Genomic DNA, 55,217 nt, shown 5'->3' on the forward strand with positions numbered 1-55,217 from the left:
GCCTTCTGTTGACGCAGGCGATGATTACCCAGAAGGATTGGGAAGAGGTCAGCTACTACATCGTGCTGATCGTGCTGATGGTGATGGCGATGGATACGATCTCGGGCTGGCTGCGCCGCCGCTTGATCAAGGGCGCATGATGCGGCTCCTGGTGACGGGGGCGAACCGCGGCATCGGCGCGGCGCTGGTGGATGCGGCGCGCGCCGCGGGCCACGAGGCACTGGCGGCAACGCGGCCGGGGCAGGGCGGCGACGTGATCTTCGATGTCACTGATCACGCCGCGCTCGCCCGTGCGGCGGCCGACCTCGGCCCGCTCGACGTGCTGATCAACAACGCCGGCATCATCGGCCCGGCGCGGCAATCGACGCTCGACATGGATTTCGGCGGGTTCCGCGAGACGCTCGAAGTCAACACCCTTGCGCCGCTCGCGGTGGCGCAGGCCTTCCTGCCCAACCTGCGCCGGGGCCAGCGCCCGCGCATCCTGTCGGTCTCGTCGCAGATGGCCTGGATGGGCTACGCCAAGTCCGACCGGATCGCCTACCGCGCCTCGAAAGTTGCGCTCAACAAGGTGATGCAGGGGCTCGCCACCGATCTTGCCGCCGAGGGCATCGCCGTCGGCGTCGTCGATCCGGGCTGGGTGCGCACCGACATGGGCGGGGCCGAGGCCGAGGAAGACCCCTCGGCGGTGGCCCGTGGCATCCTCGCGCTCGCCGAGACGCTCACGCCCGCGCGCAGCGGCCGGTTCTGGACATGGCGCGGGCAGGAGCGGGAGTATTGACGGCTTCCATGATCGGGCTTGACGCGCTTTCGCTTCTCCTTGCCAAGCATGGGCTGGCGGTGCTGGCCCCGGCTGCGCTGATCGAGGGGCCGATCGTGACGGTGATCGCGGCCTGGCTCGCGAGCCGTGGGCTGTTCGACGTCTGGAGCGTCGCGGCGGTGGTGATCGCGGCCGACCTGCTGGGTGATTTCGCCTTCTATGCCCTCGGGCGCGGTGGTCTGGCGCGGCTGCCGCTGCGCTGGCGCACCCGGCTCGGCCTCAACGCCGACCGCCTCGCGCGGCTCGCGGGGCATTTCGAGGTGAAGGGCGGGCGGACGCTGCTCCTGGGCAAGCTGACCCACAGTTTCGGTTTCGCGGTGCTGGTCGCTGCCGGGGCGGCGCGGATGCCGCTGCTTACCTTCTTCTGGTTCAACCTGCTTGGCACGGTGCCGAAAAGCCTCGCCTTCGTGGGCATCGGCTATGGCTTCGGCGCGGCCTATGCGCGGATCGACGACTGGATCGCGCGCGCCTCGCTGGCGGTGCTCGCCGTGGCGCTGCTTGCCGGGGTGACCTGGCTGATCACGCGGGGGGCGCGGCGATGACGTATTCACCCCGGCTGTCGTGCATCATCCCCGCCTACAACGAGGCGCCCCGGATCGGCGCGGTGCTGCAAACCGCGCTCGCCACCGCGCTGATCGACGAGGTGATCGTGGTCGATGACGGCTCCACCGATACCACCGCCCTGATCGCCGACGGCTTCGCCGTGCGCCATCCCGGCCTTCGGGTGCTGCGCCAGCCGGTGAACGGCGGCAAGACCCGGGCGGTTGCGGCGGGCGTGGCGGCGGCGCGGGGCGAGTTCCTGCTGCTGCTCGACGCCGATCTCGCCGGGCTGGCGCCGGATCACCTCGCCAGCCTTGCCGATCCGGTGATCGGCGGGCGGGCCGGGGCGGCGATCAGCCTGCGGCGCAACGCGCCCTGGCCCTGGCGCGTGATCGGGCTGGACTACATCTCCGGCGAGCGGGTCTTGCCGCGCGCGCTGCTCGCGGCGCATCTCGACCGGCTCGACGCCCTGCCGCGCTTCGGGCTGGAGGTGTTCATGAACCGGCTCTGGATCGCCAACGGCCTGCAGATCGCCGTGGTGCCCTGGCCCGGGGTCTCCAGCCCGCTGAAGGGGGCAAAACAGGGGCTGCGCGCCGGATTGCGCGCCGATGTGAACATGATGGGCGATATCTTCCGCACGATCCGGCCATGGGAGGCGCTCACCCAGATCGCCACCCTGCGGTCGCGGCGGATCTGACAGCGAAAGGACCCCTATGCCCAGGCTCGGAGACGACCCCTTCCTGCACGAAGGCTGCGAGATCACCGCGACCGATTTCGGCCGTTTCGTCGAGATCGGCGCCGGCTCGCGGCTGCAATTCTCGACCATCGGCGATTATTCCTACTGTGACCGTTACGCCGATATCGCCAATGCCGAGGTCGGCAAGTTCGCCAATATCGCCAGTTTCGCCCGGATCGGCCCGACCGATCACCCGATGGCGCAAGCGTCGCTGCACCACTTCCTCTACCGCTCGCCCGATTACTGGGACGATGCCGATATCGACGCCGGGTTCTTCGCCCAGCGCAAGGCGCGCCGCTCGCGGATCGGGCATGACACCTGGATCGGCCACGGGGCGGTGATCCGCCCGGAGGTGACGGTGGGCGACGGCGCGGTGGTGGCCTCGCTGGCGGTCGTCACCCGCGACGTGGCACCCTATACCATCGTCGCCGGCATCCCGGCCAAGCCGCTGCGCGCGCGTTTTCCGCAAGCCGTGGCGGAGCGGCTCATGGAGATGGCGTGGTGGGATTGGAGCCACGAAACGCTGCGCGAGCGGCTCGACGAGTTCCGCCGCCTGCCGATCGAGGCCTTCCTCGAAAAATTCGGCTGATTATTCCGCCGCCATCCCCAGCGTGGTGCGCGCGCCGAGCAGGCGCACCGCGGCCTCGCCGGAAAGATGGGCGATCCGTCCGGCCGAGATCGTCGCCTCGATGCTGCGGCTCTCGGCGTTGACCAGAACGAAGTCGGCGCGTTTGCCGGCGGCGATCTCGCCGCGGTCGTGCAGGCGCATGATCCGCGCCGGCACCGTCGAGATCATCGCCCAGGCGCGCGGCAGGCTGCGCACCCCGAGGTCGGCCAGCGTCCAGGCCGCCTCGGCGAGGCTGCGGTAATGGTAGTCCGACACCAGCACGTCGCACTGGCCCTTGGTGATCAGCGAGATCGCCGGGATGCGCCCGGCCTGCGAGCCGCCGCGCACCACGTTGGGCGCGCCCATGATCACCACGTCGCCCATCGCCCGGGCCACGGCGGCGGCACCGAAGGCGGCGGGAAACTCGGCGACATGCGCCCCGAGGATGTGGAAGCGTTCGCGGGTTTCGCCGTCGGGGTCGTCGTGGCTGCCGTAAACGATGCCGTTGCGGTCGAAGGCCTCGACCAGTCGAAGCAGGTTGCGCGGCACCTGCGCCTCGGCGGCGCGCGCCCGCTCCAGCCCCTGGCGCAGGGCTTCGAGCGGCCGGCCCTCGCGCTCGGCCCAGGCGGCCAGCTTGTGCGGCGCGCGCGCGGCCATGGTCAGGGTTTCGGGCAGGTGATTGTTGAACACCACGTAGTCGATGCCGTGGCGCAGCACCGCCGCGATCAGCCGGTCGCGGGTTTCGGGCATGTGGGTTTCGGCCCGAACCTGCAGCCGCAGGTCGATCAGCGCGCCGGGGCTGAAGCTCTCGAGTTCGAACATCAGCGCCTCGGCGAAGTCGGGGCTGCGCATGCCGCCCTCCCAGCTCCAGCCCTGCGCCAGCCAGGCGGTGGTCACGCCATGGGCGGCGGCGTCGCGCTGGGTGGCGCGCAAGCCGCTTTCGATCGGGAACGGGGCGCTGGGGCGCGGCGCGATGTGGCGCTCGAAGGCGTCGCCATGCAGGTCGATGATCCCGGGCAGGAGCAGGTAGCCGGAAAAATCGCATTCGGGCGCGCGATCATCCGAGAAGACGCCATCGGCCACCGTTACCGCCTCGCGGTGCAGCGCGCCGTCGCGAAGAAGGGTCGCGCCGGTGAGGCGCAGCGGTGGAAGCATGGACATGACGAAGCCTGCGGTTGTCTTATCACGCCTTTATAGCTGTGGATTGTATCGGGATCGTGACGTGAAATCAGTCGTTTGCGAGGCTGAGGGTGACCCTGTCGCCGGCGAACCACGTAAGCCCCCGCTCGATCCGCACGCCCTCGGGCGTGACGTTGATCGCCTCGGTGCGCAACAGCGGGTCACCCTCGCGCAGGCCGAGGTGCAGCGCCTGGGTCGGGCTGGCGCGCTCGGCGCTCACCCTGGTCTCGGCGCGCAGGTAATCAGCGATGCCGTTGCGCCGCAGGGCTTCGGTGACCGAGGATACCTCGGCCAGAGTGTCGGCGAGGCCGGGCAGGAGGCCGGCCGGGAAGGTGCTGACGAAATGCGCGAGCGCGGTGCCGTTGGCGAGCGAAAGCCCCTCGTAGACGACCACCGGCGCGCCGGGGGCGAGGCCGAGGGCGCGCGCCTCGAGCGGATCGCAGGGGCGGGTTTCGACCCGCAGCACGCGCTTCTCCGGCAACCGCCCGGAGGCGCGGATATTCTGGTGAAACCGCACCCGGCGCCCGATCGGGTAATCGGTCGGCGCGGCAGCGACGAACACGCCCGCCCCCCGGCGCGACCGCACCAGCCCGCGCTCGGCCATGTCGGCGAGCGCGCGGCGCACGGTGTGGCGGTTCACCCCGAAGCGGGCGGCGAGGGCGGCCTCGGTGGGCAGCTTGTCGCCCGCCCGGTAATGGCCCGCGCCGATCTCGGCGGCGAGCGTCGTGGCGATGGCGGTCCAGACCGGGGTGCGGGGCATATGTCACCAAAAATTCACACGCATGGGCTTGCCGGGGTGTCCCAGCATCCGGTAACATTTGTATAGTTGTATAGAAACGATGGCAAGGTGTCTGATGTCTCCGACGATACAAGACCACGCCGCGCGCAAGCGGTGGATGGGCCTGCTGGCCAAGGCCCCGCCGGCGCGGCTTTCGGCGCTGGTCGAGGCGCTGGGGCCGACGCCCGGCTTCACTTGGCTGCGTGCCCCCGAGGTCGGCGGCGTGATGATGCAGGGCCGCATGGGCGGCACCGGCGGGCGGTTCAACCTCGGCGAGACGACGGTGACGCGCTGCGCGCTCCGGCTCGACAGCGGCGAGGTGGGCCATGCCTATGTGCGCGGGCGCGACAAGGACCACGCCACCCGCGCCGCGCTGGTCGACGCGTTGATGCAGACGCCGCGGGCGGGCGCCGTCGAGGCCGCCGTGCTGACGCCGCTCGAAGCCGAGGCCGAGGCCGCGAAAGCTGCGCGCGCGGGCAAGGCGGCGGCAACGCGGGTGGATTTCTTCACCATGGTGCGGGGGGAAGACTGATGCGTGACGAGGCACTTACCGGCGGATTCGCCGATGCCCCGGTCGAGGCGGCGCGGGCCTTCCGCGCAGCGCTGTCGGCGCTGGCGCGCCCCGGCCGGATCGAAACCATCGGCGGGGCGGCGGCGCCCGCGCCGGTCTCGGAGGCCGCCGCCACCCTTTTGCTGACCCTCTGCGATGGCGAAACCCCGCTGTATCTCGCCCCGAGCCACGACAGCCCGGCTTTGCGCGAGTGGATCGCCTTCCACATCGGCGCGCCACTCACCGACCGCGCCGGGGCGGCCTTCGCGCTCGGCACCTGGGAGGCGCTCGCGCCGCTCGATACCTTCGCCCGCGGCACGTCCGATTACCCCGACCGCTCGACCACGCTGATCGTCGAGGTGCCGCGGCTCGCGCCCGAGGGCAAACGCCTGACCGGCCCCGGGATCGAGACCGAGGCGCGGCTGAACCTCCCCGAAGTGGCGGCGTTCCGCGCCAACCGCGCGGGCTTCCCGCTCGGGTGGGATTTCTTTTTCACCGCCGGCACGGCGCTCGCCGCCCTGCCGCGCAGCACCGTGGTGGAGGACGCCTGATGTATGTTGCCGTCAAGGGGGGCGAACGCGCCATCGACAATGCCCATGCCTGGCTCGCCGAGGAACGCCGCGGCGATCGGGGCGTCGCCGAGCTTTCGGTGCCGCAGATCCGCGAGCAACTGGCGCTGGCGGTGAACCGGGTGATGGCGGAGGGCTCGCTCTACGATCCCGACCTGGCCGCGCTGGCGATCAAGCAGGCGCGCGGCGACATGATCGAGGCGATCTTCCTGATCCGCGCCTATCGCACCACGCTGCCGCGCTTCGGCACCTCGCGCCCGGTGAACACCGGCGCGATGGTCTGCGACCGGCGGATCAGCGCCACCTTCAAGGACGTGCCCGGCGGGCAGGTGCTGGGGCCGACCTTCGACTACACCCACCGGCTGATCGACTTCGCGCTCGCCGCCGAGGGCGAGCCGCCGCGCGCCGCCGAGGCGCAGGCGCAGGCCGGCGAGATGCCGCGCGTCACCGATTACCTGAACCTCGACGGGCTGATCCAGCCCGAGCCGGAAGATGACGAAACCCCGCCCGACATGACCCGCGCGCCGATGGAATACCCCGCCGGCCGCGCCCTGCGGCTGCAGGCGCTCACCCGCGGCGACGAGGGCTTCGTGCTGGGCATGGCCTATTCCACCCAGCGCGGTTACGCCAAGAACCATCCCTTCGTCGGCGAGCTGCGCATCGGCACGGTGGCGGTGGAGGTGGATATCCCCGAGCTTGGCTTCGCGGTGGAGATCGGCGAGGTGGTGCTCACCGAGTGCGAAACCGTCAACCAGTTCACCGGCTCGAAGACCGAACCGGCGCAATTCACCCGTGGCTATGGCCTCGTCTTCGGCCAGTCGGAGCGCAAGGCGATCTCGATGGCGCTGGTCGACCGGGCGCTGAGGTGGCAGGAGCTGGGCGAGGACAACCTCGGCGCCCCGGCGCAGGACGAGGAATTCGTGCTCTCCCACGCCGACAACATCCAGGCGACCGGGTTTCTGGAGCATATCAAGCTGCCGCATTACGTCGATTTCCAGTCGGAGCTGGAACTGGTGCGCCGGCTGCGGGCCGAGGCCCGGGCGTCGCAGGAACGGGAGGCGGCGGAATGAAACCTTCGGTGGTGGTGTTCGACATCGGCGGCGTACTCGTCGACTGGGACCCGGCGCGGGCGTTCGAGCCGCTTCTGGGCGGCCGCGCCGAGGCCGAGGCGCTGCTCGCGCGGATCGGCTTTCATGACCTCAACGCCAAGGCCGACGCGGGCGCGCGTTTCACCGATCTCACCGCCGGGCTAGACGATGAAGGCGACCGGCGCGCCCTCGCGGCCTACGTCGGGCATTTCGCCCGCAGCGTCGAGACGGCGATCGAGGGCACCTGGGCACTGCTCGAAGACCTGCGCGGGCGCGGCGTGCCGCTGCACGCGGTCACCAACTGGTCGGCCGAGACCTGGCCGGAAGGTCTGAAAATGCACCCGCGCCTGGGCACGGCCTTCGGGGTGACGGTGGTTTCGGGCCAGGAGGGCATCGCGAAGCCCGATCCGGGCATCTTCGCGCTGCTCTGCAGCCGTGCCGGGGTGCAGCCCGGCACCTGCCTGTTCATCGACGATTCGCCCCGCAACGTCGCCGCCGCGCGCGCCTTCGGCATGGACGCGGTGCAGTTCACCGATCCGCCCGCGCTGGCGGCGGACCTGACCGAAAGGGGCCTGCTGTGAGCGCCTACAACTTCGCCTACCTCGACGAGCAGACCAAGCGGATGATCCGCCGCGCGCTGCTCAAGGGCATCGCCATTCCCGGCTACCAGGTGCCTTTCGCCAGCCGCGAAATGCCGATGCCCTATGGCTGGGGCACCGGCGGCGTGCAGGTCACCGCCGCCTGCCTGACGCCGGAGGACCGCCTCAAGGTGATCGACCAGGGCGCCGACGACACCACCAACGCGGTGTCGATCCGCAAGTTCTTCGAGACCACGGCGGGGGTGGAAACCACCGAGCGCACCCGCGCCGCGACGGTGATCCAGACCCGCCACCGGATCCCCGAAGAGCCGCTGGGGGAGGACCAGATCCTCGTCTACCAGGTGCCGATCCCGGAGCCCTTGCGCTTTCTGGAGCCGCGCGAGACCGAGACGCGGCGGATGCACGCGCTGGAGGAATACGGGCTGATGCACGTCAAGCTCTACGAAGACATCGCCCGCCACGGCGCGATCGCCACCTCCTATGCCTACCCGGTGAAGGTGGAAGGGCGTTACGTGATGGACCCTTCGCCGATCCCGAAATTCGACAACCCCAAGCTCGAAAGCGCCGCGATCCAATTGTTCGGCGCGGGCCGCGAGCAGCGGATCTACGCGATCCCGCCGCATACCAGGGTGGTCAGCCTCGATTTCGAGGATCACCCCTTCGTGGCCTCTAAGGCCGATCACGCCTGCGACCTGTGCGGCGCGGACCACAGCTATCTCGACGAGGTGATCGTCGATGATGCGGGCGGGCGGATGTTCGTCTGTTCCGACACCGATTTCTGCGCCACGCGGCAGGCCGAGGGCCACCGCGGGCGCCTCAGCCCGGAGGCCGCGGAATGACCCAGCCAGATTTCTTCGAAGAAATTTGCCAAGGATTTTCGAAAATCCCTGGCCGCCCGGAGGCCTCGGCATGACCCCGCTGCTTTCGGTGCGCGATATCGCGAAATTCTACGGCCCCCGGGTGGGCTGCGAGGGCGTGGGCTTCGATCTCTACCCCGGCGAGGTGATGGGCATCGTCGGCGAATCCGGCTCTGGCAAGTCGACGCTGCTGAACGTGCTCGCCGGGCACCTGCCGGCCGATCGCGGCGAGGTTCTGTTCGACACCCGCGCCGAGGGGTTGAAGGACACCCTGGCGATGTCGGAGTCCGAGCGGCGGATGCTCGCGCGCACCGACTGGGCCTTCGTGCACCAGAACCCGCGCGACGGGCTGCGCATGGGGGTGAGCGCCGGTGGCAACGTCGGTGAACGGCTGATGGCGGTGGGTGCGCGGCATTACGGCGAGATCCGCGGCACCGCGCTCGACTGGCTCGACCGGGTCGAGATCGAGGCCGGGCGGATCGACGACCGCCCGCGCGCCTTTTCCGGCGGGATGCAGCAGCGGCTGCAGATCGCGCGCAACCTGGTGACCGGACCGCGGCTGGTGTTCATGGACGAGCCCACCGGCGGGCTCGACGTGAGCGTGCAGGCGCGCCTTCTCGACATGCTGCGCGGGCTGGTGCGCGAAATGGGGCTTTCGGTGCTCATCGTCACCCACGATCTCGCCGTGGTGCGCCTGCTCGCCGACCGCCTTATGGTGATGAAATCGGGCCGCGTGGTCGAGGCCGGGCTGACCGACCAGGTGCTCGACGACCCCCAGCATCCCTATACCCAGCTTCTCGTTTCCTCCGTCCTGCAGGTGTGACCATGATCCGCGTCGAAAACGTCTCCAAGTCCTTCACCCTGCACAACCAGGGCAGCGCGACGATCGAGGTCATGCGCGGCGCCAGCCTCGCGGTGGCGCCGGGTGAATGCGTCGCGCTCACCGGCAATTCCGGCGCCGGCAAGTCAACGCTGATGCGGATGATCTACGGCAATTACCTCGCCGCATCGGGGAGGATCCTCGTCGGCGCGGTCGACGTGGCGCGCGCCGAGCCGCGCGAGATTCTCGCGCTGCGCCGCGCCACCCTGGGCTATGTCAGCCAGTTCCTGCGGGTGGTGCCACGGGTGCCGACGATCGAGGTGGTCGCCGAGCCGCTGCTCGCGGTGGGCACGCCGCGCGAGGCCGCGCTGGCGCGCGCCGGCGGGCTTCTGGCCCGGCTCAACATTCCCGAAACGCTGTGGGGCCTGTCGCCCACCACCTTTTCCGGCGGCGAGCAACAGCGGGTGAACATCGCCCGCGGCTTCGCCCACGACTACCCGGCGATGCTGCTCGACGAGCCCACCGCCTCGCTCGACGCGGGCAACCGCGAGACCGTGCTGGCGCTGATCGAGGAGGCCAAGGCGCGCGGCGCGGCGATCGTCGGGATCTTCCACGACGAGGCGGCGCGCGCCCGGGTGGCCGACCGCGAGATCGACGTCTCCGCCTTCACCCCGAAGGCGGCGGCATGAGCCGTATCTTCGCCATCGTCGGCCCCTCGGGCGTGGGCAAGGACAGCCTGATGCGCGCCGCGGCGGAGCGCTTGCCGGAGCTGCACCTGGTGCGCCGGGTGATCACCCGCGATCCCGACGCCGGCGGCGAGGATTTCCACGCGGTCAGCCGCAACGCCTTCCAACGCCTGCGCGCGGACGGGGCCTTCGCGCTCGACTGGGAAGCGCACGGGCTGCACTACGGCATCCCCGCCGAAGTGGAACTGCGGCTGACGCGCGGCGAGACGGTGCTGTTCAACGGCTCGCGCGCCATGCTGGGGCAGGCGGCGGCGGTGTTTCCGGCGCTGCGGGTGGTCCACGTCACCGCCCGGCCGGAGGTTCTGGCGGCACGGCTCGCCGGCCGGGGGCGCGAAACCCCGGGCGAGATCGCGGCCCGGCTCGAGCGGGCGCGGCTGGCCTTGCCCGCCGGGCTCGACGTGGCGGAGATCGACAATTCCGGCGCGCTGGAGACGGCGGCGGAGGCGCTTGTGGCGCTGCTTCAGCCGGCCAGCGCGTAGCGGTTCAGAAGATGGAACATCCCGCCCTCATCCTCGCCGAACAGGCACAGATCGGCCACCCGGAACGGCCGTGGCAGGATTGGCGCGAGCACCGGCGCGAGCGCGCGCGCGGTCTGGTCGAGGTCGGCCGCGGCGAGTCGTCCGCTGAGGGTGAGATGAAAGCGGAAATCCTCCATCACGTAAGGATAGCCCCATGCGGCGAGGTTGGCCTCCTGCCGCGGGGTGAGCTGTGCGGCCGCGCGGCGTCGGTCAAGCTCGGCGGCGGTGGGCGGCAGGCGGTGCCGGTCGAGGCCCTTGACGACCTCGGCGGCGAGGGCGGCCAGCGGCGTGGTGTCGCCCTCGGGCACCAGCGCGAGAAAGCCGCCGAGCGGGCGCAGGGCGAGCCCGTCGAGCGTGACCGGGGCGAGATGCGCGCAGAGCACGGCGAGATCGCCTTCCAGCGCGCTGCGGTCGGTGGCAAGCCGGAACGGCGGCTTGATGGTTCCGTGAAAGCCGTATTTGCGCGGCGTCGCGGTGATCTCGGCGGCGGCCATCGGCAGGCCGGGCAGGGTGACCGGCCCGGCGTGACGGCCGCGCGCGGCATCCCACCCCAGCCATTCGGCCGCGAAATCGGCCAGCGGCCCGGCCTCGGGTGCGTAGTAGACAGCGAAACGAGAATATTTTTCCATGCGCCCCCGCCTAACCGCGTTTCGTCACAATTCGGTGACACCGCAGTGGCAGTCAAGCGCGGCGAACAGCGGAGAGAGAGATGAGCGAGATGATCCTGAGCAACGCGCGGATCGTGCTGGACGACGAGGTGATCGCGGGCAGCCTGGTGCTGCGCGACGGGCGCATCGCGGCGATCGAACCGGGCGGCACGCGCGCCCCCGGCGCGATCGACCTCGACGGCGACATGCTGATCCCCGGCCTCGTCGAGCTGCACACCGACAACCTCGAACGCCACATCCAGCCGCGCCCCAAGGTCGACTGGCCGCATGCGGCCGCGATCCTCGCCCATGACGGCGAGCTGGCCAGCGTCGGCATCACCACGGTGTTCGACGCGATGCGCGTGGGCTCGATCCCGCAGGGCAAGGCCGGTTTCGTGAAATACGCGCGCAACCTCGCCAGCGAGCTTTGGGCGCTGCGCGAGGCCGGCGCGCTGCGGATCAACCATTATCTGCACCTGCGCGCCGAGGTCTGTTCCGAGACGCTGCTGGACGAGCTGGACGAATTCGGCGTCGAGGACCGGGTGGGGATCGTCAGCCTGATGGACCACACCCCCGGCCAGCGCCAGTTTCGCGATGTCTCCAAGCTCAGGCATTACGTGCAGGGCAAGCTTGGCCTGAGCGATCCCGAGTTCGACGCGCACGTGGAAGAACTCAAGGCGCTGCGCGAAACCCATGGCGACCGGCACGAGGCCGAGGCGGTGGCGGCCGCGCGGCGCTACGGCGCGGTGCTGGCAAGCCATGACGACACCACCCGCGAGCAGGTGGCTGTGAGCGCCGCCCACGGCATCCGGCTGGCCGAGTTTCCCACCACCGACGAGGCGGCGGCGGCCTGCCAGGACCACGGCATCGCGGTGATGATGGGCGCGCCGAACCTGATCCGGGGCGGGTCGCATTCCGGCAACGTCGCCGCGAAGGATCTGGCCGAGGCGGGGCTGCTCGACATCCTCTCGTCGGATTACGTGCCCTCGGCGCTGATGACCGCCGCCTTCGGTCTCGCCGATCTGTGGGAGGATACCCCGCGCGCCATCGCTACCGTCACCGCCAACCCCGCCCGGGCCGCGGGGCTCGACGATCGCGGCCGCATCGCGCCGGGGCTGCACGGCGATCTCGTGCGCGTGGCCCGCGTGCAGGACACCCCGGTTGTGCGCGGCGTCTGGTGTCACGGCCGGCAGGTCGGCTAGGGCAAGGGGCAGGGGTTCCGCCCCGATTGCCGCGCGCTTTCGGGCGCGAAAGGCGCGTGCCTGCGCCCCGGTGGCTGGACAGGAGGGGCGCGATCGTGCCCTATAAGCCCGATCGAACGCCAAACCCGCGACGAAGCCGGGGCCGGCGCAGCCAACAGGAGGACAAGGGATGAAGATGAAATCGCTGATCGCGGCCGCCGCGCTCGCGGCGCTGGCCGGCACGGCGCAAGCCGAGGTCAAGGTGGGGATGATCACCACGCTTTCGGGCGGTGGCGCCGGGCTCGGGCTTGACGTGCGCGACGGTTTCCTGCTCGCGCTCAAGCAATCGGGCCGCGACGATATCGAGATGATCATCGAGGACGACCAGCAAAAGCCCGACGTGGCGGTGCAGATCGCCGACCGGATGATCCAGGCCGAGGATGTCGACGTGCTCACCGGCATCATCTGGTCGAACCTCGCGATGGCGGTGGTGCCGGGCGCGGTGGCGCAGGGCAAGTTCTACCTCTCGCCCAACGCCGGCCCCTCGGCGCTGGCGGGCAAGGGCTGCCACCCGAATTATTTCAACGTCGCCTGGCAGAACGACAACCTGCACGAAGCGGCGGGGGCTTACGCGAATTCAGCCGGTTACACGAATTCCTTCATCCTCGCGCCGAACTACCCGGCGGGGCAGGACGCGCTCACCGGCTACAAGCGGTTCTACGAGGGCGAACTTTCGGGCGAGCTCTACACCAAGCTCGGCCAGACCGACTACGCCGCCGAGATCGCCCAGATCCGCGCCTCGGGCGCCGACAGCGTGTTCTTCTTCCTGCCCGGCGGGATGGGGATTTCGTTCCTGAAGCAATATGCCGACTCGGGCGTCGATATCCCGCTGATCGGACCGGCCTTCAGCTTCGACCAGGGCATCCTGCAGGCGGTCGGCGATGCCGCCCTCGGCGTGGTCAACACCAGCCAGTGGGCGAAGGATCTCGACAACCCGACCAACGCCGCTTTCGTCGAGAGCTTCGCGGCCGAATACGGCCGTCTGCCCTCGCTCTATGCCTCCCAGGGCTTCGACACCGCCAACCTGATGATCAGCGCGCTGGAAAAGGCCGACGTGTCGGACGTGGAAGGCTTCCGCGCCGCGCTCAAGGCGGCCGATTTCGCCTCCACGCGGGGTGATTTCGCCTTCGGGCCGAACAACCACCCGATCCAGAACATCTACGTGCGCGAGGTGATCAAGGAGGGTGACATCTACACCAACCGGACGATCGGCGTCGCCATCGAAAACCACGCCGACGCCTACGCGGCCGAGTGCGGGATGTGAACCCATCGGGCGGGCGCCCCTCCGGGTGGCCCGCCCGACCTGAGGCAGGGGCGGCATGACCTTCGTTCTCCTCGTCGAACAGGTGCTGAACGGGCTCCAGTTCGGCGTGATGCTCTTTCTGATGGCCGCGGGCCTCACGCTGATCTTCGGCGTGATGGGGCTGATCAACCTCGCCCACGGCTCGCTCTACATGGTCGGCGCCTTCGCCGCGGCGACGGTCGCGGGGGCGACGGGTTCTTTCCTGCTGGCGCTGGCGGCAAGCCTCGGGGCGGCGGCACTGGCCGGCGCGCTGGTGGAACTGACGGTGATCCGCCGCCTCTACGGGCGCGACCACCTCGACCAGGTGCTCGCCACCTTCGCGCTGATCCTGATCTTCTCCGAGGGCACGCGCTGGCTATTCGGCTCCTTCCCGCTGTATCTCGACATTCCGCCGGCGCTGTCGGGGCCGGTGGCGCTGCCCTTCGGCATCGACTACCCGCGCTACCGGCTGGCACTGATCGGCATCGGCCTCGCGGTGGCGGCGGCGCTGTTCCTGCTGATCTCGCGCACCCGGCTCGGCATCCAGATCCGCGCCGGCGAGGAAGACCGCGAGATGATCGCGGCGCTCGGGGTGGATATCTCGAAGCTCTACACGCTGGTGTTCGCCCTCGGGGCGGCGCTCGCGGGCCTTGCCGGCGCGCTGATCGGCGCGATCCAGTCGGTGCAGGTGGGCATGGGCGAGCCAGTGTTGATCCTCGCCTTCGTGGTGATCGTGATCGGCGGTATCGGCTCGATCCGCGGCGCGCTGGTCGGGGCGATCCTCGTCGGGCTGACCGACACGCTGGGGCGGGCGCTGCTGCCGGTGCTGTTCGGGCTGGTGATGGAGCCCGCCGCGGCGATGTCGGCGGGGGCGTCTCTCGCCTCGATGGCGATCTACATCCTGATGGCCGCCGTGCTGATCCTGCGCCCGCGCGGGCTGTTCGGGAGGGCCTGAGATGCGCCGTGAACACCGCCTGAACGCGCTGATCCTCGGCCTCGTGCTCGCCGTGCCGCTCTGGGCCTGGGCCACGAGCGAGCCCTTCACCATCACGCTGGCCACCCGCGCGGTGATCTTCGCCATCGCCGGCGTCGGGCTGAACCTCGCGCTCGGCACCGGCGGGCTGGTCAGCCTCGGCCATGCCGCCTTCTTCGGCATCGGCGGCTACGCGATGGGGATTCTCGCAAGCCATGCGCAGACTTACACGCCGCTCTTCGAGTGGCCCTTCGTGCTGGAGGGAACCAAGTCGATGCCGGTGATCTGGCTCCTGGCCGTCGCCGCCTCGGCCCTTGCCGCGCTGATGATCGGGGCCCTGAGTCTGCGCACCTCGGGCGTTTATTTCATCATGATTACATTGGCTTTCGGCCAGATGTTCTACTACTTCATGATCTCCTGGCCGGCCTATGGCGGCGAAGACGGTCTGTCGATCTACGTCCGCAACGGCTTTCCCGGCCTGAACACGCTCGATCCGATCCAGTTCTTCGCCCTCAGCTTCGCGATCCTCTGCGCGGTGCTCTACCTCGTCACCCGGCTGCGTGCCTCCGCCTTCGGCCTCGCCCTCGGCGCGGCGCGGCAGAACGAGGCGCGGACGCGGGCGGTGGGGATCGACCCCTACCGCGTGCGGCTCCTGGCCTTCACCCTCTCCGGCGCGATCACCGGGCTCGCCGGCGCGCTCTTCGCCGATCTCAACCGTTTCGTAAGCCCGGTGATGTTCAGCTGGCACACCAGCGGCGAGTTGATCGTCTTCATCATCCTCGGCGGCGTCGGCCGGTTGATGGGGCCGGTGCTGGGGGCGGCACTCTACGTGGCGCTGGAGCACCATCTCGGCGGGCTTTCGGACTATTGGCAGATCTATTTCGGGGCGATCCTGCTCGGCGTGGTGCTGTTCGCGCGCGGCGGGCTGATCGGGCTGATCGTTGGCCGGGAGACGGCGCATGACTGATACCCCGGTGCTCGAACTTCGCAACATCTGCAAGCGCTTCGGCGCGGTTGTGGCGAGCAACGATGTGTCGCTCGACCTCAGGCCCGGCGAGATCCACGCGCTGATCGGCCCGAACGGCGCGGGCAAGTCCACCCTGATCGCCCAGATCGCCGGCACGCTGCCCTCCGACGCGGGCCAGGTGATGTTCGAGGGCCGCGACGTGACCGGGCTCGACGCGGTGGCGCGGGCGCGCGCGGGGCTGGGGCGCACCTTCCAGATCTCTTCGCTGGCGATGGAGTTCACCGTTTTGCAAAACGCCGTGCTCGGCGCGGTGGGGCAGGCGCGCACCGCCTTCTCGCTGCTGCGTCCGGTGATGAAGGACCGGGTGCTCGTGGCGGCCGCCGAGGCCGCGCTCGAGGCGGTGGGGCTGGCCGAGTTCCGCGCCCTGCGCACCGACGAGCTTTCACACGGCCAGCGCCGCCAGCTCGAGGTGGCCGTGGCGCTCACCCTCCGCCCGCGGGCCTTCCTGATGGACGAGCCGATGGCCGGGCTCGGCATGGAGGGCACCGCGGCGATGACCGGCTTTCTCGATACCCTGCGCCAGCGCGCCCCGATCCTGCTGGTCGAGCACGACATGGACGCGGTATTCCGCCTCGCCGACCGGATCAGCGTTCTGGTCTACGGTGAGATCGTCGCCACCGGCCGCCCCGACGAGATCCGCGCCGACGCCGCGGTGCGCAGCGCCTACCTCGGGGAGGCGACCCCGTGAGCCTGTTGCGCCTCGATCACGTCTCGGCCTTCTACGGCGCCAGCCAGGCGCTGTTCGACGTGAGCCTCGCGGTGGCGCCGGGCGAGGTGGTGGCGCTGATGGGGCGCAACGGCATGGGCAAGTCGACCACCGTGAAGGTGATCTGCCGGCTGTTGCGCAATCGCGGCGGCACGGTGCTGTTCGACGGCGCCGACATGGCCGGCGTGCCCGCACACCGGGCGGCGCGCGCGGGGATCGGGCTCGTGCCCGAGGGGCGGCGCTGTTTCGGCAATCTCACGGTGCGCGAGAACCTGATCGCCGCCGCCCGCAAGGGGCCGTGGGATGAAGCCGCCGTCGCTGCGCTCTTCCCCCGCCTCGGCGAACGCTGGGGGCAACGGGCAAGCTCGCTCTCGGGCGGCGAGCAGCAGATGCTGGCGATCGGCCGCGCGCTGATGACCAACCCGCGCCTGCTGATCCTCGACGAGGCAACCGAAGGCCTCGCCCCGGTGATCCGGCAGGAAATCTGGGCCGCCATCGCCCGGCTCAGGGGTGAGACCGGGCTTGCCATCCTCGTGATCGACAAATCTCTGGCCGAACTGCGCCGGGTTGCCGATCGCGCGGTGGTGCTGGAGAAGGGCCGCTCGGTCTGGACCGGCCCGCTCGATGCGCTCAGCCCGGCGCTGGCCGAAACCTACCTCGGCGTCTGACCGTCGCAGCGCGGCGTCAGGGAGATCCATCGGCATTAACGCTCCTGCAAGGAGTGGTGGCGTAGCTTGCCCCGGCGTGCGCCTTCGCGGCCCGGTTCGCCCCGGCGTGCGAAATCGAATTTTCACGGGGTTGTTTCATGCAGCAAAACGTCACCAAGCCCCACCGCAAGATCAGGTGGAACTCGGTCTTTCTCAAGCTCTCAGGGATCATCTGGGTCAGCGCCATGCTGCTGACCGCGGTGCTGGCCTGGCATTACACGCGCGCCAACCTCGCCAGCGTGCAAAGCCAGCTCTCGGCCGAGGCGCGCAGCGTCACCGATCTGCTCGCCGAAGACTTCGGCGAGCAGATCATGCTCAACACCACCGGGCTGATGGAACGGCGGTTCCTGGAGATGACGGGGCGCGACGAGGCGGCGATGCTGCACGCGCTGGCGATCAGCGCGGACGGCGCGCCGATGCTCGCCATCGGGCTTGAGCCGGCGCACGAGGCGGCGCTTCGCGGGCTTGCCGCGCGCGCGATCGAAACCGGCGGGCTGGTGGTGTCCGACGACGGGCTGATGGTCGCCGCGCCGGCGCACGCGCCGTCGAGCGGGGTCACGGTCGGGGCGATCGCCACCAGCTGGACGGCGCAATACGCCCGCGCGGCGGTGCTGAAAACCCAGGTTCTGGTGGTGTCGATGGCCTTCGGCGCGATTTTCCTCGGCGTCGCGGTGATGTTCCTGTTCATCAGGCACTGGATCACCCGGCCGATGCTCGATCTGGCCCGGGCGGTGGATGCGGTGGCGGAAGACGAGCTTGACCGGCCCGTTGCCATGGCCGGGCGCAAGGACGAGATCGGGGATATCGCGACCTCGGTCGAATATTGCCGAAAGCGGCTCTGCGAAGGGCGCGAACACGAGCGCCTCAACCGGTTCCGCGGTGCGGCGTTTCGCGCCTCCTCCGCCGCGATCATGATGGTCGACCGTGACTTGAGGATCACCGCCGTGAATCAGAAGCTGAAGGCCATCCTGCAGGAGCGGTTGGCCGATTTCAGGACCCTGGTTGCCGACTTCGAGCCGGAGTCCGTCATCGGGCGGGAGATGGATGATTTTCACACGCCCGAGCTGCGCGAGCGGGTGCGCGCGATCCTCTTCGATCCCGCGCGAATGCCCTACAAGGCGCATATCCGCGTCGGCGAGGCGCGTTTCGAACTGATGATCACCCAGGTGGCCGGCGCCGACGGCGCGCTGGAGGGGTTCGTCGTGGAATGGGTTGACGTGACAGTTCAGTACATGAACGATGCGATCCTGAGCGCGATCGACGCCCACCAGGTGCGGGCCGAGTTCAGCCTCGACGGCACGCTGCTGTCGTCCAACGCGGAATTCGCCAAGGCGCTCGGGGCCGATCCCCAAACCCTGGTCGGGGCCTCCAGCGATGCGCTCTTCGCCTTCGACACGGCCCTCGACGACGCGCGGGGCACGGTTTTCGACCGGCTCAGAAAGGCCACCTCGGTCTATGGCAGTTTCGACCTGAAACGGGCCGATGGCGGGCGCGCGGTGATCGAGGGCAGCTTCACGCCCGTGCTCGACAAGGCCAACCGCCTGATCCGGACCGTGCTGATCGGCAACGACGTGAGCGAGGCGCGACACCAGCTCGAACAGGCGGAGACCGAGCGCCAGCGCCAGGCCGAGGCCCAGGCGCGGGTGGTCGACGCCCTGCGCAACGGCCTCGGGCGCCTCGCCGAAGGCGACCTGACCCAGAGCATCGACGAGCCGTTTCCGGAGGATTACGAACAATTGCGCCGGGATTTCAACGGCGCGGTCGATCGGCTGCACGATGCCATGCGGGGGGTCGTCGAGAACGCCGACCTGATCCGCGGCGAGGCGGCCGAGATTTCCAACGCCGCGGATGATCTTTCGGTCCGCACCGAACGGCAGGCGGCGACGCTCGAGCAGACCGCCGCGGCGCTCGACCAGCTCACCTCGTCGGTCAAGTCGGCGGCCGGGGGGGCCGAGCACGCCAATGGCCTCGTCGATACCGCGCGCAAGAACGCCGAATCCTCGGGCGAGGTGGTGCGCGGCGCCGTCGAGGCGATGAGCGAGATCGAAACCTCGTCGCAGGAGATCTCGAAGATCACCGGCGTCATCGACGATATCGCGTTCCAGACTAACCTGCTGGCGCTCAATGCCGGGGTCGAGGCCGCGCGCGCCGGTGACGCCGGGCGCGGCTTCGCGGTGGTGGCCTCGGAAGTCCGCGCCCTGGCCCAGCGGTCATCGGACGCGGCGCGCGAGATCAACGGGCTGATCTCGGCCTCGGGCCAGCAGGTGCAACGCGGCGTCGAGCTGGTGGACCGCGCGGGCGAGGCGCTGCGGGGTATCCTCGAGAGCGTGACGGAGATCAGCCGCAACGTCTCGGAAATCGCCGTGAGTTCGCGCGAACAGAGTGCCGGGCTCGCCGAGATCAACGAAGCCGTCAACCAGCTCGACCAGGTGACCCAGCAGAACGCCGCGATGTTCGAACAGACCACGGCGGCCAGTCACGCGCTGACACGCGAGGCCGAAACCCTGACCGCGTCGATGGCGCGGTTCGAGCTTTCGCGCGCGCACACCGGCGGCGGCCAGGTTGTCGAGGCGACCTTCGCCTCCCGGCGGAGCGAAACCAAGCCGCCGAAGGCCGCCGCCGCATCAGGGGCCGAGGCGATGCGCCGGCAAGGCGGCGCGGCGCTCGCGGTCGACGACGAGGACGAAGGGTGGGACGAGTTTTGACCCACCCCGCAACGCCGACGGGCGGGCGCACCGCCGGCCCGCCGGTGCGCGTGCTGATCGTGGATGATTCCGCGTCGATGCGCCGGCTGATCCGCCTCGGGCTCGACTCCGATGACCGGATCGAGATCGTGGCGGAGGCCGCCAGCGCGCAAGAGGCCCGCATGGCGATCAAGCAGCATGCCCCGGACGTGATCACGCTGGACATCGAAATGCCCGGTATGGACGGGCTTGAGTTCCTCGAGCGGATCATGCGCGCCCGGCCGATGCCGGTGATCATGATCTCGTCGATGACCTCCGCGGGCAGCCAGGCCGCGCTGCGCGCGCTGGCTCTGGGCGCCGTGGATTGCGTCGAGAAACCGCGGTTCGGCATGGCCCGGCAGACGTTCGGGGACTTGCGAGAGAAGATCGTGATCGCCGCCTCCGCACGGGTGCGCGGCGAGCAGCAGGCCCGGGCCCGCCCTGCCGCCCCGGAACCGCTGGCGGGCGATTGGAACGGCAAGAGGATCCTGATCGGCGCCTCGACCGGCGGCGTGGAGGCGATCGAGACCGTGCTGGCGAGCTTCCCCGCCGATTGCCCGCCAACGCTGATCACGCAACACATGCCGGCGCCCTTCCTTGCCGGGTTCGCCGCGCGGCTTGGCGGCCTCGTCGCCCCGCAGGTGCGGCTGGCCCGGACCGGGGATCGCCTGCGCCGCGGGCATGTCTTCATCGCGCCCGGCGGCGCGACCCACCTGGCGATCGATCCAGGCGGCGAAACGCTGCGCCTTCTCGCCGGGCCGAAGCAGTCGGGGCATCGGCCTTCGGTGGACGTGCTGTTCGAATCGGCCATCGGTGATGCCGGGCGGACCATCGCGGTGCTGTTGACCGGGATGGGGCGGGACGGCGCCGAGCAGATGAAGGCGCTCCGCCAGGCCGGGGCGCGGTGCATCGCTCAGGATCGCGCCAGCTCGGTCGTCTACGGCATGCCGCGCGTGGCCTGCGAACTGGGCGCGGCCGAAGCGGCGCTGCCACTCGAGAAGATCGCGCGCCACGTTCTGAACCTGGCGGCGGAAGCGGCCGCATGATGGCGCAGCAGAGAAGATACATCTCGCAGGGGGAATTCGCCATCGATGGCGGTGGCAACACCGTCATCGCGACGCTGCTCGGCTCATGCGTGAGCGCCTGCGTCTGGGATCACGACCGCGGTATCGGCGGAATGAACCATGTTCTGTTCATCGACGACACGGAAAACGCCGCCTCGGTCTTCGGGCACGGTGTGAACGGAATGGAACTGCTCATCAACGGCTTGCTTCGGCTCGGCGCGGATCGCGCCCGATTGCGCGCCAAGGTCTTCGGCGGCGCGCGCATGGTTGCGGGCCTGTCCGATGCGGGGGCCAAGAACGGCGCTTTCGTGCAGGACTACCTCGCGCGCGAGGGCATCGATCACGTCGCCGGCGATATCGGGGGAACGCGGGCGCGCCGCGTGGAATTCTGGCCGGGAACCGGCCGCGCACGGGTCAAGTACCTCGCGCGGGAAATTCCGGTCGAACGGGTTGTGACGGCGCCTGCGGGAATAGACCTGGAATTGTTCTGACACCGCGCCCGACCGGTGCGGGCGCGTTTCGCGGACAAGCCCGCCGTCGGGCCGTGCCGCGGGCCGCCGGTGCGCTCGGGCCGGGCAGTCGCCGGCGGGCCTGGCGGCGCGGGTCAACGCCGCGCGCACGGGAGGCAGCAGGGGCGATGCTGCCACGGGTGGATCGCGTGATTTCGGGGAGGCCGCCGCGCACCATGCGGCCGATACGCAACCCGTGTCCCGCAGCTGGCATGCGCGTCCGGAAACAACAGGGCGCTTGGAGGATGCGGCGTGTCCAGAGTGGTTGCGACGCGTTGGACCCACCGGTGCGGAGGTGTTCGCCCGGCCTGCCCGGCGTCGGGGGGCGGACGGGCGGCTTGCCGAATGCTTCAGAACCAGTCGATTCCATCGCGGCTGGTCCACCTTTGCGGCGCGGCCTGGTCTGGATCCGCGCCCCAGCCGAGGCGGGCGCGCAGGCTTTCGAGCCGGATCGCCTGGCCGGCCGCGGCAAGGTCGAGGTCGCGGCCCCGGCCAGCGGGCGCGGCGACCGCCAGGATCCGGCTGACATCCTCGAGCGATTGTTGCAGCCGATCGACATCCTGCAGCATGTGGATTTCCTCGCCGAGATCGGGGTGGTCCAGTTTCGCCAACAGGCTGGACATGGCGTGCTGCAGCCCGGCGCAGCTCATCGCCGCGCGCTCGAGTTCGGTCGACAGCCGCGCCAGCGTCGCGCCGAGATCGGCACCCGGATCGGTGTGACCCTGCAGATCGTTCATCCGGTGCATCGTCGACCCCTACAATCTGCCCACGATCGCCTCGATCGCCGCCCGCAATTGCGGCGGCTGGAAAGGCTTGGGCACGAAATTGTTCATCCCGAGTTGCTTGCCCTGTTCGATCAGTTGCCGGTCGGCCTTGCCGGTGATCAACAGGAAGCCGACGGTGCGGGTCGCGGGGCCGCTTCTGAGGGCGTGCAGCAATTGCAGCCCGTTCATGCCGGGCATGTTCATGTCGGAGACCACCAGGTGCACCGGCCATGCCGCGATCTTCGCCAGGGCTTCGGGGCCATCGCGGGCGCTCTCGACCTGGCGGATGCCGAAACTGTCGAGCGCCTGGGTGATCAGGCCACGGCTGGTGGACATGTCGTCAACGACGATGATCCTGAGTTGGTCGCGCAAGGCCAATCGCTGTCCTTTCGGTCAAGTCGGTTTGATGGGGGCGGCGGCGGATACCGGCACGCCGGAGCGTCTGTAGGCGGTCACGCCCCGGTTCTCGAAAAACGGGCGCGCGCTGGCCGAAAGCCGCTCCGAGTGCCCCAGGAAGAGCCAGCCATCGGCGCGCAGGGCGGCGGCGAAGCGGGGCCAGAGCCGCTCCTGCGTCGGCGCATCGAAATAGATCACCACGTTGCGGCAGAAGATCGCGTCGAACGCGCCGCGCATCGGCCAGTCGTCGAGCAGGTTGAGGACGCGGAACCGGGTCAGGCGGCGCAGGGCGGGCCCGGCGGTCCAGAACGGCTCCGTCGGACTGTCGCCAAGGTCGAAATAGGCCGCGCGGAGGGATTCGGGAATGTTTTCGACCATCGCCTGCGGGTAGCGGCCGAGCCGGGCGTGGGAGACCACCGCTGCGTCGATATCGGTGGCCAGGACCCGGACATCCGCGTCCGGCGAGATGCCGGCTTCGAGCAGGGTCATGGCGATGGAATAGGGTTCCTGCCCGTTGGCGCAGCCGGCCGACCAGATCCGCACCCGGCCGCCGGTTTGCGCCGCGTCGGCGAGCGCGGCGAGGGTTTCCTCGCGCAGGATGTCGAAATGATGCTGTTCGCGGAAGAAATGCGACACGTTGGTGGTGAGCGCCGAGATCATCGCGGCGAGCTCGGCCTTGCCGTCCGCGCCGCTCACCAGGTCGCAATAGGCGTCGAAGTCCGGCAGGCCGAGCAGGCGAAGCCGGCGCGACAGCCGGGTGCGCACCATGGCGGATTTGCCCGGCGCGATGTCGAGCCCGGCCTCGCGGCGGGCCAGCGCCGAGATCCGGGCGAGGGCCGCGGCGTTGAGCTCGTGGCTGCCGGCGCCGGGCCGATGGTCTGTGCGCGCCTCGATCACGCGGCTTGCTCTCCGATCGAAGACAGCACGCTGTCGAGATCGAGCACCCGGATCATCCTGTCGTTGACGATGGTGAGCGCGGAGACGAAGCCTCGCCCGGAATCCGCCGGCATTTCCGGCGGCGGCTGCAGTTCGGCCTCGGGCAGGGCGAGAATGTCGGAGACGGCATCGACCATCAGGCCCATGGTGCGCCCCTTGGTCGAGACCACGATGATGACGCTGCGCGGCGCATCCTCGGCTGCGGCGATCTCGAGCCTCGAGGAGAGGTCCATGATCGGAAGCACCGCGCCGCGCAGGTTGATCACGCCGCGCATGTAGGGCGGCGAGTGCGGCAGGGGGGTGGCCCGCGTGCCGCCGCGGATCTCGCGCACCGACATGATGTCGACGCAGTAATCCTGGCCGGCGACGAGAAACGACAACAATTCAACGACGGTGTCGTCGGCCCGGTTTTCTTGTGGATTGATCGGATCACTCATGCTGTGAGACCTGTGTTTTCGGGAAGGGGCTTGGGGTCGGTTGCGGGTTTGGGTTGGCGGGTTCGCCCATCGGCGCGGGCGACGAGATCGACCGGGTCGAGGATCAGGGCGATCTGGCCATCGCCGAGGATGGTGGCGGCCGCGATCCGGGGCACGCGGCCGTAGCTGTCGTGCAGGCCCTTGATGACCACCTGCCTCTGGTCTTCGATCGCATCGACGACCACGGCGGCGCTGGCGCCGTCTTCCTGCCCGATCAGCAGCACGATCTGGCCGGTGTAGTCGTCGAGCGGCGCGCGGTAGCCCAGTTCGGCGCCGAGGTCGAACAGCGGCAGGAAACGCTCCCGGATGCGCACCACTTGCGTGGTCGGGCCCAGGCTGCGGATATCCTGCGGGCCGAGGGCGAGGGTTTCGAGGATGGCGTTGAGCGGCACCACGATGGTTTCGCCGGCGACACGCACGACCATCCCGTCAAGAACCGCGAGCGTGAGCGGCAGCGAGATCGAGAAGCTGGTTCCCTCGCCCCGCGCCGAGGTGATCGATATCCGCCCGCCGAGCGCCTGGATCGCGTTGCGCACCACGTCCATCCCGACGCCGCGCCCGGACAGGCTGGAGACCTCGTCGGCGGTGGAGAAGCCGGGCAGGAAGAGCAGGTTGTCGATCTCCTGGTCCGACAACTGGCTGTCGGGCTCGATCAAACCGCGGGCGATGGCCTTGGCGAGAACCTTTTCACGGTCGATCCCGCCGCCATCGTCGGCGACCTCGATCACGATCCGGCCGGAGCGATGAAAGGCGCGCAGGTGAACCGTGCCGACGCGCGATTTGCCCTGTGCCTCGCGGGCCTCGCCGCTTTCGAGCCCGTGATCGACGGCGTTGCGGATCATGTGGGTGAGCGGGTCCGCGAGCCGTTCGATCACCGTCTTGTCGACCTCGGTGTTCTCGCCCTCGGTGCGCAGCCGCACCTCCTTGCCGATCGTGGCCGAGGCCTCCCGCACGATCCGGGCCATGCGCTGGAACAGGGATTTGACCGGTTGCGCCCGGATCATCATAACGCTTTCCTGGATGTCGCGCGTGAGCTGGAGAAACTCCTCCAGCCCGGCGCGGACCGGCGAGTTCGGCGGGATACCGGCCGCCTCGACGCTTTGCGACAGCATCGCCTGGTTGATCACGATCTCGCCCACCAGGTTCACCAGCCGGTCGATCCGTTCGAGATCGACCCGAACCGTGGCGCGCGGCGTGGCGGCGGCGGGGCCGGGGTTGCCGGCCTCGGGCGTCGCGGTGGCTGGCGGCGGTGCGGGGTCGGCTTCGGGCGGAGGTTCCCGGCCCGCGGTCCCGGGCGGCGCGGCGTCGGGCGCGGCCCCGAGAGCCTCCGGATCGGGCAGGGCGATCACCGGGGCCTCCGAAAGCGGGCGGATCTCGAGCTGGCAGAGGTCTTCGACGAAGTCGAAGCATTCGCGGATCGCCGCCTCGCCTTCGGTGGTGGAAAGCTCGAACGCCCACCAGGCATGGGGCGCCTCGGGATCTTCGATCGCGTCGAGCGGCGGCACCTCGTCGTCGTGGCACAGCACGGTGAGCGCGCCGAGGTCGCGCAGGGCGCGAAACAGGAAGAGCGGTTCGTTGCCGCTTTCGAACAGCGCCCTGGTGGGGTGGAAGCGGATCGACCATGTCGCGGTGTCGGCCTGTTGTTCGGCGCCGTCGTCGAGCCCGAGGTCGAGCGCCAGGGTCAGCGGCTGGAAATCGAGCGCGTCGGTGTCCGCCTCGCCCGGCGCGTCCGCGGCCGGCACCAGCCGGTCGAGCGCGTCGCGCACCGGCGAGATGCGGGCCTCGTCGGTTTCGAGGCCGTCGCGGCTGTCGCGGACGAGATCGGCGAGGATGTCGCTGCCGGTGAAAAACAGCCGCAGCACCTCGCCGTCGGCGGTGAGGCGGCCGCTGCGCACCTCGTCGAGCGCGGTTTCGAACCGGTGGGCGAAGCCGACCAGCGCATCGAGGCCGAAGGCGCCGGCGCCGCCCTTGATCGAGTGAACCGCGCGAAACACGGTGTTGACGGTTTCGCCATCGCCGCTGCCCTCGTCGATGGCCTGCAGGCCATCCTGCATCGCTTCGAGCAGCTCATCGCATTCGATGAAGAACGACGCGCGGATTTCTGCCATCGGATCGGTCATGCCATCACCCCGCGACCATTCTGAGCGCCTTGACCAGTTTCTCCGGGTCGAAGGGCTTGACGATCCAGCCGGTCGCGCCGGCGGCGCGGGCGCGGGCCTTGAGTTCGGTGGCGCTCTCGGTGGTGAGCACGAGGATCGGCACCGCGCGCAGCGCCTCGCGGCCGCGCACCGCGTCGATAAAGCCGAAGCCGTCCATCCTCGGCATGTTGATATCGGTGATGATCGCGTCGGGCGGCGGTAGGTCGTCGAGCCGTTCGAGCCCGTGCACACCGTCTTCCGCCAGGTGCGCCTCGATCCCGGCGCCGGTGAGGGCGAGGCGCAGCATGTCGCGCATCGTGCGGCTGTCATCCACCGCGAGCACCCGCATGGTCATGGTTGCGCCTCCCAGGTGGTCAGGGTTTCCGGCGTGAACCCGAGTAGGCCCAGCTGATCGGCGAGATCTATCGAGGCGTTTTCGAAGCCGAGCGCGTGGCCGTCCTCGGCCCATGCGCGCGCGGCGGCGCGAATCGCCTGCACCGCCAGCGCGCCGATCTGTGTCACCTCGGCGGCGTCGAGCACGAGATCGCCGCCGCGGTGGGCCTTGAGCGCCTCGACGAGCGGCGCGGTGGCGCGCAGATCAAGGCGCGGTTCGAGGGAGAGAACCGGCCCGCTCATGGCCGACCCCCAAGGCTTGCGGAAAGCTCAAGCTGCACGATTTGCCCCTTCTTCATCCGTCCGGTCGCACCGGCATACGGCAGGGGGCGTTAAGATTGGCTTACCGTGAAAGCAGGTTCATCGCGGAAGCCGCGCGGCGAGGTGATGGGCGCAGCCGGTGAGGGCGGCGTAATCGTCCTCGATCACGTGAACGGCGAAGTTCTTCATGAAGCCGGCGAAGCGGCCCTTGTCGCGCATCGCCTCGGCATAGCCGAAGCGACCAAGCCAGGGCGTGACGGCGCGGGCCATGCCGCCGATCAGGAAGATGCCGCCGAAGGGCAGGTGGATCAGCGAGAGGTTTCCCGTCACCGTGCCGAGGATCTTCACGAAAAGCCGCATGGTTTCCTCCGCGACGGGGTCGTTGCCGGCCTCCAGCGCCGCGAAAACCTCGGCGCTCGACACTTCGCGCGGCTGGCCGCCTCGGCGGGCGAGCCAGCTGTAGGTGTGCACGAGGCCGCGCCCCGAAAGCACCTCTTCGACCGAGGGGAAGCCGTGCACGGTTTCCAGCTCGCGGCACAGCTCCAGCTCTTCCTCGGTGCGGATCGGCAGGTTGGCGTGGCCGGCTTCCGCCGGCGGCACGAAGCGCCCCCCCGGCGCCTCGTAGACCGGCGCGCAGTTGAACCCGGTGCCGAGCCCGATCACCAGCCGCGTGGCCTGCGGCCCGCCCTCTGGGCCCTCCACCAGCGTGGTGAGCGCGCCGGCGTCGAGATGGCCGAGTGCGTGGCCCTGGGCCTGCAGATCGTTCAGAACCGCCACCGTCTCGGCATGCGCCGCGCGCGCCACGGTGGCGGCGTCGATCGTCCAGTCGAGGTTGGTGAGATTGGCGACGCCATCGCGCACCGGCCCGGCGGCGGCGACGCAGGCGCCGACGCAATCGGGGTTGCCCTCCTCGGCGAGGAAGGCGCTCAGCACCGTCTCCAGCCCGGGGTAGTCGGCGTTGCGGTAGCGCCGGATCGTCTCGGGCAGAAGCTCGGTGCCGCGGGCCAGCGCCACGCGGGTGTTGGTGCCGCCGATATCGGCCAGCAGCGAGTAGGTGTTGGCGGGAGCCTTGGCCATGGTCAACTCCGGGCGAGCGCGGCGGACAGCGCGTGATACGAGGCCTTCGGTCGGCGTTCAAGGCTGTCGAAATCGACGTGGACGAGGCCGAAGCGTTTGTCGTAGCCCAGCGCCCATTCGAAATTGTCCATCAGGGACCACACGTAATAGCCCTTCACCGGCACGCCCTCGGCCAGCGCCCGGCGCAGGGCGGCGACATGGGCGTCGACGTAAGCGATCCGGTCATCGTCCTGCACCGCGCCGTTTTCCAGCCGGTCGGGCGCCGCCATGCCGTTTTCGGTAACAAAGAGCGGCGTATCCCCGGTAAAATCGCGCGCCACCATGGTGAGGAAGTGGTAAAGCCCGTCGGGAAAGATCTCCCACCCCATCTCGGTTTTCGGCAGCGGGCCATCGACCTCGGCGAGGCCGGGCCAGGGGCCGGGGGCCGGGGCGATGAGCTTGCGGGTGTAGTAGTTCAGCCCGCACCAGTCGACCGGCTGCGAGATCAGCGCCATGTCGTCCTGCCAGCCTTCCGGCAAATGGTCGCCGAGGCCTTCGATCACCTCCTCGGGGTATTCGCCCTTGAAGATGCCCGAAAGGAAGAAGCGGTTGTAGATCGCGTCGTAGGTGCGCGCGACGCGGCCGGCTTCGGCGCTCTGGTCGGCGGGCTGGGCGTATTCGAGGTTGCAGACCGCGCCGAGGTTGCTCATCCCCAGCTCCCGCATCACCTGGGTGGCGGTGCCGTGGGCGAGCATGACATGGTGCATGGCGCGGGCGGTGGCGCGGATGTCGCGCAGGCCCGGCGCGTGGGCGCCGAGGAAATGGCTCAGCCAGCTCACGCACCACGGCTCGTTGATGGGTGCCGCCGACCAGACCCGGTCACCGATCCGGCCCATGATCGCGGCGGTGAAATCGCCGAACCACCTGGCCACGTCGCGGTTGCGCCAGCCGCCGAGATCGGCGAGCGCCGAGGGCAGTTCCCAGTGGTAGAGCGTGGCGGCGGGCTTGAGTCCGCGCTCCAGCAGGCCGTCGACAAGACGATCATAGAAATCAAGTCCTTCCGGGTTGATGTTCATCCCGTCCGGCATCACACGCGCCCAGCTGGTGGAGAAGCGATAGACGTCGAAATTGCCGCCCGCGACGAGATCGAGATCCTCCTCCCAGCGGTGGTAATGGTCGCAGGCGCGGGCACCGTTCTCGGCCTTGGCGACGTTGCCGGGGGTGGCGGCGAAGCTGTCCCAGTGGGTTTCGCCGGCGCCGCCGAAGGCATGGCCCTCGATCTGGTAGGCGGAGGTGGCGGTGCCGAACTGGAAATCGGCGGGAAAATCGGATCGGGAGAAGCTGAAGTTCATCGCGAGACACTTTGCAACAGGGGGCCGGTGGACTGGCCGAGGATAAGGTCGGCCTCGAGCAATTGCTCGCGCGGGCCGCTGCCGGGGGATTCGACGAGATCGAGCAGCATCTCGGCGGCGCGCTGCCCGGCGGCGCGCACCGAGGAGCGGGTGGCGGTGAACACCGGCACGTCGCCGCGGTTCTTGAGATAGCTCAGATCGTCGTCATGGGTGATGACCGAAACATCGCGCCCCATGCGAAGCCCGACCTCCTCGATCGCCCGGCGCACGCCGATGGCGGGAAGGATCGAGGAAACCAGGAAGGCGGTGGGCGGGGCCGCGGTGGCGAGCAGGGTGCGGGCGGTGTCGTGGCCGTAGACCTCGGTCATCTCCTCCGAGGTCATCAGCGCGGGATCGGGCGTCAGCCCGCGCGCGGCGAAAGCCTCCTCGAACCCGGCGCGGCGGCGGATCGCGAAATCCATGTTCTCGAGCCCGTTGACCAGCGCGATCCGCCGGTGGCCGAGATCGAGCAGCAGATCGGTGGCACGGCGGAAGGCGTGGGTGTTGTTCATGTCGACCCAGGAATAGGGTTCGACGGCATCCGAGGCGCGGCCATGCACCACGAAGGGCATGCCGATCTCGGTCAGCAGGTGCACCCGCGGATCGCCGAGCTTCGGGGCGTGCACGATCAGCCCGTCGACCGACCCCTTGGTGCGCAACTCGCGGTAGGCCTGTTCCTGGTCCTCGTCGGGCACGATCGAGATCAGCATGTCATAACCGCGCCGGGAATAGACCTCGCCGGCCCCGGCGAGAAAGTCGGCGAAGATCGGGTTGACCATCTCGTGCCGGGCGGTGACCGGGATCACGTGGCCGATCGCCATCGCCCGTCCGGTGGCGAGGCTGCGCGCGCGCATGTTGGGCCGGTAGCCATGCGCCTCGGCGGCCGCGAGCACGCGCCGGCGGGTTGCCTCGGCCACCTCCGGGTAGCCGTTCAGCGCCCGGCTGACGGTTGTCTGCGACAGGTGCAGAAGCTCGGAGAGGTCCTTCAGCTTCATGGTTCGGGCGGGGGTCCAAAGCGGTTTGACGGATTTGGCGACCTTAGAGCGAATTATTTTCCGCGTCAAAAGAATCCCGAAAACCGGGCAGATCGGCTTTGAGAAAGAGGAATTTTTCAGCAACTCATGTCTGCATCATTGACAGGGCAGGGGGCATGGGCGACCCTTCGATCATCCAAAGCGCTTTGGGGTGAGTCGGCAGACGGCCCCGGATGCGCTCGGATTGTTTCAGGCGCCTGTCTTGGCGCACATCTGGGAGGATACCGATATCATGAAACAACTTCTTATGACTGGCGCGGCCGCGATGGCGCTTTCCGCCGGTGCGGCTTCCGCCGAGCAGATTACCGTGTTTGGCCCGTGGCTTGGCCCGGACCAGGAAATGGTCGAGCAGGTGCTCGCGATCTTCGCCGAACAGTCCGGCCATGACGTGCGCTACACCGGCTCGGACAGCTTCGAGCAGCAGATCGTGGTCGATCTCGAAGCCGGGTCGGCGCCGAACGTGGCGGTGTTCCCGCAGCCCGGCCTCGCTTCCGACATGGCTGGCCGTGGCTTCCTGACCCCGCTGAAGGACGGCACCGCCGACTGGATGCGCGAGAACTACGCCGCAGGCCAGTCCTGGGTGGATCTCGGCACCTACAACGGGCCCGACGGCGAACCCTCGCTCTACGGCTTCCCCTACAAGGTCGACCTGAAATCGCTGGTCTGGTTCGTGCCGGAAAACTTCGAGGACGCGGGCTACGAGATCCCGGCCACGATGGAAGAGCTGAAAGCCCTGACCGACCAGATCGTCGCCGATGGCGGCACGCCCTGGTGCATCGGCCTCGGCTCGGGGGCGGCGACCGGCTGGCCCGCCACCGACTGGGTGGAAGACATGATGCTGCGCATCCACCCGCCGGAAGTCTATGACGCCTGGGTGACCAACGAGATGCCGTTCAACGACCCGAAAGTGATCGCGGCGATCGAGGAATTCGGTTATTTCGCGCGCAACGACGCTTACGTTGCCGGGGGCGCCGGCGCGGTGGCCACCACCGACTTCCGCGACAGCCCGAAGGGTCTGTTCGAGTCGCCGCCGCAGTGCTACCTGCACCGTCAGGCCTCGTTCATCCCGGCCTTCTTCCCTGAAGGCACCGAGGTGGGCGTGGACGCCGACTTCTTCTACTTCCCGGCCTATGCCGACAAGGATCTCGGCACCCCGGTGCTTGGTGCTGGCACGACCTGGGTGATCACCAACGAGAACCAGGCGGCGCATGACCTGATGGAGTTCCTCAAGACTCCGGAGGCGCACGAGGCCTGGATGGCGCAGCGCGGCTTCCTGACCCCGCACACCGGGGTGGACACCAGCGTGTTCTCCGACCCGACGCTGAAGAAGATGAACGACATCCTGCTCGAAGCCACCACCTTCCGTTTCGACGGGTCCGACCTCATGCCCGGCGGCGTGGGCGCGGGTTCGTTCTGGACCGGCATGGTCGACTACACCGGCGGCGCCGATGCTGAAGAAGTGGCCGACACGATCCAGTCGAGCTGGGAAGCGCTGAAGTAAGCGCGCCCGGTCCGGCAGGACCATCGAAAACACCGGGGGCGGCCCGTGGCGCACATGGGCCGCCCCTTGACCAACCGGCCAAGCGCGGCAACGATGCTCGGCAGGCGATAACGCAAAAGAACAGGGGGGGAAGGCATGCAAGCGGCATTCCAGGGGCTGCTGGTCATCCTGATCGGTGTTGGCGCAGCCGTCGGCTATTTCTATTTCTCGAATGTCTACCTCGACAAGGTGGTGTTCCCGGCCCGGGCGCAGACCGCGGACGAGCTGCGCGCGCGTCGGATCAAGGCGCCGCTGATTTCCTTCCTGCTGGTGATCGCGCTGGTGGTGATCGCCACCTTCCTGCTGCCGGTGCTGGTGGCCCGCAGCATGTCCGATGTGGCCGCCGCCCTGCTCGGCGGTTTCGGCGCTGTCTGGGCGCTGGCGACCTCGATCTCGGGGCTTTACGTGCTCGTCGTCGCGGTGATCGCGGCGCTCGCCACGCGGCTCCTGCTCGCGGGCGATCTTTCCGGCATCGGCCAGAACATCAACCGCGCCAACCTGATCCGGCCCTGGCTCTTTCTCGGCCCCGCACTTTTCGCGCTCGGGCTCTACCTCGCCTACCCGGTGATCGAAACCCTGCGCCTCAGCCTGACCGACCGGGTGCCGATCCCGGGCGGCGGCGGGGCTTTCCGCTACCAGTTCGTCGGGCTCGACAACTACACCCAGATGATGGGCGAGCCGAAGTTCTGGGAAGCCTTGCGCAACAACTTCTTCTGGCTTCTCGTGGTGCCGGCCATGTCGACCGTGTTCGGCCTGCTGGCGGCGCAGCTCACCGACCGGCTGAGCTGGGGCAACATCGCCAAGTCGATGATCTTCATGCCGATGGCGATCAGCTTCGTCGGCGCCTCGGTGATCTGGAAACTGGTCTATGATTTCCGCCCCGCCGGCAGCGAGCAGATCGGCATTCTCAACGCGCTGGTAACCTCGCTCGGGGGCGAGCCGCAAACCTGGCTCACGGTGCCGTTCTGGAACAGCTTCCTGCTGATGATCGTGCTGATCTGGATCCAGACCGGCTTTGCCATGGTGATCCTCTCGGCCGCGCTGCGCGGCATTCCGGAGGAAACCATCGAGGCCGCCATCGTCGACGGCGCCAACCCGCTGCAGATCTTCTTCAAGATCAAGGTGCCGCAGATCTCCGGCACGATCGTGGTGGTCTGGACGACGATCACCCTCGTGGTGCTCAAGATCTTCGATATCGTCTTCGCCATGACCAATGGTCAATGGGAGACGCAGGTGCTCGCCAACTACATGTATGCCAAGCTGTTCACCTCCAACGATTGGGGCGTGGGCTCGGCCTCGGCCATGGTCATCATGATCCTGGTGCTGCCGATCCTGATCTGGAACGTGCGCAATGCGCGCCGCGAAATGCGCTGAGGGAGGCACAGATGGACAATATCGCAGGTAAGAAATCCAGCCTGACCTGGGCGGTGAATCTCTCGGTGGTTCTGCTGGTGGTGCTCTGGCTCTTCCCCACCGTCGGGCTCCTGATCTCGTCGTTCCGCACCGCCGACCAGATCGCCACCACCGGCTGGTGGAAGGCGCTGTTCCCGGCCGAGCAGAACCTCGTGCTGCGCGCGGCCGATCCCGACGAGAACCGGGTGGAACGCGACGGCGTTTACGTGGTCGAGGGCAACCTGTTCGAAGGCGAGGACGTCACCGGCAAGATCCGCGTCTGGGGCACCTCGTCGCAGGCGATTTCGGCCTTTACTCCCGGCGAGGTCGCCGACCTCGGAGACGGCGAAACCATGACCGTCGGCGCCGATGGCGCTTATAGCTGGACCGGCAGCGAAGACCAGATCAGCGGACGCGGGCAAAGGGTGTTCGTCTCCGCCATGGTGCCGCCGAAATTCACCCTCGCCAACTACGAGCGGGTGCTGTTTTCCGGCTCCAACACCGACTCGATGGCGAAAGCCTTCTTCAACACCCTCACCGTGACCATTCCGGCCACGATCATCCCGATCCTGATCGCCGCCTTCGCCGCCTACGCGCTGGCGTGGATGGACTTCAAGGGCAGGGCGCTGCTGATCGCGGTGATCGTCGGCCTGCTCGTGGTGCCCTTGCAACTGGCGCTGATCCCGCTTCTGAAGCTGCACAACGGCATCGGCATCGGCAAGGGCTACCTCGGGGTCTGGCTCGCGCATACCGGATTCGGCCTGCCACTGGCGATCTACCTGTTGCGCAACTACATGGTCGGCCTGCCGCGCGACATCATCGAGAACGCCAAGGTCGACGGCGCGACGGACTTCCAGATCTTCACCCGGATCATCCTGCCGCTGTCGTTCCCGGCGCTGGCGAGTTTCGCGATCTTCCAGTTCCTGTGGACCTGGAACGACCTGCTCGTGGCCAAGGTGTTCCTGATCGACGCCACCGGCGAGACTACGGTGATGACCAACCAGATCGTCGAACTCCTCGGCACCCGCGGTGGCAACTGGGAAATCCTCGCCACCGCCGCCTTCGTCTCGATCGCGGTGCCGCTCGGGGTGTTCTTCGCGATGCAGCGCTACCTCGTGCGCGGCCTGCTGGCCGGCTCGGTGAAATAGGAAAAGGACATGACCGCACAACAGGAAGCGCCGGCGATGACGCATCTGGCGAAAGACCCCGAATGGTGGCGCGGCGCGGTGATCTACCAGATCTACCCGCGCTCCTACCAGGACTCGAACGGCGACGGTGTCGGCGATCTGCTCGGCATCGTCCGCCGGCTGCCCTATATCGCCTCGCTCGGGGTGGACGCAGTCTGGATCAGCCCGTTCTTCACTTCGCCGATGAAGGATTTCGGTTACGACGTGTCGGATTACTGCGACGTCGACCCGATGTTCGGCAGCCTCGCCGATTTCGACGCGGTGATCGAGACCGCCCACGCGCTCGGGCTGAAGGTGATGATCGACCTCGTGCTCTCGCACACCTCCGACCAGCACCCCTGGTTCAAGGAAAGCCGGGCATCGAAGGACAACCCGCGGGCCAACTGGTATGTCTGGGCCGATGCCAAGCCCGATGGCACGCCGCCGAACAACTGGCTCAGCATCTTCGGCGGCTCGGCCTGGCAGTGGGACGGCGGGCGCATGCAATATTACATGCACAACTTCCTCACCTCGCAGCCCGATCTCAACTTCCACGAGCCCGCGGTGCAGGAGGCGCTGCTCGACGTGGCGCGGTTCTGGCTCGAACGCGGGGTCGACGGCTTCCGCCTCGATACGATCAACTTCTACGTCTGCGACAAGGAGTTGCGCGACAATCCCGCGCTGCCGCCCGAGGCGCGCAACGCCACCATCGCGCCGGCGGTGAACCCCTACAACTGGCAGGAGCACATCTACGACAAGAACCGCCCGGAAAACATTGATTTCCTGCGCAAACTGCGCGCGGTGATGGAGCCCTACAACGCCGCCGCCGTGGGCGAGGTGGGCGATGCGCAGCGCGGGCTCGAGATCATGGGCGAATACACCGCGGGCGATGACCTGATGCAGATGTGCTATGCCTTCGAGCTGCTGTCGGGCGAGCAGCCCGGGGCCGAGGACGTGGCCGGCATCATGGCGCGGGTCGAGGCGGTGGCGGCCGATGGCTGGGCCTGCTGGGCCTATTCCAACCACGACGTGAAGCGCCACGCCACCCGCTGGCAGCTCTCGCCCTCCGCGCTCAAGGGTTTCACCACGCTGATGATGTTCCTCAAGGGCTCGGCCTGCATCTACCAGGGCGAGGAACTCGGGCTGCCCGAGGCGGAGGTCGGGTTCGACGACCTGCAAGACCCTTACGGCATCGAGTTCTGGCCCGAGTTCAAGGGCCGCGATGGCTGCCGCACACCGATGGTCTGGGAGACCGATAACCGGCAGGGCGGGTTCTCCGCCGCGAGCCGGACCTGGCTGCCGGTGGCGAGCGAGCATCTGCACCTCTCGGTCGAGGCGGCCGAGGCCGATCCGGGCGCGCTGCTGCATCATTACCGCCGCGCCATCGCGTTTCGCCATGCCCATCCGGCGCTGAAGACGGGGGTGATGGAGAACATGCAGGTGACCGGCACGGTGCTGAGTTTCACCCGCCGCGACGCGGCGGAAGAGGTTTTCTTCGCCCTCAACATGGGCGACGAGCCGGCAAGGTTCTCGCCGCCGGAGGGAGACTGGCGCCCGATCGGGCTGGAACTGAACAGCGCCCAGCCGGGCGTCGATGGCGATCTGCACCTGGCGCATTGGCAGCCGTGCATCATGCTGCGCAACCGCGATCAGGACGAAGAGGCGTAAGGGGAGGGAACAATGGCAGAGCTGAAACTCAGGAATGTCGACAAGACCTACGGCGGCAAAGTCGAGGTTCTCAGAGACATCAACATGGACATCAAGACCGGCGAACTGATCGTGTTCGTCGGTCCATCGGGCTGCGGCAAGTCGACCTTGCTGCGGATGATCGCGGGGCTCGAGAAGATCACCGGCGGCACGCTGGAGATCGACGGCATGGTGATGAACGACGTGCCGCCCTCGCAGCGCGGCATCGCCATGGTGTTCCAGTCCTACGCGCTCTACCCGCACATGACGGTCTACGACAACATGGCTTTCGCACTGAAGATCGCCAAGAAGTCGAAGGAGGAGATCGACAAGTCGGTGCGCCGGGTGGCCGGCCTGCTCCAGCTTACCGATTATCTCGCCCGCCTGCCCAAGGAGCTTTCCGGCGGCCAGCGCCAGCGCGTCGCCATCGGCCGCTCGATCGTGCGCGATCCCAAGGTCTACCTCTTCGACGAACCGCTCTCCAACCTCGACGCGGCGCTGCGCGTGGCCACCCGCATCCAGATCGCCGAACTGAAGGAAGCGATGCCGGACAGCACGATGATCTACGTCACCCACGACCAGGTCGAGGCGATGACGCTGGCCGACAAGATCGTGGTGCTCGCCGACAAGGGGATCGCGCAGATGGGCAAGCCGCTGGAGCTTTACGAGCGGCCCAAGAACGAGTTCGTGGCCCAGTTCATCGGCTCTCCCGCGATGAACCTGCTGCCCGGCGAGATCGTCGGCACCGGCAAGCAAACCAAGATCGACCTGCACCACGGGCACGACGCCGTGGCCGACGTGGAAACCCAGACCGCCGAGAAGGGCTGGGCGGTCAACGTCGGGGTGCGGCCGGAGGATTTCCGCATGGCCGAAGAGGGGGATCACGTGTTCTTCGAGGGCACGGTGGATTACGTCGAGGCGATCGGCGAGGTGACCTTGCTCTATTTCAAGACGCAAGGCGACGACTCCGACCCGATCATCGCGAAATTGCCCGGCATCCATGACGACCTGCGCGGCCAGACGGTCAAGCTCACCGCCGACCCGAACAAGGTGCAGGTGTTCCACGACGGGCTCTCCCTGCGCACGCGCTGACCCTCCCGGGCGCCGAGCGCGCGCCCCGCCGCTTGAACCGGGCGGCGGGGCGAGATACATGCCTCGAACAGACGCTATAACAAGAGGCGCCCAAAATGCGCGCGGACACGCAGAACACCGTCGAGGCGATCGAGAAATCCCTGCAGCTGCTTTCCAAGCGGATCGGCATGGATACCGCCGAGCACCGGCTGGAAGAGTTCAACGCCATGACCGAAGACCCGGAGTTGTGGAACGATCCCGACCGGGCGCAGAAGCTCATGCGTGAACGCCAGGCGCTGGCCGATGCGATCGAAACCTATACGACGATGGCACAGGATCTTTCCGACAACATCGAGCTGATCGAGATGGGCGAGATGGAGGACGACGCCGAGGTGATCTCCGAGGCCGAGGCGGCGCTCAAGGCGCTGAAGGAAAAGGCGGCGGCGGCCGAGCTCGAAGCCCTGCTCGACGGCGAGGCCGACTCCAACGACACTTTCCTCGAGATCAACGCCGGCGCCGGCGGCACCGAAAGCTGCGACTGGGCGTCGATGCTGGCGCGGATGTATGTTCGCTGGGCCGAGGCGCACGGCTACAAGGTGGAGCTTCTGAGCGAAAGCGCCGGCGACGAGGCTGGCATCCGCTCGGCCGCTTACAAGATCTCCGGGCACAACGCCTATGGCTGGCTGAAGTCCGAAAGCGGCGTGCACCGGCTGGTGCGGATCTCGCCCTACGATTCCGCGGCGCGGCGGCACACCTCGTTTTCGAGCGTCTGGGTTTACCCGGTGGTCGACGACAACATCGAGATCGAGGTGAATCCCTCCGATATCCGGCTCGATACCTACCGCTCCTCCGGCGCCGGCGGCCAGCACGTCAACACCACCGACTCGGCGGTGCGGATCACCCACCTGCCCACCGGGATCGTGGTGACGAGTTCGGAAAAATCGCAGCACCAGAACCGCGACATCGCGATGAAGGCCCTGAAATCGCGGCTCTACCAGATGGAGCTCGAAAAGCGCAACGCCGAGATCAACGCCCAGCGCGAGGCCAAGGGCGAGGCGGGCTGGGGCAACCAGATCCGCTCCTACGTGCTGCAGCCCTACCAGATGGTGAAAGACCTGCGCACCGGCTACGAGACCTCCGACACGCAAGGCGTGCTCGACGGCGACCTCGACGGGCTGATGGGGGCGACGCTCGCCATGGGCATGTCGGGCAAAGGGCGCGAAGCGGCGGAGGAATAGGGCCGCGAACGCCGGTGCGGTCTGCCCGCCCAGCCGCTTGACGGTTGCGTCATTCTGACGCAACACTTTCCCCAAGAGCGACCGAAAACAAGCTCGCCAGGGAGAGACATGTCAGACGCCACCGCAACCGCCCCGTCGTCACCGCCGAATATCGGCCGTGTCCAGTTTTCCGATATCGGCGCCGTGCTGCGCAGCGGCTGGCGTGATTTCACCCGCGCGCCGCTGCACGGGCTGTTCTTCGCCAGTTTTTTCGTGATCGCGGGACTGCTGATCTTCCTGCAACTCGACCGGATCGAACGCAGCTATTCGATCATTCCACTCGCCTTCGGCTTCCCGCTGCTCGCCCCCTTCCTTGCCATGGGGCTCTACGACGTGAGCCGGCGGCTGGAGCAGGGCAGGGATCTGCCGCTCGCGGGGGTGTTGCGCGTGGTCTACCGCCAGAAAGACCGGCAATGCCCGTCGATGGCGGCGGTGATCATCGTGATCTTCCTGTTCTGGGTGTTCATCGCCCACATGATCTTCGCACTGTTTCTCGGCTTCATGCCGATGACCAATATCTCGACGGATTGGGCGGCCACGATCCTCACCTCGAACGGGCTTTCGATGCTCGCCTTCGGCGGCGCGGTGGGGGCGGGGCTGGCCTTCGTGCTGTTCTCGATCACGGTGATGGGGCTGCCGTTGCTGCTCGACCGCGAGATCGACTTCATCAGCGCCATGATCTACTCGTTCCAGACCGTGATGGCGAACCTGGTGCCGATGCTGGCCTGGGCGCTGGTGATCGCGGCGCTGACGCTGCTGGCGATGCTGCCGTATTTCCTCGGTCTCTTCGTGGTGCTGCCGGTGCTCGGTCACGCCACCTGGCACCTCTACCGGCGGGCGATGACCTTCGACAGCCCGGGCGCGGCCTGACGGCTGCGGCGCCACCTTCAAAACAGGTCTGCGCAAAGAAAAAGGCCGCCCGGCAAGGCGGCCTTTTCAGCGCGTGGCTGTGAGGATCAGTTCTTCTCGGTGGGCGCGCTGTTGCCGCCCGGAAGCTGCATCGGCTTCTTGCCGCCCGAGTTGCTCAGCGGGTCTTCCTGGCGCTGAACCGAACCTTCGAAATGGGCGCCGGATTCGATCGCGATCGTCTTGTGGACAATGTCGCCCTCGACGCGGGCGGTGGCGGTGAGGCGCACCTTGAGGCCGCGCAGGCGGCCGATGATCCGCCCGTTGACCACCACGTCATCGGCAACCACCTCGCCCTTCACGGTGGCGCTTTCGCCCACGGTGAGCATGTGGGCGCGGATGTCGCCTTCGATGGTGCCCTCGACGACGATATCGCCGGTGGACTTCATGTTGCCCTTCACCACGAGGTCGGCCGACAGCATGGATGCCGGCGGCTTGGCCTTGGGCGCGGTGGCGGGAGCCGCCATGCCGGACGCGGGTTTCTGCGCCTCGGGGGCGGTGGGCGTGGTGTCGCTCGCAGAGGCCTGCTTGGGCCCCGGTTCATTGATCCTGCTTTTAGAAAACATGTCTCGCTGCCTTGATATAGATCATTGGGTCGATGGGTTTGCCGCTGACGCGGATCTCGTAGTGGAGATGGGGCCCGGTCGACCGGCCGGTGTTTCCCATATCACCGATCCTCTCGCCGCGCGAGACCCTTTGTCCAACTTTGACTTTGACGGCCGAAAGGTGCCCATAGCGGGTCTCGATTCCGAAGTCGTGCTTGATCGTAATCAGCCGGCCATAGCCCGATTGCCAGCCGGCATGGGTGATCACGCCATCGGCGGGGGCGTAGATCGGCGTGCCCACCGGCCCGGCCATGTCGACGCCCGCGTGCAGGCGGCCCCAGCGGGTGCCGAAGGACGAGGTGTAGCGGAACGAGCTTTTCACCGGCATGCCGAACGGCAGCTTCTCGGCGGCGATACGGTAGAGGTTCATCCGGTCGAGCTCGCCGAGGATCTGGTTGGCCCGCAGCGTGTCGATGTCGGGGTCTTCGCCCTTGGTCGACAGGATCAGCGGCATCAACGGGCCGCCTTGCCCGGAATAGCCCCGGCGCACCGTTTCGAGGATGTTGTCGGTCGACATCCCGGCGGCGCTGAACATCTTGTCGAGCGGCTCCAGCGAGACGGTCACGGCCTCCTCGAGCTGGCGGAAGATCTGGTCGTTGCGCTCCTGGCGCAACCGTTGCTCGAAGACGAGGTTTTCGGCGAAGTCCTCGGCCTCGCGCGCCTTGCCCAGCGCCGCGTCGCGCTCGGCGGCGGTGAGGTCGAGCGCGGCGGTGAGGAAGCTGACGGTTGCGTTCGCCTCCGCGGGCAGGCCGGGCCGGGGTGCCCCGTTCTCGCCGGTGGCTTCGGCCAGCATCGTCTCGACCGTTTCGCGCGCCTCGTCGCGCTGGTTGATCGTGCGCCGCAGCGTCGCCTGGATCACGTTGATCCCGGTTTCAAGCTCCTTGCGGCGGTCTTCCGAGGCGAGCAGATCCGACTGCATCCGCGAGATCTGGTCCATCGCGAGGGTGAATCGCTCCTGCGCCGCCACCGCTTCCATCGCGCGCGCATCGCGCTCGGAGGCGAGGATCTGAAGCCGCTCTTCGTAGAGCCGCTGTTCGCGCATCGCCTGTTCGCGGACGTTGCCGGCGCCGATCGAATCCATCAGCAGCACCGCGGTTGCGATGATCGCCCAGGCCACGAAGGCGGCGCTGCCGGTCCAGGCAATGAGCTGTGTCAGCGGAGAAAGAATGATGAACCGCGTGCCGTCTTCCGATCGAAGGAAGACCCGCTGTTCGGGAAAGCTGCGTTCAAGCTTGTGGTCGAGTCTGTGTGCCAGTTGTTTAAGCAATGGCCCTGTTCCGGTTGCCCCATCCCAAAACGCGCAGGCCCTTCCGACCCCGCGCATCGTGCACAGTGGATAGCCCGCGCGGACAGGGGAAGGCAAGAATCTTCGCGAATTTTCATCGAGTTGCTTTGCCGCAGGTGGCGAGATACCGCTTATTTCCCCTGTGTTTCCGTCAACGGCCAGTAGAAATCGGGCGGCAAACCGGCCTCGGCGCGCTTGGCCTCGTTGAACGGCGGTTTCAGCGGGCCGCGGAAGTAGCGCCGCACGAGGTCGTGGAAATTGTCCTTCGGATCAAGCTCGTGGCGACCGCACAGGAAGTGGAACCACTTCGAGCCATAGGCGACGTGGGCAACCTCCTCGGCATAGATCGTCCGCAGCGCCGCGACCGCGCCCGCGTCGCCCGCCTTCTCGAACAGCGCGATCATGTCGGGCGTCACGTCGAGGCCGCGCGCCTCCAGCACCATCGGCACCACCGCGAGTCGTCCCATCAGGTCGGTCGCGGTGTCCTCGGCGGCGCGCCACATGCCGGCATGGGCAGGCAGGGCGCCGTAATGGCTGCCATGGGCTTCAAGAACGTCGCAGACAAGGTTGAAATGCTTCGATTCTTCGCCTGCCGATTTCACCCAGTCGTCATAGAACCCCAGCGGCATCGGGGTGTCGGTGAAGCGCGCGATGATATCCCAGTGCAGATCGACGGCGTTCAGCTCGATATGGGCCACGGCGTGCAGCATGGCGATCCGCCCCTGCGGCGAGCCGGGGCGGCGGCGCGGCACGTCGCGCGGGTCGAGCAGGTCTGGCCGCGCGGGGCGGGCCGGGCGATCGGGCGGACTGGCCGTGCCGATTTCCAGGGGTGCCCCGGCGGCGCGGGCGGCGGCCCATTGCGCCGCGTAGTCGAGCGAAAGCGCCGCCTTCGCCCGCCCGTCGCCGGTGCGCAGGACCGCCTCGGCCATCGCCGCGAGGCGCAGGCTCACAGCGCGCGCACCGCGTCGAGCACCTCCTCGGCGTGGCCGGAAACCTTCACCTTGGGCCAGGCCTGCGCCACCGTGCCGTCGGGACCGACGAGGAAAGTGGCGCGGGTGATGCCCATGAAGGTCTTGCCATACATCTGCTTTTCGCCCCAGACGCCGTAACGCTCGCAGACATCGCCATCGGCGTCGGAGAGCAGCGCCATGCCGAGTTCCTGCTTGGCGGCGAAATTTTCCTGCTTCTTCACGCTGTCCTTGGAAATTCCGAGCACCACGGCGCCGGCCGCCTCGAACGCGCCGAGAAGCGAGGTGAAATCGCGCGCCTCGGTGGTGCAGCCCGGCGTGTTGGCCTTGGGATAGAAGAAGATCACAACCGGCTTGCCGGCGTAGTCCGCGAGCGAGACCTCACCGCCGCCGTCGCGGGGCAGGGTGAATTCAGGCGCTTTCGCGCCGACCTCGATGGGGCTTTGTGTCATGTCTGTTATTCCCTTGCTTGATCCCTTAGGGCATTGGTCTAAGTGGATACGGTTGGAAATGGAACCCGGACCACAGTGCCGGCAAGACCCTTGATGAGCGAAACCACGAGCCCCCAGACCGATCAGCGCGACGCGTCCACGGCCCCGCAACGGCAACGTTGGCGGCCGCGGCGTCTGCATTGGCACCTGGGCTTCTGGACGCTGGTTTCGGGCGGCCTGCTCGCGCTGTTCGTGGTGCTGGCCTCGATGTCGCTCACCGGCCGGGTCGTGGTGCTGCCCAAGTGGGCCACAGAACAGGCGCTTGTCCGGCTCAACGAGGTGTCTCCGGCGGTCGATTTCACCCTGCGGCAGATGGAGTTCGGCGTCACCCCGCGCGGCCGGCCGAAGATCCGGCTGGTCGATCTGGGGATTCGCGACGCCTCGGGGCTGCAACTGGGCCAGCTCAACGGGGTGGAGGGCGGCATCCGGCTCGGCGCGGCGCTGACCGGCCGGCTCGAACCGTCGACGCTGCGCCTGCAGGGCGCGCAGGTCACCCTGCGGCGACTGACCGACGGGTCGTTCGCGATCACCCTCGGGCAGGACCTGGGCGCGGCGGGCAATCTCGCCTCGGTGCTCGACAGCATCGACGCGCTGTTCACCACCGGGCCGCTGGCCGCGGCCGGGCTTGTCGAGGCCAGCGATCTGACGATCACCCTCGAAGACGCCCGCTCGGGCCGGATCTGGCAGGTGACCGACGGACGCATGGAGATCCTGCCCGGCGAGAAGGTGATCGACACCATCGTGCGCTTCGACGTCTTCAACCAGACCGAGGAACTGGCCAGCACCGAGTTCAGTTTCCGCTCGGCGCGCGACTCCTCCGAGGCCAGCATCGCGGCACGGTTCGAGAACGCCGCCGCGCGCGACATCGCGGCGCAATCGCCGGCGCTGGCCTTCCTTTCGGTGATCGATGCGCCGATCTCCGGTGCGCTGCGCTCGTCGATCGACGTCGACGGGGCGATCTCCGAGCTTGTCGGGGTGATGGAGGTTGGCGAAGGCGCGCTCTCGCCGGAACCCGGGGCTCAGCCGGCCAAGTTCGACGGCGGCAAGATCTACATCGACTTCGACCCGGTGCGCCAGCGCATCGACTTCCAGGGCGCGAAGGTGGAGAGCGAATTGGGCATGGCGCAGGCCGAGGGCCACGTCTACCTCGACGAAGTGCGCGGCGGCTGGCCCAACAGCCTGATCGGGCAGGTGGAACTGACCGGCGCGCAGCTCGACCCCGGCGAACTCCTGGCCGCCCCGCTCACCATTGACCACGGCGTCGCCGATATTCGGGTGCGCCTCAGCCCGTTCAGCATTGATATCGGCCAGGCGGTGATGTTTCGCGGCGACCATCGCTACGAGGTGAGCGGGCGGCTGGGGGCCGAGGCGGAAGGCTGGCGCATCGCCCTCGACGGCGCGTCGGCAGGGGCCGGGCGCGACGAGGCGCTGGCGCTCTGGCCGCAGGTCGTAGAGCCGACCTCGCGCGCCTGGGTCGCGCAGAACGTCTCGGGCGGCGAGGTGTTCGACGCCATGCTCTCGTTTCGCAAGGCGCCGGGGGAGCGGCTGCAGATGACCGGCACGATCGGCCTGCGCGACGCACGGGTCGACCTGCTGCCCGAATGGCCGGCCGTCGAACTCGGGGTCGGCTATCTTTCGATCATGCCCGCGGCCTTCACCGTAACCGCCGAGACCGCCGGGATCACCGCGCCCGATGGCAGCCGGATGGTGCTCGACGGGGTCAGCTACCAGGTCCCGCACAGGGGCAGCGCCAAGGGCAGGGGGATCGTCGATCTGGTCATGGAGGGCCCGGTGCGCGGGGCGCTGTCGTTGCTCGACCGGCCGCCGTTCAATGTTCTGGACGGCAGCGCATTCGGCCCCGACATGGCGCGCGGACGGGTGACGGCGCGCGGGCAGGTCAGCTTCCCGCTGATGAAGGGCGAGATTCCGATCGAAGCGGTGCGCTTCGCGGTCCGCGGCGATCTGACCGACATCTCGTCCGACGTGATCGTGCCGGGCACGCTGCTCACCGCCGACGCGCTGAGCCTCGAGGCGCGCGACACCGGGGTCGAGATTTCCGGCCCGGTCCGACTCGGGCAGGCCGAGGCGGCCGGGGTCTGGCGGCTGCCGCTCGACAAGGGCAAGGGCGGCGGGTCCAGCGCCGAGGGCACCGTCGAGATCAACCAGCGCGCGCTCGCGGAGTTCGGCCTCGACGCGCTCGAGGGCATGGTGACCGGGGCCGCGCGCGGGCGGTTCACGCTCGACCTCGCCGGCGCCGGGCCGCCGGTGCTCGAGCTGACCTCCGATCTCGGCGGGCTGACGATGTCGATCCCGGGCACCGGCTGGACCAAGCCCGCGCGCGCCACCGGCGCCCTCGCGCTCACCGCCCGCCTCGGCGACCGCGCCGAGATTACCGAGCTGTCGCTTGAAGCCTCGGGCCTCACCGCGCGCGGGCGGGTCACCACCGTCGAAGGCGGTGGACTGGGTGAGGCGCGCTTCGACCGCGTCACCATCGGCGGCTGGCTCGACGCGCCGGTGGTGTTGACCGGCCGGGGGCTGAACCAGCCGATCGGCATTTCGATCCCCGGCGGCACCATAGACATGCGCCGCGCCCAACTCGACAGCGGTGGCTCCACCGCCGCCGCCGGCCCGCGCCAGCCGCTCACCCTCGCGCTCGACCGGCTGATCGTCTCCGAGGGGATCACGATCAGCAATCTGCGCGCCGATCTCGACCTGTCGGGGGGCCTGAGCGGCACCTTCACCGGGCGCGTCGCCGCCAACGCGCCGATCCGCGGCACCATCGCCCAGAGCCAGGAGGGGGCGGCCTTCCGCATCACCAGCGCCCGGGCCGGCGCCGTGCTGCGCGGCGCGGGCGTGTTCCAGACGGCGCGCGGCGGCAACCTCGAGCTGATCCTCGCGCCGGTGAAGGAAGAGGGCACCTACGAGGGCGACTTCACCATCACCGACACCCGGGTGGTCAATGCCCCGGCGATGGCCGAGCTGCTCTCGGCCGTCTCGGTCATCGGGCTGCTGGAACAGCTCGAGGGCGAGGGGATCCGCTTCTCCGAAGTGCGCGGCCGGTTCCGGCTCGATCCGAAGGCGATGACGCTCTACCAGTCCTCCGGCATCGGCGCCTCGCTCGGGGTCTCGCTGGATGGCTATTACGACCTGCTGAACGACCAGATCGACATGCAGGGCGTGCTTTCGCCGTTCTACCTGCTCAACTCGCTCGGGCGCATCTTCAGCGCCCGCGACGGCGAGGGGTTGGTGGGCTTCAATTTCACCCTCAAGGGGGACGTTTCCGATCCCGAGGTCGGCATCAACCCGCTCTCGATTCTCACCCCCGGCGTGTTTCGCGAGATCTTCCGCCGCCCGCCGCCCGAGGCCCCGAAGGACTGACCGCATGAATGACCAGGACCAGCCCGAGGGCCGCCGCCTGTCGGACTACGATTTCGATCTGCCCGAACGCCTGATCGCCACGCGGCCCGCGCGCCCGCGCTCCTCGGCGCGGCTGCTCGTCGCCACGCCGACCACGCTCACCGATGCCACCGCCATCGACCTGCCCGGTTTCCTGCGCCCCGGCGACCGGCTGGTGCTGAACGACACTCGGGTAATTCCCGCCCGGCTGCGCGGGCACCGGCGGCGCGGCGAGGCGGTGGCGCAGATCGAGGCGACCCTGCTCGAACCTATGCCCGACGGCGCCTGGTTGGCGCTGCTCAAGCCGCTGCGCAAGCTGCGCGAGGGCGAGGAGATCGTCTTTTCCGACCAACTCTCGGCAAGGCTGGTGGCGAAGGCCGACGGCGAGGCCCGGCTCGCCTTCAACCTCGCCGGCCCGGATTTCGACGCCGCGCTCGATGCCGCCGGCCAGATGCCGCTGCCGCCCTATATCGAGGCCAAGCGCAAGGCCGACGCGCAGGACCGCGAAGATTACCAGACGGTCTGGGCCGAGAAGCCCGGCGCGGTCGCCGCGCCCACCGCCTCGCTGCATTTCGACGACGCGCTGCTTGCCGCGCTCGCGGCCCGTGGCGTCGAGACCACGCGGGTCACGCTGCATGTTGGTGCGGGCACCTTCCTGCCGGTCAAGACCGACGATCTCACCAATCACCGGATGCACGCCGAGTGGGGCGAGGTCACCGCGGCGGCGGCGGGCGAGATCAACGCCACCAGGGCCGCGGGCGGGCGGATCATCCCGGTGGGCACCACCGCGCTCAGACTGATCGAAAGTGCCGCCGAGGTGCCGGGCCAGATCGCGCCCTGGCGCGGGCCGACCGATATCTTCATCCGCCCCGGCTTCGCCTTCCGCGTCACCGACGGGCTGATGACCAATTTCCACCTGCCGAAATCGACGCTGATGATGCTGGTCTCGGCGCTGATGGGGATCGGGCGGATGCGCGAGGTCTATGCCCATGCCATCGCGAACGAATACCGCTTCTTCAGCTACGGCGACGCCTCCCTGCTCTTGCCGAACGAGGACTGAGCGCGCCCGGATCTCGGCTCACGGACAGTCCACGCGCCCCGCTCTGTTCTTCTTGGGTCCGGAAATACCTCGGGCCCTCTCGGCGTTTCGCCACCGAAACGCCTGCCGGGTTACCGATCCGGCTGACGCCGGATCGTCCAGGAGTCCGGGGGGCGGAGCCCCCGCCCGGATCGGATCGCTCTCGCGATCCGACATCACTCCTCCCACCACCAGACCTCGGGCTGGAACCCGAGCCAGTCGCCGTACATCGGGATGTGGTCGGGGAAGCGCAGCTCCTTCACATGGGCGATGTGGCTGACGTTGTTGTACCAGATCGGGATCACGTAGCGGCCGCTGGTCAGCACCCGGTCGAGCGCCTTGGTGGCGGCGCGGAACCCCTCCTGGTCGGGCGCCTCCAGCATCGCGTCGATCATCGCGTCGATCGCCGGGCTTTTCACCCCCATCCAGTTGCGCGATCCCGGCTCGTCGGCCAGCGCCGCCCCCCAGTAGAGCTTCTGCTCGTTGCCGGGCGAAAGCGAGAGCCCGCGGATATAGGGCGCCATGTCGAAATCGAAGGCCTTGGTGCGCTCGGTGTATTGCGCGCTGTCGACGGCGGTGATCGTCGGGCTGATCCCGAGGCGGCCGAGGGCGGAGGCGTAGATGTCGATGATCTGGCGGCTCTCGGTGGCGTTCTGGCTGAGCAGGATCTCGAAGGTGAAGGGCTCGCCGGCGGCATTCGCCATCACGCCGTCCTGCACCGTCCAGCCGGCCTGCGCCATCAGGTCAAGGGCCGCGGCGATGCCGGCGCGGTTGCGCTCGGTGCCGTCCGAGGCGGGCAGGGCATAGCCCTCCATCGCCCCCGGCAGCAGAGCCCCGGCGTGAGGCGCGAGCAGCTCGGCCACGCGGCCCTCGGCGGGGTTCTCGATATCGGCGCCCAGCACCGAGTTGTCGAAATAGCTGCGGATGCGGGGCAGGGTGCCGCCGTTCAGCGTCTGGTTGATGAACTCGAAGTTGAAGGCATGGATCATCGCTTCGCGCACCCGCCAGTCGGCGAACTGGTCGCGCCGTGTGTTCATCACGAAGCCGTTGATGCCGGTGGGGCGTTTGTGGGGGATATCGGAAAGCACCACGTCGCCCGACTGCACTGCGGGAAAATCGTATTGGGTGTCCCACTTGGCCTCGTTGGTTTCGCGATGGGTCGAGGCTTCGCCCGCCTTGAACGCCTCGAACACCACGTCGCCGTCGCCGTAGTAATCGAAGCGGATCTCGTCGAAATTGGCCTGGCCGCGCATGTAGGGCACATCCCGGCCCCAGTAATCGGGATTGCGCTTCAGGATGAGGTAACGGCCGGTTTCGAACCGGTCGATGACGTAGGGCGCCGAGCCGATCGGGATGAGATCGACGCCGGATTCGTCGAAGTCCACGCCGTCCCACTGCGCTTTTTGCAGGATCGGGCGCATCCCCATCAGCAGCGCAAGCTCGCGGTCGGCCTCGTTGAAGGTGAAACGCACCGAGCGCGGCCCGGTCTGTTCCATCGTCTCGACCTTGGCCCAGGCGCCGGCGTAGCGCGGGTGGCCCTCGGTGCCGAGCGTCTCGTAGGACCACATCACGTCCTCCACCGTCACCGGGCTGCCGTCGGAGAAGCGGGCCTCCTCGCGCAGGGTGAACTCGACCCAGGAGCGGTCGGGCGCGGTCTCGACGCTTTCGGCGAGAAGCCCGTAGAGGGTGAAGGGTTCGTCGTAGGAACGGCCCATCAGGGTTTCGAAGATCATGTAGGGCAGTTGCCAGGGCGCGCGGCCCTTGCGGATCACCGGGTTGAGAGAATCGTAGCTCCCCGATTCGGCGAAGACGATTCGCCCGCCCTTGGGCGCATCGGGGTTGACCTGCGGCAGGTGGGTGAAATCGGCGGGAAGCGCCGGGTCGCCATACATCGCGATGCCGTGCATCGGCTCGGCCCCCACCGGGATGGCCGTGGCCGCGATCACGGCGCCGGTGGCGAGGATTGCCCTTGTTTGGCGGGAGATTCGGCTGAAAAACTCTGGTGTCATCTGGTCAACAATCCTTCGCTGGCCTTGTTTGGCTGCCGGTGATGCTAGAGGGGGCCGGCTGGGTTTTCAAACTTTTAGCTTGGAACCTTCGCGTGGAAGGACTATAAAAGGGGCACTGCTCGATAGGTTTCTTGCCTGTATGAAACCTGCCTCAATGACTTAACGCCGGCCTTGTGCCGGCGTTTTTTTTTGGTCATCCGAGGGCGACGCCCGCCACCAGCTTTCCCGCGATCGCCAGCATCACCACGCCGATGATCAGATCGAGAATGCGCCAGGCCCGCGCCGAGCGCATCAGCGGTGCGAGCAGCCGCGCGCCGTAGCCGAGCGAGAAGAAGAACACGAAAGAGGCGAGAACGGCGCCGCCGCCGAAGGCGAGGCGCTCGGACCCCGGCGCGAACCCGGTCGAAACCGCGCCGATCAGGCCCAGCGTGTCGAGGTAGACATGCGGGTTGAGCCAGGTGAAGGCCGCCGCCATGGCGAGGGCGGCGCCGAGGCTCTGGGCTTCGGCCCCACGGCCCATCACGTGTCCCCCGGCCCAGGCCGCCCGCAGCCGCAGCGCGCCGTAGACCACGAGGAAGGCCGCGCCGCCGAGGCTCATCACCAGCGGCAGCGCGGGCATTGCTGTGGTGAGCGCGCTGAACCCGGCCACGCCGGCGGCGATCAGAACCGCGTCGGAGACGGCGCAGAACAGCACCAGCGGCAGCACATGCAGCCTGAGCAACCCCTGTCGCAGGATAAAGGCATTCTGCGCGCCGATGGCGAGGATGAGGGAGAAGCCGGTGAAGAAGCCGGTCAGCGCGGCGGCCGTCATGCCGGTTCGGGATCACCGGTGCCCGGTTGCACTGGTTCCTGACCGCTCGGGTAGACCAGGCCCGCCGAGATCACCAGCTTGGCGGCGTCCTCGATCGACATGTCGAGCTCAATCACCGAGGAGCGCGGCAGGAACAGCAGGAAACCCGAGGTCGGGTTGGGCGTGGTCGGCAGGAACACCGAGACCACCGGCTCGCCGACGGCGATATTGGCGTCGATCTCGCCCTTTGCGGTGGTCGAGATGAAGGCTATCGCCCAGATCCCGGGGCGGGGGTATTCGACCAGGCAGGCCTTGTCGAACTTCGAGTCCTGCTGGGCGAAGATCGTTTCGGCGATCTGCTTCACGCCACTGTAGAGCGAGCGCACGATCGGCATCCGGCTCACGACACGCTCGCCCCAGTGCAACAGGCTGCGCCCGATCACGCCCTTGGCGACGAAACCGACGATGGAGGTGAAGATCAGGAAGAACACCACCCCGAGGCCGCGCACGTTGACCTGGAAGTTTTCGCCGAACAGCCTGAGAAACCATTCGGATTCGCCGAACCAGCGATTGATGACCACGTCGGGATGGTAATAGCCCGGGATGAACGGCATCACCCAGCTGTCGATCCAGCCGACGAAGGTCCAGATCAGCCAGATCGTGATCGCGATCGGGAAGACGACGACCAGCCCGGCGAGAAAGTTGTTGCGAAAACCGGCGAAGGGGCGGAACCGCTTCTGGCGCGGCGCACCGTCAATATCTTCGCCAAGGTCTTTGAGGTCTTTCAGATCCATCGCCGTCGCGCATCCCGGAGCCAACTACGGGCCGTATGTAGGGCCTTTGCGGCACCGCGGCAATGGCCCGGTTCAGGCGGGCTGCGCGCGCAGGGCGGCGGAAATGCGCGCAGCGAGGCGGGCGTTGTTCTTCACCAGCGCGATGTTGGCGGCGAGCGAGGCACCGTCGGTGGCGTGGAAGATATGGTCGAGCAGGAAGGGGGTGACCGCCTTCGCCGCGATCCCGCGCGCCTCGGCCTCGGCGAGCGCGGCCTCGATCACCGGCGCGAGGGTGTCGGCCGGGATCTCGTCGGCCTCGGGAATCGGGTTGGCCACGAGCTGGCCGCCGGGCAGCGCCATCGCGGCGCGGAGCCGGGCGGCGCGGGCGATTTCGTCGGGGCTGTCCATCCTGAGCGGTGCGGGGAGGCCCGAGGAGCGCGACCAGAAGGCGGGGAAGGCGTCCTGCCCGTAGGCGATCACCGGCACGCCGGAGGTTTCGAGCACTTCGAGGGTTTTCGGCAGGTCGAGGATTGCCTTGGCCCCGGCGGCGACCACGGTCACCGGGGTCTGCGCCAGTTCGGCGAGGTCGGCGGAGATGTCGAAGGAGGTTTCGGCGCCGCGATGCACGCCGCCGATGCCGCCGGTGGCGAAGACCTCGATCCCGGCAAGGCGGGCCGCGATCATCGTCGCCGCGACGGTGGTGGCGCCGGTGCCGCCGGTGGCGAGGCAGGCGGCGAAATCCGCGCGGCTGAGCTTGGCGACACCTTCTGCCTGCCCCAGCGCGTCGAGCTCGGCCCCGGTCAGGCCGACGTGCAGGCGGCCCGAGAGCACCGCGATGGTGGCGGGCACCGCGCCGCCCGCGCGCACCTCGGCCTCGACGCTGCGGGCGGTTTCGACGTTCTGTGGCCAGGGCATGCCGTGGGTGATGATGGTGCTTTCGAGCGCCACGAGGGGTTGGCGGGCATCGCGCGCGGCGGCGACTTCGGGGGAGTAGGTGATCGGGATCATGTTGTCGGCCTTTATTCTGATGGTGGTGCCGGGGGCTCTGCCGTCGTGCCGAAGGCACGCCTTTGGCGTGACCCCCCCCGAGGTATTTGTGGACCCAAGAAGCTCAGGTCGGGTCTTGTCCGGCGACGTAGGCCGCCGCCGCGGCGAGCGCGGTTTCGAGTGCCGCTTGCCCGCGGTGCCCATGCGCCTCGGCGGCGATATGGGCGGCCATGAAGGTATCGCCCGCGCCGGTGACGCGGGTGGCGACGACGCTGGGCGGGCAGGCGACGACGATGTGCTCGGGCGTGCATTCGGCGGCGGCGCGGTTGCCGTCGGTGACGAGCGCCTGCGCGACCCCGGCGGCCACCAGTGCGGCGGCGGCCTCTGGGGCGGTGCTGAAGGACGCGCCGAGGACGAGGCCGGCTTCCTCGAGGTTGAGGTAGAAGGTGGCGCCAGGATGGCCGATGAGCGGGCGCAGCCGCTCGGCCTTGCCGGGGCTGGCCGGGGCGATGCGCAGGTCGGCGGCGGCGAAGCTCGGGCGGGTGGCGATCTCGGCGAGGAGAGTCCCGGTCAGGTTGCCGTCGAGCGCGATCAGCCCGGGCCAGGGCGCGGCGGCGCTGCCCAGCGTGCCGTCTTCGAGCGGTGCGAGGATCGCCGCGCCGGCGGCTTCGAGCGAATGCGCGTCGGCGATGGCGGCGACCAGCCCCTCGGGGCTCTCCACCGCGATGTAGCAGTCGGTGGGCAGGTCCGGCGCGCGGTGGACGTGGCGGGTATCGAGCCCGAGGGCGGCGCAGGCGGCGAGCAGGTCTTCGCCCTCGGCATCGAGGCCGATGGCGGTGAGCAGAACCGGGCGCAGCTGGCGGCGGGCGAGCCCCATGGCGATATTCATCGCCACGCCGCCGGGCAGGCGGGTGATCCGCCCGGGCATGTCTGCGCCCAGCCGCATCGCGCCTTGCGTGCGCCCGATCACGTCCCACAGGACGGAGCCGATGCAGAGGATGTCGAGGTCATGCGCCATGCGCCGCTTCATACAGGCGCGCGCGGGGCTTGCAATAGGGTGAAAAGGGGCGTAGGACGCGCGGACTTCACAGGCGGGGTTGGGCCCTGCGGGGAGACATCCCGCAAAGGTCCGCCGGTTGGGCGAATGCCCTGATGCCCCGCCGAGGCGCAAACCGGAAAGGAACATGGACATGGCGCTCCCCGAGTTTTCCCTGCGTCAGCTGCTTGAAGCTGGCGTTCACTTCGGCCACCAGACGCAACGCTGGAACCCCCGCATGGGCGAGTTCATCTACGGCGATCGCAACGGCATCCACATCATCGACCTCACCCAGACCGTGCCGATGCTCGACGCGGCGCTGAACGTGATCCGCGAGACCGTCGCCAAGAACGGCCGGGTGCTCTTCGTCGGCACCAAGCGCCAGGCGCAGCGGCCGATCGCCGAAGCCGCCGAGAAATCGGCGCAGTATTACATGAACCACCGCTGGCTCGGTGGCACGCTGACCAACTGGCAGACCGTGTCGCAGTCGATCAAGCGTCTCAACGAGTTCGATGAGCGGCTTGCCTCGGGCGCCGAGGGCATGACCAAGAAAGAGCGCCTCGGCATGGAGCGCGAGCAGGCCAAGCTGCAGGCCTCGCTCGGCGGTATCCGCGAGATGGGCGGCGTGCCGGACCTGTTGTTCGTGATCGACGTGAACAAGGAAGACCTCGCCATCAAGGAAGCCAAGAAGCTGGGCATCCCGGTTGTGGCCGTGGTCGATACCAACTGCTCGCCCGACGGTGTGGACTACATCATCCCCGGCAACGATGACGCCGCGCGCGCCATCGCGCTCTACTGCGATCTCGCCGCGCGCGCCGCGCTCGACGGCATGTCGGGCCAGATGGAAGCTGCCGGCATCGACGTGGGTGCGCTCGAGGAGCTGCCCGTCGAAGAGGCCGTGGCCGAAGAGGCGCCCGCCGAGGCGCCCAAGGCCGAGGACGCCGCCGCCGGAGAGCCCAAGTCCGAGGCCTGAGCCTCTTGTCATACAGATGATACCGGGGGCGGGCAGACCGCTCCCGGAGTTCCCATTGGAAGGAGAGCCGAGATGGCAATCACCGCCGCACAAGTGAAAGAACTGCGCGAGATGACCGGCGCTGGCATGATGGACGCCAAGCGCGCGCTGACCGAGACCGACGGCGACATGGACGCCGCGGTTGACTGGCTGCGCACCAAGGGCCTTGCCACCGCCGCCAAGAAATCCGGCCGCGTGGCCGCCGAGGGCCTCGTCGGCGTCGCCGTCGAGGGGGGCACGGGCGTTGCCGTGGAGATCAACTCCGAGACCGACTTCGTCGCCAAGAACGCCGAGTTCCAGGAGCTCGTGGCGGGCGTGGCGAAAGCCGCGCTTGGCGCGGGCGATGTCGAGGCGCTGAAGGCCGCCGATCTGGGCGGCACCACCGTCGAGGCCGCGATCACCGACAAGATCGCCAAGATCGGCGAGAACATGACCCTGCGTCGCATGGCGCGCGTGGAAGGCGACGTTGTCGCCGCCTACGTGCACAATGCCGCCGCCGAGGGCATGGGCAAGATCGGCGTTCTCGTCGCGCTCAAGGGCGGTGACGAAGCGTTCGGCAAGCAGGTGGCGATGCACGTCGCCGCGGCCAACCCGGCCTCGCTTTCGGACGCCGACCTCGATCCGGCCGTGCTCGAGCACGAGCGCGAGATCCAGGTCGAGATCGCGCGGGAATCGGGCAAGCCCGAGGCCGTGATCGAGAAGATGATCGAGGGCCGGATGAAGAAGTTCCTCTCCGAGGTGACGCTTCTGGGCCAGAACTTCGTGATCAACCCCGACCTGACCGTGGCCAAGGCCGCCGAGGAAGCCGGGGCGGAGATCGTGGCTTTCGTCCGCATGGAAGTGGGCGAGGGGATCGAGAAGAAAGAAGACGATTTCGCCGCCGAAGTTGCCTCGATGGCCAAGAGCTGAGGGGCAGGCGGGCCACGCCAGCCGAACCCGGAAAATGTAAGCGGCGCCAGCACAAAAGCTGACGCCGCTTTTTTCGGGCCGCACGTTGGGATGGAACAGGCCCGAGGCGCTCGTTACACCATGGCCGGGGCCGATAATATCGGCACACGACCACCACTCACGGAACGGGCCGACAAGACCGCGAATCGTCACGCGGTGTAAGTCAGGAAAACCTTACTGTTTGGAAAAAAGCCGGGCACGTCACCGCGCCAGGGCGTATTCGCCGATGTGGATCTGGTTGAGAAACGCGGCCTTGAGAATGGCCTGCGCGGTGGTGTCGACGCCCAGCTTTTCGCGCGCGAGCCGCAGGTGCTTTTCCACCGTCGGGACCGAGACCCCGAGGATCACCGCGATGTCCTGGTTCGATTTGCCGTCACCGACCCATTCCAGAACTTCCCGCTGCCGCCGCGTCAACCGACCGCGCCGCGTGGTGTTGGGCAGCGAGAGGATCTTGAGGTGAGCCATGTTGTTCATCGCCTCGATCTCGCGCCCGTGGTTGGCCCATGTCGCGTCGACGTCGTCCTGGCTGAGGCCGCGCCGGGCCGACAGCGAGATCAGCGCGAAAGACCGTGGGCTGGGCGCAGGGAAGCTGATCGAATAGCCGGCGGAGACGTTCATGGCCCGGTTGAAGGCGATCACGCGCCGCTCGGCTTCGCTGAGGCTTTCCGCGTCG

General features: G+C 68.4%; 56 protein-coding genes (2 of these 56 cut by a window edge). 33 read left to right on the forward strand and 23 right to left on the reverse strand.

The window, feature by feature from the left end:
• The 5 genes in view from phnE to IEW01_RS07190 are tightly spaced (at most 16 nt apart) and all read left to right on the forward strand, a layout consistent with a single transcriptional unit that may run on beyond the window.
• Positions 1–140: the end of a phosphonate ABC transporter, permease protein PhnE gene (phnE, locus tag IEW01_RS07170; protein ID WP_438810816.1), read on the forward strand. 1,201 nt of this gene lie to the left of the window's left edge; the window shows 140 of its 1,341 coding nt (coding positions 1,202–1,341); its start codon lies beyond the left edge, outside the window; its stop codon occupies positions 138–140.
• The gene (locus IEW01_RS07175) at positions 137–778 is read left to right on the forward strand and encodes an SDR family NAD(P)-dependent oxidoreductase (RefSeq protein WP_188526938.1); all 642 of its coding nucleotides are present in this window, start codon (positions 137–139) and stop codon (positions 776–778) included. Before phnE ends, IEW01_RS07175 begins: the two co-directional genes overlap by 4 nt.
• A gap of 8 nt (positions 779–786) precedes the next feature.
• Positions 787–1,359, forward strand: coding sequence for a DedA family protein (locus IEW01_RS07180; RefSeq protein ID WP_188527395.1), 573 nt, complete (start codon positions 787–789; stop codon positions 1,357–1,359).
• On the forward strand, positions 1,356–2,054 hold the full coding sequence (locus tag IEW01_RS07185; RefSeq protein WP_188526939.1) for a glycosyltransferase family 2 protein: 699 nt from the start codon (positions 1,356–1,358) through the stop codon (positions 2,052–2,054). The genes IEW01_RS07180 and IEW01_RS07185 overlap by 4 nt, the downstream gene beginning before the upstream one ends.
• A 16-nt stretch (positions 2,055–2,070) precedes the next feature.
• Entirely contained in the window at positions 2,071–2,682 is a 612-nt protein-coding gene (locus IEW01_RS07190; RefSeq protein ID WP_188526940.1) for an LbetaH domain-containing protein, read from the forward strand.
• Here IEW01_RS07190 and IEW01_RS07195 read toward each other — a convergent pair whose 3' ends face one another.
• Complete coding sequence (locus IEW01_RS07195) at positions 2,683–3,861, reverse strand: alpha-D-ribose 1-methylphosphonate 5-triphosphate diphosphatase (RefSeq protein WP_188526941.1); 1,179 nt, start codon at positions 3,859–3,861, stop codon at positions 2,683–2,685. It abuts the gene before it with no gap.
• Positions 3,862–3,928: 67 nt separating this feature from the next.
• Positions 3,929–4,639: a phosphonate metabolism transcriptional regulator PhnF gene (phnF, locus tag IEW01_RS07200; RefSeq protein WP_188526942.1), complete on the reverse strand. Its 711-nt coding sequence runs from the start codon at positions 4,637–4,639 to the stop codon at positions 3,929–3,931.
• Between the two features lie 94 nt (positions 4,640–4,733).
• On the opposite strand from phnF, the gene phnG reads away from it, so the two are divergent.
• From phnG to phnN, 8 genes are all read left to right on the forward strand, one after another.
• Positions 4,734–5,189: a phosphonate C-P lyase system protein PhnG gene (gene phnG, locus IEW01_RS07205; protein WP_188526943.1), complete on the forward strand. Its 456-nt coding sequence runs from the start codon at positions 4,734–4,736 to the stop codon at positions 5,187–5,189.
• Complete coding sequence (gene phnH / locus IEW01_RS07210; RefSeq protein ID WP_188526944.1) at positions 5,189–5,758, forward strand: phosphonate C-P lyase system protein PhnH; 570 nt, start codon at positions 5,189–5,191, stop codon at positions 5,756–5,758. The genes phnG and phnH overlap by 1 nt, the downstream gene beginning before the upstream one ends.
• Complete coding sequence (locus IEW01_RS07215) at positions 5,758–6,846, forward strand: carbon-phosphorus lyase complex subunit (protein ID WP_188526945.1); 1,089 nt, start codon at positions 5,758–5,760, stop codon at positions 6,844–6,846. The genes phnH and IEW01_RS07215 overlap by 1 nt, the downstream gene beginning before the upstream one ends.
• Entirely contained in the window at positions 6,843–7,445 is a 603-nt protein-coding gene (locus IEW01_RS07220) for an HAD family hydrolase (RefSeq protein WP_188526946.1), read from the forward strand. The genes IEW01_RS07215 and IEW01_RS07220 overlap by 4 nt, the downstream gene beginning before the upstream one ends.
• Complete coding sequence (locus IEW01_RS07225) at positions 7,442–8,302, forward strand: alpha-D-ribose 1-methylphosphonate 5-phosphate C-P-lyase PhnJ (RefSeq protein WP_188526947.1); 861 nt, start codon at positions 7,442–7,444, stop codon at positions 8,300–8,302. Before IEW01_RS07220 ends, IEW01_RS07225 begins: the two co-directional genes overlap by 4 nt.
• 70 nt (positions 8,303–8,372) lie before the next feature.
• Positions 8,373–9,143 carry a phosphonate C-P lyase system protein PhnK gene (gene phnK / locus IEW01_RS07230; RefSeq protein ID WP_188526948.1) on the forward strand — a complete coding sequence of 257 codons (771 nt, stop codon included), beginning with the start codon at positions 8,373–8,375 and terminating at the stop codon, positions 9,141–9,143.
• Positions 9,144–9,145: 2 nt separating this feature from the next.
• A complete protein-coding gene (phnL, locus tag IEW01_RS07235) occupies positions 9,146–9,829 on the forward strand; it encodes a phosphonate C-P lyase system protein PhnL (RefSeq protein WP_188526949.1) in 684 nt (227 codons plus the stop codon).
• Complete coding sequence (gene phnN / locus IEW01_RS07240) at positions 9,826–10,365, forward strand: phosphonate metabolism protein/1,5-bisphosphokinase (PRPP-forming) PhnN (protein WP_188526950.1); 540 nt, start codon at positions 9,826–9,828, stop codon at positions 10,363–10,365. The genes phnL and phnN overlap by 4 nt, the downstream gene beginning before the upstream one ends.
• Here phnN and IEW01_RS07245 read toward each other — a convergent pair.
• Positions 10,347–11,033, reverse strand: a complete 687-nt coding sequence (locus tag IEW01_RS07245; protein ID WP_188526951.1) for a DUF1045 domain-containing protein — start codon at positions 11,031–11,033, stop codon at positions 10,347–10,349. The genes phnN and IEW01_RS07245 overlap by 19 nt on opposite strands.
• Before the next feature lie 80 nt (positions 11,034–11,113).
• Here IEW01_RS07245 and IEW01_RS07250 point away from each other — a divergent pair, with 80 nt between their 5' ends.
• The 9 genes from IEW01_RS07250 to IEW01_RS07290 all read left to right on the forward strand — a co-directional run bounded on the left by IEW01_RS07250 (position 11,114) and on the right by IEW01_RS07290 (position 21,265).
• The gene (locus IEW01_RS07250; protein ID WP_188526952.1) at positions 11,114–12,253 is read left to right on the forward strand and encodes an alpha-D-ribose 1-methylphosphonate 5-triphosphate diphosphatase; all 1,140 of its coding nucleotides are present in this window, start codon (positions 11,114–11,116) and stop codon (positions 12,251–12,253) included.
• Between the two features lie 169 nt (positions 12,254–12,422).
• Positions 12,423–13,556, forward strand: a complete 1,134-nt coding sequence (locus IEW01_RS07255) for an ABC transporter substrate-binding protein (RefSeq protein WP_188526953.1) — start codon at positions 12,423–12,425, stop codon at positions 13,554–13,556.
• Between the two features lie 55 nt (positions 13,557–13,611).
• Positions 13,612–14,529: a branched-chain amino acid ABC transporter permease gene (locus IEW01_RS07260; RefSeq protein WP_188526954.1), complete on the forward strand. Its 918-nt coding sequence runs from the start codon at positions 13,612–13,614 to the stop codon at positions 14,527–14,529.
• 1 nt (position 14,530) lies between these two features.
• Complete coding sequence (locus tag IEW01_RS07265; RefSeq protein ID WP_188526955.1) at positions 14,531–15,514, forward strand: branched-chain amino acid ABC transporter permease; 984 nt, start codon at positions 14,531–14,533, stop codon at positions 15,512–15,514.
• A complete protein-coding gene (locus IEW01_RS07270) occupies positions 15,507–16,262 on the forward strand; it encodes an ABC transporter ATP-binding protein (RefSeq protein ID WP_188526956.1) in 756 nt (251 codons plus the stop codon). The genes IEW01_RS07265 and IEW01_RS07270 overlap by 8 nt, the downstream gene beginning before the upstream one ends.
• Complete coding sequence (locus IEW01_RS07275; RefSeq protein ID WP_188526957.1) at positions 16,259–16,948, forward strand: ABC transporter ATP-binding protein; 690 nt, start codon at positions 16,259–16,261, stop codon at positions 16,946–16,948. The genes IEW01_RS07270 and IEW01_RS07275 overlap by 4 nt, the downstream gene beginning before the upstream one ends.
• A 137-nt stretch (positions 16,949–17,085) precedes the next feature.
• The gene (locus IEW01_RS07280; protein ID WP_188526958.1) at positions 17,086–19,692 is read left to right on the forward strand and encodes a methyl-accepting chemotaxis protein; all 2,607 of its coding nucleotides are present in this window, start codon (positions 17,086–17,088) and stop codon (positions 19,690–19,692) included.
• Entirely contained in the window at positions 19,677–20,756 is a 1,080-nt protein-coding gene (locus IEW01_RS07285; RefSeq protein WP_229738134.1) for a protein-glutamate methylesterase/protein-glutamine glutaminase, read from the forward strand. Before IEW01_RS07280 ends, IEW01_RS07285 begins: the two co-directional genes overlap by 16 nt.
• Positions 20,753–21,265, forward strand: coding sequence for a chemotaxis protein CheD (locus IEW01_RS07290; protein ID WP_229738135.1), 513 nt, complete (start codon positions 20,753–20,755; stop codon positions 21,263–21,265). Before IEW01_RS07285 ends, IEW01_RS07290 begins: the two co-directional genes overlap by 4 nt.
• 368 nt (positions 21,266–21,633) lie before the next feature.
• On the opposite strand, the gene IEW01_RS07295 is transcribed toward IEW01_RS07290, so the two are convergent.
• The 10 genes from IEW01_RS07295 to IEW01_RS07340 form a co-directional block, all read right to left on the reverse strand.
• The gene (locus IEW01_RS07295; protein WP_229738136.1) at positions 21,634–22,029 is read right to left on the reverse strand and encodes a DUF8776 family protein; all 396 of its coding nucleotides are present in this window, start codon (positions 22,027–22,029) and stop codon (positions 21,634–21,636) included.
• 9 nt (positions 22,030–22,038) lie between these two features.
• Positions 22,039–22,425, reverse strand: coding sequence for a response regulator (locus IEW01_RS07300; RefSeq protein ID WP_188526961.1), 387 nt, complete (start codon positions 22,423–22,425; stop codon positions 22,039–22,041).
• A 15-nt stretch (positions 22,426–22,440) separates the two neighbouring features.
• Positions 22,441–23,340: a CheR family methyltransferase gene (locus tag IEW01_RS07305; protein ID WP_229738137.1), complete on the reverse strand. Its 900-nt coding sequence runs from the start codon at positions 23,338–23,340 to the stop codon at positions 22,441–22,443.
• Positions 23,337–23,816, reverse strand: a complete 480-nt coding sequence (locus IEW01_RS07310) for a chemotaxis protein CheW (RefSeq protein ID WP_188526962.1) — start codon at positions 23,814–23,816, stop codon at positions 23,337–23,339. Before IEW01_RS07310 ends, IEW01_RS07305 begins: the two co-directional genes overlap by 4 nt.
• Entirely contained in the window at positions 23,813–25,975 is a 2,163-nt protein-coding gene (locus tag IEW01_RS07315) for a chemotaxis protein CheA (RefSeq protein ID WP_188526963.1), read from the reverse strand. Before IEW01_RS07315 ends, IEW01_RS07310 begins: the two co-directional genes overlap by 4 nt.
• A gap of 4 nt (positions 25,976–25,979) precedes the next feature.
• Positions 25,980–26,348, reverse strand: coding sequence for a response regulator (locus IEW01_RS07320; protein WP_188526964.1), 369 nt, complete (start codon positions 26,346–26,348; stop codon positions 25,980–25,982).
• On the reverse strand, positions 26,345–26,629 hold the full coding sequence (locus IEW01_RS07325) for an STAS domain-containing protein (RefSeq protein ID WP_188526965.1): 285 nt from the start codon (positions 26,627–26,629) through the stop codon (positions 26,345–26,347). The genes IEW01_RS07320 and IEW01_RS07325 overlap by 4 nt, the downstream gene beginning before the upstream one ends.
• A 117-nt stretch (positions 26,630–26,746) precedes the next feature.
• Positions 26,747–27,724, reverse strand: coding sequence for a glucokinase (locus IEW01_RS07330; RefSeq protein ID WP_188526966.1), 978 nt, complete (start codon positions 27,722–27,724; stop codon positions 26,747–26,749).
• A gap of 2 nt (positions 27,725–27,726) precedes the next feature.
• Positions 27,727–29,055, reverse strand: a complete 1,329-nt coding sequence (locus tag IEW01_RS07335; protein WP_188526967.1) for a GH1 family beta-glucosidase — start codon at positions 29,053–29,055, stop codon at positions 27,727–27,729.
• The gene (locus IEW01_RS07340) at positions 29,052–30,089 is read right to left on the reverse strand and encodes a substrate-binding domain-containing protein (protein ID WP_188526968.1); all 1,038 of its coding nucleotides are present in this window, start codon (positions 30,087–30,089) and stop codon (positions 29,052–29,054) included. The genes IEW01_RS07335 and IEW01_RS07340 overlap by 4 nt, the downstream gene beginning before the upstream one ends.
• 271 nt (positions 30,090–30,360) lie before the next feature.
• Here IEW01_RS07340 and IEW01_RS07345 point away from each other — a divergent pair, with 271 nt between their 5' ends.
• From IEW01_RS07345 to IEW01_RS07375, 7 genes are all read left to right on the forward strand, one after another.
• A complete protein-coding gene (locus IEW01_RS07345; protein ID WP_188526969.1) occupies positions 30,361–31,629 on the forward strand; it encodes an ABC transporter substrate-binding protein in 1,269 nt (422 codons plus the stop codon).
• Between the two features lie 366 nt (positions 31,630–31,995).
• The gene (locus tag IEW01_RS07350; protein WP_188527397.1) at positions 31,996–33,042 is read left to right on the forward strand and encodes a carbohydrate ABC transporter permease; all 1,047 of its coding nucleotides are present in this window, start codon (positions 31,996–31,998) and stop codon (positions 33,040–33,042) included.
• Between the two features lie 11 nt (positions 33,043–33,053).
• Positions 33,054–34,208 carry a carbohydrate ABC transporter permease gene (locus tag IEW01_RS07355; protein WP_188526970.1) on the forward strand — a complete coding sequence of 385 codons (1,155 nt, stop codon included), beginning with the start codon at positions 33,054–33,056 and terminating at the stop codon, positions 34,206–34,208.
• 9 nt (positions 34,209–34,217) lie between these two features.
• Positions 34,218–35,894: an alpha-amylase family glycosyl hydrolase gene (locus IEW01_RS07360; RefSeq protein ID WP_229738139.1), complete on the forward strand. Its 1,677-nt coding sequence runs from the start codon at positions 34,218–34,220 to the stop codon at positions 35,892–35,894.
• A gap of 12 nt (positions 35,895–35,906) precedes the next feature.
• On the forward strand, positions 35,907–37,004 hold the full coding sequence (locus tag IEW01_RS07365; RefSeq protein WP_188526971.1) for an ABC transporter ATP-binding protein: 1,098 nt from the start codon (positions 35,907–35,909) through the stop codon (positions 37,002–37,004).
• Between the two features lie 95 nt (positions 37,005–37,099).
• Positions 37,100–38,221, forward strand: a complete 1,122-nt coding sequence (gene prfB, locus IEW01_RS07370) for a peptide chain release factor 2 (RefSeq protein WP_188526972.1) — start codon at positions 37,100–37,102, stop codon at positions 38,219–38,221.
• Between the two features lie 108 nt (positions 38,222–38,329).
• The gene (locus tag IEW01_RS07375; protein ID WP_188526973.1) at positions 38,330–39,130 is read left to right on the forward strand and encodes a DUF2189 domain-containing protein; all 801 of its coding nucleotides are present in this window, start codon (positions 38,330–38,332) and stop codon (positions 39,128–39,130) included.
• A gap of 86 nt (positions 39,131–39,216) precedes the next feature.
• On the opposite strand, the gene IEW01_RS07380 is transcribed toward IEW01_RS07375, so the two are convergent.
• The 4 genes from IEW01_RS07380 to bcp all read right to left on the reverse strand — a co-directional run bounded on the left by IEW01_RS07380 (position 39,217) and on the right by bcp (position 42,476).
• On the reverse strand, positions 39,217–39,732 hold the full coding sequence (locus tag IEW01_RS07380) for a bactofilin family protein (protein WP_188526974.1): 516 nt from the start codon (positions 39,730–39,732) through the stop codon (positions 39,217–39,219).
• Complete coding sequence (locus IEW01_RS07385) at positions 39,722–41,038, reverse strand: M23 family metallopeptidase (protein ID WP_229738140.1); 1,317 nt, start codon at positions 41,036–41,038, stop codon at positions 39,722–39,724. Before IEW01_RS07385 ends, IEW01_RS07380 begins: the two co-directional genes overlap by 11 nt.
• 149 nt (positions 41,039–41,187) lie before the next feature.
• Positions 41,188–41,985 (reverse strand): ferritin-like domain-containing protein, encoded by a 798-nt coding sequence (locus IEW01_RS07390; RefSeq protein WP_188527399.1) that lies wholly within the window; start codon positions 41,983–41,985, stop codon positions 41,188–41,190.
• Between the two features lie 17 nt (positions 41,986–42,002).
• Positions 42,003–42,476, reverse strand: a complete 474-nt coding sequence (gene bcp / locus IEW01_RS07395) for a thioredoxin-dependent thiol peroxidase (RefSeq protein ID WP_188526976.1) — start codon at positions 42,474–42,476, stop codon at positions 42,003–42,005.
• A 93-nt stretch (positions 42,477–42,569) separates the two neighbouring features.
• On the opposite strand from bcp, the gene IEW01_RS07400 reads away from it, so the two are divergent.
• Both IEW01_RS07400 and queA read left to right on the forward strand, forming a co-directional pair.
• Positions 42,570–45,893: a hypothetical protein gene (locus IEW01_RS07400; RefSeq protein WP_188526977.1), complete on the forward strand. Its 3,324-nt coding sequence runs from the start codon at positions 42,570–42,572 to the stop codon at positions 45,891–45,893.
• A 4-nt stretch (positions 45,894–45,897) separates the two neighbouring features.
• Entirely contained in the window at positions 45,898–46,971 is a 1,074-nt protein-coding gene (queA, locus tag IEW01_RS07405; RefSeq protein ID WP_188526978.1) for a tRNA preQ1(34) S-adenosylmethionine ribosyltransferase-isomerase QueA, read from the forward strand.
• Positions 46,972–47,165: 194 nt separating this feature from the next.
• On the opposite strand, the gene IEW01_RS07410 is transcribed toward queA, so the two are convergent.
• From IEW01_RS07410 to IEW01_RS07430, 5 genes are all read right to left on the reverse strand, one after another.
• Positions 47,166–48,998 (reverse strand): extracellular solute-binding protein, encoded by a 1,833-nt coding sequence (locus tag IEW01_RS07410; protein ID WP_188526979.1) that lies wholly within the window; start codon positions 48,996–48,998, stop codon positions 47,166–47,168.
• A gap of 193 nt (positions 48,999–49,191) precedes the next feature.
• Positions 49,192–49,809, reverse strand: a complete 618-nt coding sequence (locus tag IEW01_RS07415) for a LysE/ArgO family amino acid transporter (RefSeq protein ID WP_188526980.1) — start codon at positions 49,807–49,809, stop codon at positions 49,192–49,194.
• Positions 49,806–50,582, reverse strand: a complete 777-nt coding sequence (locus tag IEW01_RS07420) for a DUF502 domain-containing protein (RefSeq protein WP_188526981.1) — start codon at positions 50,580–50,582, stop codon at positions 49,806–49,808. The genes IEW01_RS07415 and IEW01_RS07420 overlap by 4 nt, the downstream gene beginning before the upstream one ends.
• 72 nt (positions 50,583–50,654) lie before the next feature.
• Positions 50,655–51,569 (reverse strand): pseudouridine-5'-phosphate glycosidase, encoded by a 915-nt coding sequence (locus IEW01_RS07425; RefSeq protein ID WP_188526982.1) that lies wholly within the window; start codon positions 51,567–51,569, stop codon positions 50,655–50,657.
• Between the two features lie 103 nt (positions 51,570–51,672).
• Positions 51,673–52,566, reverse strand: coding sequence for a PfkB family carbohydrate kinase (locus tag IEW01_RS07430; protein ID WP_188526983.1), 894 nt, complete (start codon positions 52,564–52,566; stop codon positions 51,673–51,675).
• Positions 52,567–52,738: 172 nt separating this feature from the next.
• Between IEW01_RS07430 and rpsB the strand changes: the two genes are divergently transcribed.
• Both rpsB and tsf read left to right on the forward strand, forming a co-directional pair.
• Positions 52,739–53,557 (forward strand): 30S ribosomal protein S2, encoded by an 819-nt coding sequence (gene rpsB / locus IEW01_RS07435; RefSeq protein ID WP_188527400.1) that lies wholly within the window; start codon positions 52,739–52,741, stop codon positions 53,555–53,557.
• Between the two features lie 72 nt (positions 53,558–53,629).
• Entirely contained in the window at positions 53,630–54,505 is an 876-nt protein-coding gene (tsf, locus tag IEW01_RS07440; RefSeq protein ID WP_188526984.1) for a translation elongation factor Ts, read from the forward strand.
• Positions 54,506–54,745: 240 nt separating this feature from the next.
• Here tsf and IEW01_RS07445 read toward each other — a convergent pair whose 3' ends face one another.
• On the reverse strand, positions 54,746–55,217 hold the 3' portion of the coding sequence (locus IEW01_RS07445) for a helix-turn-helix transcriptional regulator (protein ID WP_229738141.1). It continues 245 nt past the right edge of the window; 472 of the gene's 717 nt are visible here — the last part of the coding sequence; the start codon falls outside the window, past its right edge; it ends in the stop codon at positions 54,746–54,748.

The sequence above is a fragment of the Sinisalibacter lacisalsi genome (genome assembly GCF_014640115.1).
GTDB classification, from domain to species: domain Bacteria; phylum Pseudomonadota; class Alphaproteobacteria; order Rhodobacterales; family Rhodobacteraceae; genus Sinisalibacter; species Sinisalibacter lacisalsi.

What these genes read in the sequence shown, in the direction of transcription:
- IEW01_RS07175 (WP_188526938.1), top strand. Translation starts at nt 137, where the DNA reads ATGATGCGGCTCCTGGTGACGGGGGCGAACCGCGGCATCGGCGCGGCG.
- IEW01_RS07180 (WP_188527395.1), top strand. Translation starts at nt 787, where the DNA reads ATGATCGGGCTTGACGCGCTTTCGCTTCTCCTTGCCAAGCATGGGCTG.
- IEW01_RS07185 (WP_188526939.1), top strand. Translation starts at nt 1,356, where the DNA reads ATGACGTATTCACCCCGGCTGTCGTGCATCATCCCCGCCTACAACGAG.
- IEW01_RS07190 (WP_188526940.1), top strand. Translation starts at nt 2,071, where the DNA reads ATGCCCAGGCTCGGAGACGACCCCTTCCTGCACGAAGGCTGCGAGATC.
- IEW01_RS07195 (WP_188526941.1), bottom strand. Translation starts at nt 3,861, where the DNA reads ATGTCCATGCTTCCACCGCTGCGCCTCACCGGCGCGACCCTTCTTCGC.
- phnF (WP_188526942.1), bottom strand. Translation starts at nt 4,639, where the DNA reads ATGCCCCGCACCCCGGTCTGGACCGCCATCGCCACGACGCTCGCCGCC.
- phnG (WP_188526943.1), top strand. Translation starts at nt 4,734, where the DNA reads ATGTCTCCGACGATACAAGACCACGCCGCGCGCAAGCGGTGGATGGGC.
- phnH (WP_188526944.1), top strand. Translation starts at nt 5,189, where the DNA reads ATGCGTGACGAGGCACTTACCGGCGGATTCGCCGATGCCCCGGTCGAG.
- IEW01_RS07215 (WP_188526945.1), top strand. Translation starts at nt 5,758, where the DNA reads ATGTATGTTGCCGTCAAGGGGGGCGAACGCGCCATCGACAATGCCCAT.
- IEW01_RS07220 (WP_188526946.1), top strand. Translation starts at nt 6,843, where the DNA reads ATGAAACCTTCGGTGGTGGTGTTCGACATCGGCGGCGTACTCGTCGAC.
- phnK (WP_188526948.1), top strand. Translation starts at nt 8,373, where the DNA reads ATGACCCCGCTGCTTTCGGTGCGCGATATCGCGAAATTCTACGGCCCC.
- phnL (WP_188526949.1), top strand. Translation starts at nt 9,146, where the DNA reads ATGATCCGCGTCGAAAACGTCTCCAAGTCCTTCACCCTGCACAACCAG.
- phnN (WP_188526950.1), top strand. Translation starts at nt 9,826, where the DNA reads ATGAGCCGTATCTTCGCCATCGTCGGCCCCTCGGGCGTGGGCAAGGAC.
- IEW01_RS07245 (WP_188526951.1), bottom strand. Translation starts at nt 11,033, where the DNA reads ATGGAAAAATATTCTCGTTTCGCTGTCTACTACGCACCCGAGGCCGGG.
- IEW01_RS07250 (WP_188526952.1), top strand. Translation starts at nt 11,114, where the DNA reads ATGAGCGAGATGATCCTGAGCAACGCGCGGATCGTGCTGGACGACGAG.
- IEW01_RS07255 (WP_188526953.1), top strand. Translation starts at nt 12,423, where the DNA reads ATGAAGATGAAATCGCTGATCGCGGCCGCCGCGCTCGCGGCGCTGGCC.
- IEW01_RS07260 (WP_188526954.1), top strand. Translation starts at nt 13,612, where the DNA reads ATGACCTTCGTTCTCCTCGTCGAACAGGTGCTGAACGGGCTCCAGTTC.
- IEW01_RS07265 (WP_188526955.1), top strand. Translation starts at nt 14,531, where the DNA reads ATGCGCCGTGAACACCGCCTGAACGCGCTGATCCTCGGCCTCGTGCTC.
- IEW01_RS07270 (WP_188526956.1), top strand. Translation starts at nt 15,507, where the DNA reads ATGACTGATACCCCGGTGCTCGAACTTCGCAACATCTGCAAGCGCTTC.
- IEW01_RS07280 (WP_188526958.1), top strand. Translation starts at nt 17,086, where the DNA reads ATGCAGCAAAACGTCACCAAGCCCCACCGCAAGATCAGGTGGAACTCG.
- IEW01_RS07290 (WP_229738135.1), top strand. Translation starts at nt 20,753, where the DNA reads ATGATGGCGCAGCAGAGAAGATACATCTCGCAGGGGGAATTCGCCATC.
- IEW01_RS07295 (WP_229738136.1), bottom strand. Translation starts at nt 22,029, where the DNA reads ATGCACCGGATGAACGATCTGCAGGGTCACACCGATCCGGGTGCCGAT.
- IEW01_RS07310 (WP_188526962.1), bottom strand. Translation starts at nt 23,816, where the DNA reads ATGAGTGATCCGATCAATCCACAAGAAAACCGGGCCGACGACACCGTC.
- IEW01_RS07315 (WP_188526963.1), bottom strand. Translation starts at nt 25,975, where the DNA reads ATGACCGATCCGATGGCAGAAATCCGCGCGTCGTTCTTCATCGAATGC.
- IEW01_RS07320 (WP_188526964.1), bottom strand. Translation starts at nt 26,348, where the DNA reads ATGACCATGCGGGTGCTCGCGGTGGATGACAGCCGCACGATGCGCGAC.
- IEW01_RS07325 (WP_188526965.1), bottom strand. Translation starts at nt 26,629, where the DNA reads ATGAGCGGGCCGGTTCTCTCCCTCGAACCGCGCCTTGATCTGCGCGCC.
- IEW01_RS07330 (WP_188526966.1), bottom strand. Translation starts at nt 27,724, where the DNA reads ATGGCCAAGGCTCCCGCCAACACCTACTCGCTGCTGGCCGATATCGGC.
- IEW01_RS07335 (WP_188526967.1), bottom strand. Translation starts at nt 29,055, where the DNA reads ATGAACTTCAGCTTCTCCCGATCCGATTTTCCCGCCGATTTCCAGTTC.
- IEW01_RS07340 (WP_188526968.1), bottom strand. Translation starts at nt 30,089, where the DNA reads ATGAAGCTGAAGGACCTCTCCGAGCTTCTGCACCTGTCGCAGACAACC.
- IEW01_RS07345 (WP_188526969.1), top strand. Translation starts at nt 30,361, where the DNA reads ATGAAACAACTTCTTATGACTGGCGCGGCCGCGATGGCGCTTTCCGCC.
- IEW01_RS07350 (WP_188527397.1), top strand. Translation starts at nt 31,996, where the DNA reads ATGTCCGATGTGGCCGCCGCCCTGCTCGGCGGTTTCGGCGCTGTCTGG.
- IEW01_RS07355 (WP_188526970.1), top strand. Translation starts at nt 33,054, where the DNA reads ATGGACAATATCGCAGGTAAGAAATCCAGCCTGACCTGGGCGGTGAAT.
- IEW01_RS07360 (WP_229738139.1), top strand. Translation starts at nt 34,218, where the DNA reads ATGACCGCACAACAGGAAGCGCCGGCGATGACGCATCTGGCGAAAGAC.
- IEW01_RS07365 (WP_188526971.1), top strand. Translation starts at nt 35,907, where the DNA reads ATGGCAGAGCTGAAACTCAGGAATGTCGACAAGACCTACGGCGGCAAA.
- prfB (WP_188526972.1), top strand. Translation starts at nt 37,100, where the DNA reads ATGCGCGCGGACACGCAGAACACCGTCGAGGCGATCGAGAAATCCCTG.
- IEW01_RS07375 (WP_188526973.1), top strand. Translation starts at nt 38,330, where the DNA reads ATGTCAGACGCCACCGCAACCGCCCCGTCGTCACCGCCGAATATCGGC.
- IEW01_RS07380 (WP_188526974.1), bottom strand. Translation starts at nt 39,732, where the DNA reads ATGTTTTCTAAAAGCAGGATCAATGAACCGGGGCCCAAGCAGGCCTCT.
- IEW01_RS07390 (WP_188527399.1), bottom strand. Translation starts at nt 41,985, where the DNA reads ATGGCCGAGGCGGTCCTGCGCACCGGCGACGGGCGGGCGAAGGCGGCG.
- bcp (WP_188526976.1), bottom strand. Translation starts at nt 42,476, where the DNA reads ATGACACAAAGCCCCATCGAGGTCGGCGCGAAAGCGCCTGAATTCACC.
- IEW01_RS07400 (WP_188526977.1), top strand. Translation starts at nt 42,570, where the DNA reads ATGAGCGAAACCACGAGCCCCCAGACCGATCAGCGCGACGCGTCCACG.
- queA (WP_188526978.1), top strand. Translation starts at nt 45,898, where the DNA reads ATGAATGACCAGGACCAGCCCGAGGGCCGCCGCCTGTCGGACTACGAT.
- IEW01_RS07410 (WP_188526979.1), bottom strand. Translation starts at nt 48,998, where the DNA reads ATGACACCAGAGTTTTTCAGCCGAATCTCCCGCCAAACAAGGGCAATC.
- IEW01_RS07415 (WP_188526980.1), bottom strand. Translation starts at nt 49,809, where the DNA reads ATGACGGCCGCCGCGCTGACCGGCTTCTTCACCGGCTTCTCCCTCATC.
- IEW01_RS07420 (WP_188526981.1), bottom strand. Translation starts at nt 50,582, where the DNA reads ATGGATCTGAAAGACCTCAAAGACCTTGGCGAAGATATTGACGGTGCG.
- IEW01_RS07425 (WP_188526982.1), bottom strand. Translation starts at nt 51,569, where the DNA reads ATGATCCCGATCACCTACTCCCCCGAAGTCGCCGCCGCGCGCGATGCC.
- IEW01_RS07430 (WP_188526983.1), bottom strand. Translation starts at nt 52,566, where the DNA reads ATGGCGCATGACCTCGACATCCTCTGCATCGGCTCCGTCCTGTGGGAC.
- rpsB (WP_188527400.1), top strand. Translation starts at nt 52,739, where the DNA reads ATGGCGCTCCCCGAGTTTTCCCTGCGTCAGCTGCTTGAAGCTGGCGTT.
- tsf (WP_188526984.1), top strand. Translation starts at nt 53,630, where the DNA reads ATGGCAATCACCGCCGCACAAGTGAAAGAACTGCGCGAGATGACCGGC.